General features: G+C 72.2%; 52 protein-coding genes and 3 pseudogenes (1 of these 55 only partly in view). 41 read left to right on the top strand and 14 right to left on the bottom strand.

Annotated features, from left to right (window positions below; all coding sequences use genetic code 11):
- The 3 genes from allB to ACGF2Y_RS30570 form a co-directional block, all read left to right on the top strand.
- Window positions 1–33, top strand: partial view of an allantoinase AllB gene (gene allB, locus ACGF2Y_RS30580; protein ID WP_392954198.1) — the final stretch only. 1,311 nt of this gene lie to the left of the window's left edge; only the last 33 of its 1,344 coding nucleotides appear in the window; its start codon lies off the left edge, out of view; its stop codon occupies window positions 31–33.
- Between the two features lie 139 nt (window positions 34–172).
- Window positions 173–1,294, top strand: a complete 1,122-nt coding sequence (gene alc, locus ACGF2Y_RS30575) for an allantoicase (protein WP_392954196.1) — start codon at window positions 173–175, stop codon at window positions 1,292–1,294.
- A 154-nt stretch (window positions 1,295–1,448) separates the two neighbouring features.
- On the top strand, window positions 1,449–1,772 hold the full coding sequence (locus ACGF2Y_RS30570; protein ID WP_392954194.1) for a putative quinol monooxygenase: 324 nt from the start codon (window positions 1,449–1,451) through the stop codon (window positions 1,770–1,772).
- Between the two features lie 94 nt (window positions 1,773–1,866).
- Here ACGF2Y_RS30570 and ACGF2Y_RS30565 read toward each other — a convergent pair whose 3' ends face one another.
- The 3 genes from ACGF2Y_RS30565 to ACGF2Y_RS30555 all read right to left on the bottom strand — a co-directional run bounded on the left by ACGF2Y_RS30565 (window position 1,867) and on the right by ACGF2Y_RS30555 (window position 4,538).
- Window positions 1,867–2,697 carry an aldo/keto reductase gene (locus ACGF2Y_RS30565; RefSeq protein WP_392954192.1) on the bottom strand — a complete coding sequence of 277 codons (831 nt, stop codon included), beginning with the start codon at window positions 2,695–2,697 and terminating at the stop codon, window positions 1,867–1,869.
- A gap of 177 nt (window positions 2,698–2,874) precedes the next feature.
- Window positions 2,875–3,654 carry an SDR family NAD(P)-dependent oxidoreductase gene (locus tag ACGF2Y_RS30560; RefSeq protein WP_392954190.1) on the bottom strand — a complete coding sequence of 260 codons (780 nt, stop codon included), beginning with the start codon at window positions 3,652–3,654 and terminating at the stop codon, window positions 2,875–2,877.
- 242 nt (window positions 3,655–3,896) lie between these two features.
- Window positions 3,897–4,538, bottom strand: coding sequence for a TetR/AcrR family transcriptional regulator (locus tag ACGF2Y_RS30555; RefSeq protein WP_392954188.1), 642 nt, complete (start codon window positions 4,536–4,538; stop codon window positions 3,897–3,899).
- 241 nt (window positions 4,539–4,779) lie between these two features.
- On the opposite strand from ACGF2Y_RS30555, the gene ACGF2Y_RS30550 reads away from it, so the two are divergent.
- On the top strand, window positions 4,780–5,709 hold the full coding sequence (locus ACGF2Y_RS30550) for a DMT family transporter (RefSeq protein ID WP_392954238.1): 930 nt from the start codon (window positions 4,780–4,782) through the stop codon (window positions 5,707–5,709).
- 62 nt (window positions 5,710–5,771) lie between these two features.
- Here the strand turns inward: ACGF2Y_RS30550 and ACGF2Y_RS30545 are convergent, their stop codons facing one another.
- Window positions 5,772–5,975 carry a hypothetical protein gene (locus tag ACGF2Y_RS30545; RefSeq protein ID WP_392954186.1) on the bottom strand — a complete coding sequence of 68 codons (204 nt, stop codon included), beginning with the start codon at window positions 5,973–5,975 and terminating at the stop codon, window positions 5,772–5,774.
- 145 nt (window positions 5,976–6,120) lie between these two features.
- On the opposite strand from ACGF2Y_RS30545, the gene ACGF2Y_RS30540 reads away from it, so the two are divergent.
- The 3 genes and pseudogenes from ACGF2Y_RS30540 to ACGF2Y_RS30530 all read left to right on the top strand — a co-directional run bounded on the left by ACGF2Y_RS30540 (window position 6,121) and on the right by ACGF2Y_RS30530 (window position 9,766).
- Entirely contained in the window at window positions 6,121–7,341 is a 1,221-nt protein-coding gene (locus ACGF2Y_RS30540; RefSeq protein ID WP_392954184.1) for a sensor histidine kinase, read from the top strand.
- A gap of 276 nt (window positions 7,342–7,617) precedes the next feature.
- A complete protein-coding gene (locus ACGF2Y_RS30535) occupies window positions 7,618–8,391 on the top strand; it encodes a response regulator (protein WP_392954182.1) in 774 nt (257 codons plus the stop codon).
- A gap of 177 nt (window positions 8,392–8,568) precedes the next feature.
- Window positions 8,569–9,766 (top strand): annotated as a pseudogene (locus ACGF2Y_RS30530) (cytochrome P450).
- A gap of 57 nt (window positions 9,767–9,823) precedes the next feature.
- Here the strand turns inward: ACGF2Y_RS30530 and ACGF2Y_RS30525 are convergent.
- Window positions 9,824–10,843: a Gfo/Idh/MocA family oxidoreductase gene (locus tag ACGF2Y_RS30525; RefSeq protein WP_392954180.1), complete on the bottom strand. Its 1,020-nt coding sequence runs from the start codon at window positions 10,841–10,843 to the stop codon at window positions 9,824–9,826.
- 174 nt (window positions 10,844–11,017) lie between these two features.
- Here ACGF2Y_RS30525 and ACGF2Y_RS30520 point away from each other — a divergent pair, with 174 nt between their 5' ends.
- The 11 genes from ACGF2Y_RS30520 (at window position 11,018) to ACGF2Y_RS30470 (ending at window position 21,015) form a co-directional block, all read left to right on the top strand.
- Entirely contained in the window at window positions 11,018–11,776 is a 759-nt protein-coding gene (locus tag ACGF2Y_RS30520; protein WP_392954178.1) for a GntR family transcriptional regulator, read from the top strand.
- A gap of 344 nt (window positions 11,777–12,120) precedes the next feature.
- Window positions 12,121–13,101: a sugar ABC transporter substrate-binding protein gene (locus ACGF2Y_RS30515; protein WP_392954175.1), complete on the top strand. Its 981-nt coding sequence runs from the start codon at window positions 12,121–12,123 to the stop codon at window positions 13,099–13,101.
- Window positions 13,098–14,153, top strand: coding sequence for an ABC transporter permease (locus tag ACGF2Y_RS30510; RefSeq protein ID WP_392954172.1), 1,056 nt, complete (start codon window positions 13,098–13,100; stop codon window positions 14,151–14,153). The genes ACGF2Y_RS30515 and ACGF2Y_RS30510 overlap by 4 nt, the downstream gene beginning before the upstream one ends.
- Window positions 14,150–15,007: an ATP-binding cassette domain-containing protein gene (locus ACGF2Y_RS30505; protein ID WP_392954169.1), complete on the top strand. Its 858-nt coding sequence runs from the start codon at window positions 14,150–14,152 to the stop codon at window positions 15,005–15,007. Before ACGF2Y_RS30510 ends, ACGF2Y_RS30505 begins: the two co-directional genes overlap by 4 nt.
- A 133-nt stretch (window positions 15,008–15,140) precedes the next feature.
- The gene (locus tag ACGF2Y_RS30500) at window positions 15,141–16,307 is read left to right on the top strand and encodes an ROK family glucokinase (RefSeq protein WP_392954166.1); all 1,167 of its coding nucleotides are present in this window, start codon (window positions 15,141–15,143) and stop codon (window positions 16,305–16,307) included.
- A 71-nt stretch (window positions 16,308–16,378) separates the two neighbouring features.
- Entirely contained in the window at window positions 16,379–16,975 is a 597-nt protein-coding gene (locus ACGF2Y_RS30495; RefSeq protein ID WP_392954163.1) for a hypothetical protein, read from the top strand.
- Between the two features lie 114 nt (window positions 16,976–17,089).
- Entirely contained in the window at window positions 17,090–17,566 is a 477-nt protein-coding gene (locus ACGF2Y_RS30490) for an anthrone oxygenase family protein (RefSeq protein WP_392954236.1), read from the top strand.
- Between the two features lie 118 nt (window positions 17,567–17,684).
- A complete protein-coding gene (locus tag ACGF2Y_RS30485; RefSeq protein ID WP_392954161.1) occupies window positions 17,685–18,512 on the top strand; it encodes an NmrA family NAD(P)-binding protein in 828 nt (275 codons plus the stop codon).
- Window positions 18,513–18,683: 171 nt separating this feature from the next.
- Window positions 18,684–19,289 (top strand): hemerythrin domain-containing protein, encoded by a 606-nt coding sequence (locus tag ACGF2Y_RS30480; RefSeq protein WP_392954158.1) that lies wholly within the window; start codon window positions 18,684–18,686, stop codon window positions 19,287–19,289.
- A gap of 56 nt (window positions 19,290–19,345) precedes the next feature.
- Window positions 19,346–19,858, top strand: coding sequence for an anthrone oxygenase family protein (locus ACGF2Y_RS30475; protein ID WP_392954155.1), 513 nt, complete (start codon window positions 19,346–19,348; stop codon window positions 19,856–19,858).
- Window positions 19,859–20,022: 164 nt separating this feature from the next.
- Window positions 20,023–21,015 (top strand): AraC family transcriptional regulator, encoded by a 993-nt coding sequence (locus ACGF2Y_RS30470; RefSeq protein WP_392954152.1) that lies wholly within the window; start codon window positions 20,023–20,025, stop codon window positions 21,013–21,015.
- On the opposite strand, the gene ACGF2Y_RS30465 is transcribed toward ACGF2Y_RS30470, so the two are convergent.
- From ACGF2Y_RS30465 to ACGF2Y_RS30440, 6 genes are all read right to left on the bottom strand, one after another.
- Complete coding sequence (locus tag ACGF2Y_RS30465) at window positions 21,005–21,826, bottom strand: 4'-phosphopantetheinyl transferase (RefSeq protein ID WP_392954149.1); 822 nt, start codon at window positions 21,824–21,826, stop codon at window positions 21,005–21,007. The two genes, ACGF2Y_RS30470 and ACGF2Y_RS30465, sit on opposite strands and share 11 nt — an antisense overlap.
- A complete protein-coding gene (locus tag ACGF2Y_RS30460) occupies window positions 21,823–22,704 on the bottom strand; it encodes an alpha/beta fold hydrolase (RefSeq protein ID WP_392954146.1) in 882 nt (293 codons plus the stop codon). The genes ACGF2Y_RS30465 and ACGF2Y_RS30460 overlap by 4 nt, the downstream gene beginning before the upstream one ends.
- Complete coding sequence (locus tag ACGF2Y_RS30455; protein WP_392954143.1) at window positions 22,701–23,210, bottom strand: SRPBCC family protein; 510 nt, start codon at window positions 23,208–23,210, stop codon at window positions 22,701–22,703. The genes ACGF2Y_RS30460 and ACGF2Y_RS30455 overlap by 4 nt, the downstream gene beginning before the upstream one ends.
- 67 nt (window positions 23,211–23,277) lie before the next feature.
- A complete protein-coding gene (locus ACGF2Y_RS30450; protein ID WP_392954141.1) occupies window positions 23,278–24,786 on the bottom strand; it encodes an FAD-binding protein in 1,509 nt (502 codons plus the stop codon).
- Window positions 24,787–24,826: 40 nt separating this feature from the next.
- Entirely contained in the window at window positions 24,827–26,338 is a 1,512-nt protein-coding gene (locus tag ACGF2Y_RS30445) for a flavin-containing monooxygenase (protein ID WP_392954140.1), read from the bottom strand.
- A gap of 5 nt (window positions 26,339–26,343) precedes the next feature.
- Window positions 26,344–27,228: an SAM-dependent methyltransferase gene (locus ACGF2Y_RS30440; RefSeq protein WP_392954137.1), complete on the bottom strand. Its 885-nt coding sequence runs from the start codon at window positions 27,226–27,228 to the stop codon at window positions 26,344–26,346.
- 205 nt (window positions 27,229–27,433) lie between these two features.
- Here ACGF2Y_RS30440 and ACGF2Y_RS30435 point away from each other — a divergent pair, with 205 nt between their 5' ends.
- Genes ACGF2Y_RS30435 through ACGF2Y_RS30425 form a run of 3 tightly spaced genes read left to right on the top strand, consistent with a single transcriptional unit; the run spans window position 27,434 to window position 29,439 of the window.
- Window positions 27,434–27,694 (top strand): hypothetical protein, encoded by a 261-nt coding sequence (locus ACGF2Y_RS30435; RefSeq protein WP_392954135.1) that lies wholly within the window; start codon window positions 27,434–27,436, stop codon window positions 27,692–27,694.
- A gap of 9 nt (window positions 27,695–27,703) precedes the next feature.
- On the top strand, window positions 27,704–28,687 hold the full coding sequence (locus ACGF2Y_RS30430) for a 3-oxoacyl-ACP synthase III family protein (RefSeq protein WP_392954132.1): 984 nt from the start codon (window positions 27,704–27,706) through the stop codon (window positions 28,685–28,687).
- A complete protein-coding gene (locus tag ACGF2Y_RS30425; RefSeq protein WP_392954129.1) occupies window positions 28,684–29,439 on the top strand; it encodes an SDR family NAD(P)-dependent oxidoreductase in 756 nt (251 codons plus the stop codon). Before ACGF2Y_RS30430 ends, ACGF2Y_RS30425 begins: the two co-directional genes overlap by 4 nt.
- Window positions 29,440–29,501: 62 nt before the next feature.
- Here the strand turns inward: ACGF2Y_RS30425 and ACGF2Y_RS30420 are convergent, their stop codons facing one another.
- Complete coding sequence (locus ACGF2Y_RS30420; RefSeq protein ID WP_392954126.1) at window positions 29,502–30,308, bottom strand: BTAD domain-containing putative transcriptional regulator; 807 nt, start codon at window positions 30,306–30,308, stop codon at window positions 29,502–29,504.
- 416 nt (window positions 30,309–30,724) lie between these two features.
- Here ACGF2Y_RS30420 and ACGF2Y_RS30415 point away from each other — a divergent pair, with 416 nt between their 5' ends.
- The 15 genes and pseudogenes from ACGF2Y_RS30415 to ACGF2Y_RS30345 form a co-directional block, all read left to right on the top strand.
- Window positions 30,725–31,939, top strand: a complete 1,215-nt coding sequence (locus ACGF2Y_RS30415; protein ID WP_392954124.1) for an aminotransferase class I/II-fold pyridoxal phosphate-dependent enzyme — start codon at window positions 30,725–30,727, stop codon at window positions 31,937–31,939.
- A gap of 93 nt (window positions 31,940–32,032) precedes the next feature.
- Window positions 32,033–33,292, top strand: coding sequence for a beta-ketoacyl-[acyl-carrier-protein] synthase family protein (locus ACGF2Y_RS30410; RefSeq protein WP_392954121.1), 1,260 nt, complete (start codon window positions 32,033–32,035; stop codon window positions 33,290–33,292).
- Window positions 33,289–34,134 (top strand): MaoC/PaaZ C-terminal domain-containing protein, encoded by an 846-nt coding sequence (locus ACGF2Y_RS30405; protein ID WP_392954118.1) that lies wholly within the window; start codon window positions 33,289–33,291, stop codon window positions 34,132–34,134. Before ACGF2Y_RS30410 ends, ACGF2Y_RS30405 begins: the two co-directional genes overlap by 4 nt.
- Window positions 34,131–35,621, top strand: coding sequence for an AMP-binding protein (locus ACGF2Y_RS30400; protein ID WP_392954115.1), 1,491 nt, complete (start codon window positions 34,131–34,133; stop codon window positions 35,619–35,621). The genes ACGF2Y_RS30405 and ACGF2Y_RS30400 overlap by 4 nt, the downstream gene beginning before the upstream one ends.
- A gap of 96 nt (window positions 35,622–35,717) precedes the next feature.
- Window positions 35,718–35,981, top strand: a complete 264-nt coding sequence (locus ACGF2Y_RS30395; protein WP_103507664.1) for an acyl carrier protein — start codon at window positions 35,718–35,720, stop codon at window positions 35,979–35,981.
- 3 nt (window positions 35,982–35,984) lie between these two features.
- Window positions 35,985–37,001 carry a hypothetical protein gene (locus ACGF2Y_RS30390; RefSeq protein ID WP_392954112.1) on the top strand — a complete coding sequence of 339 codons (1,017 nt, stop codon included), beginning with the start codon at window positions 35,985–35,987 and terminating at the stop codon, window positions 36,999–37,001.
- The gene (trpA, locus tag ACGF2Y_RS30385; protein ID WP_392954109.1) at window positions 36,991–37,830 is read left to right on the top strand and encodes a tryptophan synthase subunit alpha; all 840 of its coding nucleotides are present in this window, start codon (window positions 36,991–36,993) and stop codon (window positions 37,828–37,830) included. Before ACGF2Y_RS30390 ends, trpA begins: the two co-directional genes overlap by 11 nt.
- Complete coding sequence (locus tag ACGF2Y_RS30380) at window positions 37,817–38,191, top strand: ectoine synthase (RefSeq protein WP_392954106.1); 375 nt, start codon at window positions 37,817–37,819, stop codon at window positions 38,189–38,191. The genes trpA and ACGF2Y_RS30380 overlap by 14 nt, the downstream gene beginning before the upstream one ends.
- A 131-nt stretch (window positions 38,192–38,322) precedes the next feature.
- Window positions 38,323–39,468: an acyl-CoA dehydrogenase family protein gene (locus tag ACGF2Y_RS30375; RefSeq protein ID WP_103507668.1), complete on the top strand. Its 1,146-nt coding sequence runs from the start codon at window positions 38,323–38,325 to the stop codon at window positions 39,466–39,468.
- A complete protein-coding gene (locus ACGF2Y_RS30370; protein ID WP_392954103.1) occupies window positions 39,465–40,166 on the top strand; it encodes an N-(5'-phosphoribosyl)anthranilate isomerase in 702 nt (233 codons plus the stop codon). Before ACGF2Y_RS30375 ends, ACGF2Y_RS30370 begins: the two co-directional genes overlap by 4 nt.
- Window positions 40,167–40,214: 48 nt before the next feature.
- A complete protein-coding gene (locus tag ACGF2Y_RS30365) occupies window positions 40,215–41,054 on the top strand; it encodes an indole-3-glycerol-phosphate synthase (RefSeq protein WP_392954100.1) in 840 nt (279 codons plus the stop codon).
- Window positions 41,051–41,995 carry an alpha/beta hydrolase gene (locus ACGF2Y_RS30360; RefSeq protein ID WP_392954097.1) on the top strand — a complete coding sequence of 315 codons (945 nt, stop codon included), beginning with the start codon at window positions 41,051–41,053 and terminating at the stop codon, window positions 41,993–41,995. Before ACGF2Y_RS30365 ends, ACGF2Y_RS30360 begins: the two co-directional genes overlap by 4 nt.
- A gap of 147 nt (window positions 41,996–42,142) precedes the next feature.
- Window positions 42,143–42,730 (top strand): DUF1772 domain-containing protein, encoded by a 588-nt coding sequence (locus ACGF2Y_RS30355; RefSeq protein WP_392954094.1) that lies wholly within the window; start codon window positions 42,143–42,145, stop codon window positions 42,728–42,730.
- Window positions 42,731–42,910: 180 nt separating this feature from the next.
- Window positions 42,911–43,072 (top strand): annotated as a pseudogene (locus tag ACGF2Y_RS30350) (3-oxoadipate enol-lactonase); the annotation flags it as partial.
- A 173-nt stretch (window positions 43,073–43,245) separates the two neighbouring features.
- A pseudogene (locus tag ACGF2Y_RS30345) lies at window positions 43,246–44,208 on the top strand (glycosyltransferase); the annotation flags it as partial.
- Window positions 44,209–44,260: 52 nt separating this feature from the next.
- Here ACGF2Y_RS30345 and ACGF2Y_RS30340 read toward each other — a convergent pair.
- The gene (locus ACGF2Y_RS30340) at window positions 44,261–46,714 is read right to left on the bottom strand and encodes a helix-turn-helix domain-containing protein (protein WP_392954092.1); all 2,454 of its coding nucleotides are present in this window, start codon (window positions 46,712–46,714) and stop codon (window positions 44,261–44,263) included.
- A 160-nt stretch (window positions 46,715–46,874) separates the two neighbouring features.
- Between ACGF2Y_RS30340 and ACGF2Y_RS30335 the strand changes: the two genes are divergently transcribed.
- From ACGF2Y_RS30335 to ACGF2Y_RS30315, 5 genes are all read left to right on the top strand, one after another.
- On the top strand, window positions 46,875–47,948 hold the full coding sequence (locus ACGF2Y_RS30335; RefSeq protein WP_392954089.1) for an alpha/beta hydrolase: 1,074 nt from the start codon (window positions 46,875–46,877) through the stop codon (window positions 47,946–47,948).
- 37 nt (window positions 47,949–47,985) lie between these two features.
- Entirely contained in the window at window positions 47,986–49,161 is a 1,176-nt protein-coding gene (locus tag ACGF2Y_RS30330; RefSeq protein WP_392954086.1) for a serine hydrolase domain-containing protein, read from the top strand.
- A gap of 228 nt (window positions 49,162–49,389) precedes the next feature.
- Window positions 49,390–49,617, top strand: coding sequence for a hypothetical protein (locus ACGF2Y_RS30325; RefSeq protein WP_356899063.1), 228 nt, complete (start codon window positions 49,390–49,392; stop codon window positions 49,615–49,617).
- A gap of 127 nt (window positions 49,618–49,744) precedes the next feature.
- Window positions 49,745–51,712 (top strand): serine/threonine-protein kinase, encoded by a 1,968-nt coding sequence (locus tag ACGF2Y_RS30320; protein WP_392954083.1) that lies wholly within the window; start codon window positions 49,745–49,747, stop codon window positions 51,710–51,712.
- 124 nt (window positions 51,713–51,836) lie between these two features.
- On the top strand, window positions 51,837–53,606 hold the full coding sequence (locus ACGF2Y_RS30315; RefSeq protein WP_392954080.1) for a hypothetical protein: 1,770 nt from the start codon (window positions 51,837–51,839) through the stop codon (window positions 53,604–53,606).
- A 994-nt stretch (window positions 53,607–54,600) separates the two neighbouring features.
- On the opposite strand, the gene ACGF2Y_RS30310 is transcribed toward ACGF2Y_RS30315, so the two are convergent.
- Complete coding sequence (locus ACGF2Y_RS30310; RefSeq protein WP_392954077.1) at window positions 54,601–55,662, bottom strand: IS630 family transposase; 1,062 nt, start codon at window positions 55,660–55,662, stop codon at window positions 54,601–54,603.
- Window positions 55,663–55,941 lie beyond the last annotated feature (279 nt).

The following is a 55,941-nucleotide window of genomic DNA, read 5'->3' as shown; positions in this document are numbered from 1 at the left end:
CCCGCCGGCCGCCTCCTCGAACGCGACCACTGACCTGGCCCGCCGGCCGCCTCCTCGAACGCGACCACTGACCTGGCCCGCCGGCCGCCTACTCGAACGCGACCACTGACCGTGCCCACCGGTCCACTCCGCGAACGCGACCACTGACCGTGCCCGAAAGGAACTCCTGACCATGACGGACGCCGCGATACCGCGCTTCACCGGCGACGCGAGCCCCTACGCGGGCGGCGACCCGTACGCCGACCACCGCACCGCCGACTTCCCCTTCACCCACCTCGTCGACCTGGCCGACCGCCGCCTCGGGGCGGGGGTCATCGCCGCCAACGACGAGTTCTTCGCCGAGCGTGAGAACCTGCTGAAGCCCGAGCCCGCCGTCTTCGACCCGGAGCACTTCGGGCACAAGGGCAAGATCATGGACGGCTGGGAGACCCGGCGCCGACGTGGGGTCGGCGCAGCCGAACCGCACCCCACCGCCGCCGACCACGACTGGGCCCTCGTCCGCCTCGGCGCGCCCGGCGTCATCCGGGGCATCGTCCTGGACACCGCCCACTTCCGCGGCAACTACCCGCAGGCGGTCTCCGTCGAGGCGGTGTCCCTGCCCGGCGCCCCGTCGCCCGAGGACCTCCTCGCCCCCGACGTGAAGTGGACGACGCTCGTCCCCCGTACGGCGGTCGGCGGCCACGCGGCCAACGGCTTCGCCGTCGACGCCGAGCAGCGCTTCACCCACCTGCGGGTCAACCAGCACCCGGACGGCGGGATCGCCCGGCTGCGCGTGTACGGAGAGGTCGCCCCCGACCCCGCCTGGCTCGGCGCGCTCGGTACGTTCGACCTCGCCGCCCTGGAGAACGGCGGCCAGGTCGAGGACGCCTCCGACCGTTTCTACTCCCCGGCCACCAACACCATCCAGCCGGGCCGCTCACGCAAGATGGACGACGGCTGGGAGACCCGCCGCCGGCGCGACCGGGGCAACGACTGGATCCGCTACCGCCTCGCCGCGCGGTCCGGGATCCGGGCCGTCGAGATCGACACCGCCTGCCTCAAGGGCAACTCCGCGGGCTGGGCGAGCCTTTCGGTACAGGACGGTGAGGGCGGCGACTGGACGGAGATCCTTCCCCGGACCCGCCTCCAGCCCGACACCAACCACCGCTTCGTCCTGGACGGGACCGTCCGGGCCACCCATGTGCGGATCGACATCTTCCCGGACGGCGGCATCTCCCGGCTCCGGCTGTTCGGATCGCTCACCGACGAGGGCGCCGCCACCCTGGCGGCCCGTCACCGCGAGCTCGGCGGCTGATCACGAAGGCGGTCGGGGCCGGACGCACCGCGGTCGCAGGGGGAGCGCGGTGTGCCCGGTCGGTCCGGTTACATGAGGGTGTGTCACCCTGGTCGGGGTGTGGCGAGCAGGCTGGGGCCGCCGCACCTTCGGACGTCCTCGACCAGGAGCTCTCATGATTTTCATCGCCGTCAAGTTCACCGCCCTCGACCCCGACGCATGGCTCACCCGGCTGGACGCCTTCACCGTCGCCACCCGCAACGAGCCCGGCAACCTCTTCTTCGACTGGTCGCGCAGTGTGGAGAACCCCAGCGAGTTCGTCCTGCTGGAGGCCTTCGCCGACGCGGCGGCGGGCGAGGCGCACGTGAACTCCGACCACTTCAAGGCAGCCATCGAGACCATGTCGGAACTGGTGGCCGAGGTCCCCGAGATCATCAACGTCGAGGTGGAGGGCACCGGCTGGTCCCGGATGGCGGAGGTCACCCCGCGCAACCGCTGACCGGGAAGTCCCGCTGCGGGACGGCCCTTGGGGTCGGTCGTCACCTTCCCGGCTGCCGGGCGACGGCGGGCAGCCGGGAAGGTGACGACCGGCCCTAGAACTCCTCGTGGGACTCCGGGGCGCCGCCGAACCGCCGCTGCCGCCCGGACGCGATCGTCGTCAGCTCCTGCGCCGTCAGCTCGAACCCGAACAGATCGAGGTTCTCGCGCTGCCGGCCCGGGTCCGCCGACTTCGGGATCGGCACCGCGCCCAGCTGGGTGTGCCAGCGCAGCACCACCTGACCGGGGCTCACCCCGTGGTCCTGAGCGATCGCCACGGTCGAGGGATCCTCCGGCACCTCGCGGCCACGGGCCAGCGGGCTCCAGCTCTCCGTGACGATGCCCTTCGCCGCGTGCACCGCCCGCAGCTCCTCCTGCGGGAGCAGCGGATGCATCTCGATCTGGTTCACCGAGGGCAGTACGCCCGTCTCCCGCTCCAGCCGCTCCAGGTGCGAGGCGGTGAAGTTGGAGACGCCGATCGAGCGGACCAGACCGTCCTCGCGGAGCCGGATCATCGCCTTCCAGGTGTCCACGTACTTGTCGACGCGGGGGAGCGGCCAGTGGATCAGGTAGAGGTCGACGTACTCGACGCCCAGGCGGGCCCGTGACTCCTCGAACGAGGCGAGCGTGTCCTCGTACCCGTGATGCCGTCCGGGCACCTTCGTGGTGACGAGGACCTCCTCGCGGGGAACGCCGCTGCGGGCGATGCCCCGGCCGGTGCCGGTCTCGTTGCCGTAGGTGAAGGCCGTGTCGACCAGCCGGTAGCCGAGTTCCAGGGCCCCGGCGACGGCCTCCTCGGCAGCCGAATCGTCCAGCGGGTAGGTGCCGAGCCCCATCGCGGGGAGCCGAGTGCCGTCGTTGAGCGTGTGAACCGGTGTGCCGGACATGCGCTGGTCCTGTCCTTCCCGTCGCTCCCCCCGTCCCGGCCAGCGTAGGGGCGAGGCCGGTGCGGGGCAGCCGGACGGGTCCGCCGGGGGGACCATGGCGTACAGGTCCGCCGGGGGGACCGTGCCGGGAAGCGTCCCTACGCCGGCCGGTCGGGCACGCCCGGTGGCGGCGGCCGCTCAGGCCGCGTGGCCGCCGTCCACGACGATCTCGGTGCCGGTGACGAAGCCCGCATCGGCGCTCGCGAGGTACGCGACGAGCGAGGCGATCTCCTCCGCCGTACCGAAGCGGCCCAGGGCGTTAGCCGCGCGCTGGCCCTCGGCGAACGGCCCGTCGGCCGGGTTGAGATCGGTGTCCACGGCCCCGGGCTGGATCAGGTTCACCGTGATGCCGCGCGGCCCCAGCTCCCGGGCGAGCGGCTTGGTCAGCCCGACCAGGGCGGACTTGCTGAGTCCGTAGAGGGCGGAACCCGGCCCGCCCACGTACCGGCTCAGGGCGCTGCCCACGGAGACGATGCGGCCACCGTCGGCCAGCCGCTCCGCCGCCGCCCGGCAGGCGAGGAAGACCGCCCGCACGTTCACCGCCAGTGTCCGGTCCACCTCCGGCCCGGTGAGCCCGGAGATCGGGCCGAGGACGCCGATGCCCGCGTTGTTGACCAGGATGTCGAGCCGGCCGAGCGCCTCCGCCGCCCGGTGCACGGCGTCGGCGGCCGCGTCGGCGTCCGCCGCGTCGCAGCGCAGGGCGACGCCCCGGCGGCCGAAGCCCTCGATCTTCGCGACGACCGCACGGGCCGCCGCCTCGTCCCGTACATAGGTGACAGCGACGTCCGCGCCGTCCTGGGCGAGCCGCAGCGCGGTCGCGGCGCCGATGCCCCGGCTGCCCCCGGTGACCAGGGCGGCCCGGGGCGGAAGGCCGGTGGGAACGAGGGTGGGAGCGGTGGTGGAAAGGGTGCTGGACATGGCCGGTTCCTCGCTGATCGGGGATGCCGTCGCTCCGACGACATCCCCCAGCAAACGCCCGCCGGGGCCCGCGTACCGGCGGGTATCGGACACCTACGGCGGCCGGGGTCGCACACCGCAGGGACGGCCGCACGGGGCCTGGCGCAGAGGCGGCCGGACGGGACCTGGCGCAAGGCGGTCACCCGGGACCCACCGCAGGAACGGACGGACGGGGCCCACCGCAGGGACGGCCGCCGGCCCGCCTACCGTAAAGGCAGCAGTGAGGGATCCGCAGCCGCCGCCCGCAGGCGGACCAGGATGGCCCGCGCAGCCTTGTCGTAGCCGAGGTTGTTGTTCTGGAGCACCGACTCGGCGTTGGCCAGCTCCAGCAGGGCGATCACCTCGAACGCCAGCTGGCACACGTCGGTGTCCCCGGCCAGCTCCCCGGTGGACCTGGCTTCCTCGATCGTCTCCTCCACGAAGGTGACCCAGCCCGTCTGCGCGGACGCCAGGGCGTCGTGCACCCTGCCGCTGCGGGCGTCGAACTCGGCGGTGGCGGCGTAGAAGAAGCAACCGCCCCGGAACACCCGCTCGCGGGAGTACGCGATCCACGCCTCGCACATCCGCCAGACCCGCCCGATCCCCGGCGGCACCGACCGGGCGGGGCGCAGCACATGGTCGACGTAGATGGCCACCGCCCCCCGCACGGTGGCCAGTTGGAGTCCCTCCTTCGAGCCGAAGAGGGCGAACACCCCGCTCTTGCTCAGCCCCAGCTCGGTGGCCAGCCGCCCCAGCGACAGGCCCTCCAGCCCTTCGACCGAGGCGATCTGCACCGCCCGCCCCAGAATCAGCTGCCGGGTCTGGTTCCCCCGCTCGACCCGTCCGTCCGCTCTTACCGACGCCATGTGACCACTCCGTGTCTCAGAGTTATCGAGGCGTCAGTCTAGGGAGCGGCGGCGTGGCCGACGGACCCTCCGTCGCCCGGCCGAACGGCCCGCGCGTCCCTGACCACGGACGATGCCCGGGAACGATCCGACCGTTGAGACAGGTGTTCCCTTCCCAGGAGCCTGCCGGGTAGCGTGATCATTTCGCGTGCGAGCCAGTGAGGTCTCCACAACACGTTCCGTGGAGATCCAGGAGATCCAGGTGTCCGCTGTCGCCGTGCCCGCCCTCGCGCCCCCGCGCCGCGCCTGGGGCACCGATCTGCCCGTGCTGGCGGTCGCCGTCGTCTGGGGCGCCAGCTACCTCGCGGCCAAGGGCATCACCACGACCCACACCGTGATCGCCGTCCTCGTCCTGCGCTTCGCGATCGTGCTTCCGGTGCTCGTGGTGACCGGATGGCGCAGGCTGCGGGCGCTGACCGGCGCGCAGTGGCGGGGCGCCGGGCTGCTGGGCCTGGTGCTGAGCGGGATCTTCCTGCTGGAGACGTACGGGGTGGTGCACACCTCCGCCACCAACGCCGGGCTGATCATCAGCCTCACCATGATCTTCACACCGCTGGCCGAGGCCGCCGTGACCCGCGTGCGCCCGTCGGCCGGGTTCGTCGCCGCGGCCGGGCTCTCCGTCGCCGGAGTGGTCCTGCTGACCCAGGGCGCCGGGTTCACCAGCCCCTCGACCGGTGATCTGCTGATGCTGCTCGCCGCCCTCGCCCGGACCGTCCACGTGCTGGCGATGGCCCGGATCAAGGCGGTCCAGGGCGCCGACTCGCTCTCCCTGACCACCGTCCAGCTCGGGAGCGCGGTCGCCGTCTTCGTCGTCCTCGCCGCCGTCCCCGGCACCGGCGCCTCGCCGTGGAGCGCGGCGGCGGACTTCGGCGCCCGGGAGTGGGCGGGGCTGGTCTTCCTCTCGGTGTTCTGCACGCTGTTCGCGTTCTTCGTACAGATGTGGTCCGTACGCCGCACCTCGCCGTCCCGGGTCAGCCTGCTGCTCGGTACGGAACCGCTGTGGGCCGCCGCCGTCGGCATCAGCCTCGGCGGGGAACGGCTCGGGCTGCTCGGTGCGGCCGGGGCGGTCCTCGTCCTGGCGGGCACCGCGTGGGGGCGGCGGGGCGCGGACCGGGAGCGTGCCGGAGCGTGAGCCGGGCCCGCCGCTGTCGGGTGGTGGCCGCGTCCGTCAGTACGGGATCCGGAACGTGTCCGTCACGTCTTGATCGCGTCCGCGGCGATCATCACGGCCGCCCCCGTCACGATCAGCACGATGTTGACGAACAGAGCGCGGTCGCTGAGGAAGTCGATGTGCCGCACCACCGTCCACAGCCGGAACCAGCCCGTCCACTCGTACAGCAGCCCGCCCACGCCCTGGATGAAGACGAGGAAGCCGATCGTCTCGACGATTTTCTTCATGGGCCGAGCCTCCCGCCCGACCCGAGCCCGCCGCGTCGGCCATCGGTCCCGTCCGCCGCGACGAAAGTAGCGGATCGTGCGACTTCGGTCGCTGCCTGGCCCCGCGACGCCCCTCAGGGACGGGGCGCTGCGTAACTTTGTCGATATGACGCGCACCGAGTACCGCTGGCTGCTTCCCTCGGCGATGGCCGATCCCGAGCTGCCCGGCGACCGGACCCGGACGCGGCGGACCGTGCGGGACTGGGCCGTCGACATCATGGCCTTCCTCTGCGCCGCGGGCATCGGCCTGCTGGCCCTTGCCACGATCGAGGCCGATGAGACCACGGCGGACGTCGTCGTGTTCGTGGACTCGGTGGTCGGCGCGGCGGCCTGCTGTGCGCTCTGGCTGCGGCGGCGCTGGCCCGTCGGCCTCGCCGTCGCCCTGACCGTCGTGGCCGCCGTCGAACCCGTGGCCGCCGGGGCGCTGCTGGTGGCCCTCTTCAGCCTGGCCGTCCACCGCCCCTTCAAGCCCGTGGCGCTCGTCGGCCTGGGCGCCCTGGCCACCACGCCCGTCCAGCCCGCCCTGCGCCCCGACCCGACGGCCTCCTTCACCGCCTCGGTCCTCTTCGGGATTCTGCTGGTCCTGCTGGTGCTCAGCTGGGGCATGGCCGTACGTTCCCGGCGGCAGCTCGTCCTCACGCTCCGCGAACGGGCCCGCCGCGCCGAGGCCGAGGCGGAGCTGCGCGCCGAACAGGCCCAGCGGCTGGCCCGGGAGGCCATCGCCCGCGAGATGCACGATGTCCTGGCCCACCGGCTGACCCTGCTCAGCGTGCACGCCGGGGCCCTCGAATTCCGGCCCGACGCCCCCGCCGCCGAGGTCGGCAGGGCCGCCGGTGTGATCCGGGACAGCGCCCACGAGGCGCTCCAGGACCTCCGCGAGATCATCGGCGTCCTGCGCGGGCCCGGCGACACCGACGAGGGCCACCGGCCGCAGCCCACCCTCGCCACCCTGGACGCGCTCGTCGCCGAGTCCCGGCTCGCGGGCATGAAGGTCGTCGTCGACAACCGGGTCACCGCCCCCCGGGACGCCCCCGCTGCCACCGGCCGCACGGTCTACCGGATCGTGCAGGAGTGTCTGACCAACGCCCGCAAGCACGCGCCCGGCACCGAGGTCTCCCTCACCGTGACGGGCGGTCCCGGCGAGGGGCTCACCGTCGAGGTGGAGAACCCCGCCCCCACCGAACCCTTCGAACGGGTCCCCGGCTCCGGCCAGGGACTCATCGGCCTCACCGAACGCGCCACCCTCGCCGGCGGCGACCTGGAGCACGGCCCGACGAAGGGCGGCGGCTTCGCGGTCCGGGCCAGGCTGCCGTGGCCCGCAACGTGACGCCTGCGGATGTGGCGGTGCCCGGCGTTACGCCTGCGGGTGCGGGTGCGGGTGCGGGTGCGGGTGCGGGTGCGGTGGCGTCCCGCGACGTGACGCCTGCGGGTGCGTCGGCGGTGTGACGCACGGGGATGTGGCGCATCGCCGTGTTACGCCTACGAGTGTGGCGCATCGCCGGACGACCGCAGCCGCGAAGCATGCCCGGAGCACGCCGGCCACGATGCCTGTCCGGACGACCGCCCTGCGGGGCCCGCGCCCCGGCTGGCTACGGTGGCCGTCATGAACACCCCGGCGTCCCCGACACTCCCGGCGTCACCCACGCCCCCGCCCGGCCGGCCCGTCCGGCTGCTGATCGTCGACGACGACCCGCTGGTCCGGGCCGGACTGACCCTGATGCTCGGCGGCGACGAGGGCATCGACATCGTCGGGGAGGGCGCGGACGGCGCCGAGGCCGAGGAGCTGGCCGAGCGGCTGCGCCCCGACGTCGTCCTGATGGACATCCGGATGCCGGTCATGGACGGACTCACCGCGACCGAGCGACTGCGTCGCCGGCCCGGGGCTCCCGAAGTCGTCGTCCTCACCACCTTCCACGCGGACGAACAGGTACTCCGGGCCATCCGGGCCGGGGCAGCCGGATTCGTCCTGAAAGACACCCCACCGGCCCGGATCCTCGACTCGGTCCGCCGGGTCGCCGCCGGGGACCCGGTGCTCTCTCCGGCCGTCACCCGCCAGTTGATGGCACGCGCCGCAGGCGGCGGACACGACGACAGGGCCGACCGAGCCGACCGAGCACGCAGGCGTTTCGACCAGCTCGCCGAGCGGGAGAAGGAGGTCGCGGTCGCCGTCGGACGCGGCGGATCCAACGCGGAGATCGCAGGCTCCCTCTACCTCAGCGTCGCGACCGTCAAGACGCACGTCTCGCGGATTCTCGCCAAACTCGAACTCAACAACCGTGTTCAGATCGCGCTGTTGGTCCACGATGCGGGTCTCCTCGACGCGGACACAGGCGTGGACGGGGAAAGAGACGGGGAAGGCGGGGGCGGCCTACGCTGACCGGACCGGACCGGGCGAGGGGCCGACCGCGATGGCTGTGCTCGATCTGTTCGGGCCTGCCGGACTTCACCACGGGCCCCTGCACGGTCGACACCCCTCCCTTCCGCGCGGCAACTCCTTTCGAAGGGAACCGTATTGACCACGAAGGGACCCGTGTTGACCCAGAAGGGAACCGCGTTGACCACCGAACCCCCAGTCGATCTCGCCGCGCTCGGCGAGCAGTTCACCCGTGACCCCTATCCCGTCTACGCCGCCCTGCGCGAGAAGGGCCCGGTCCACCGGGTGCGGATCCCCGAGGGTGCGGACGCCTGGCTCGTCGTCGGATACGAGGCGGGCCGCGCCCTCCTCGCCGACCAGCAGCTCTCCAAGCGCTGGAGCCGCGCCGCGCCCTCGCTCGGGGTCGGCAAGGTGACCGAGGGCTCCTCGATGCTCGGTTCCGACGCCCCCGACCACACGCGGCTGCGCAAGCTGGTCGCCCGCGGGTTCACCCCGCGCCGCATGGAGCAACTGGTCCCGCGTGTGCAGGAGATGACCGACGAGCTGCTCGACGCGATGCTCGCGGCTCCGGACCGCTCGGCGGACCTGGTGGAGGCGCTTTCCTTCCCGCTGCCGATGTCGGTGATCTGTGAACTGCTCGGCGTCCCGTTCCTGGACCGCGAGGAGTTCCGCACCTGGTCCGGCCGGGCGGTCTCCTCCGTCGACCCGTCCCTGCGCGCCTCCTCCACGCGGGCGATGACCGCGTACATCGCCGGGCTGCTGGCCGACAAGCGCGAGAGGCCGGGCGAGGACCTGCTTGAGCGCGCTGATCCACACCGCCGACGAGGGCGGCGACCGGCTGTCCGGTGACGAGCCGATCGGTATGGCCCGGCTGTTGCTGGTCGCCGGACATGAGACCACCGCCAACCTCATCACCAACGGCGTGCGCAACCTCCTCGCCCACCCCGACCAACTGGCGGCCCTGCGCTCCGACTTCACGCTGATCGACAACGCGGTGGAGGAGATCCTGCGTTTCGAGGGGCCGGTCGAGACCTCCACGTACCGCTTCACGACCGACCCGGTCGAGGTCGGCGGCACGGTGATTCCCGGCGGCGGCGAACTGGTCCTGGTCGCGGTGTCGGACGCCGGCCGGGACTCCGCCCGCTACCCCGACGGGTCCCGCTTCGACATCACGCGTGATGCCCGGGGCCACCTCGCCTTCGGACACGGCATCCACTACTGCCTGGGCGCGCCGCTGGCCCGCATCGAGGCCAGGATCGCCCTCCGGTCGCTGCTGGAGCGTTGCCCGGAGCTGCGGCTGACCGCCGACCCGGCGAGGCTCGCCTGGCGCACCGGGATGCTGATGCGGGGACCGCTGAGCCTCCCCGTCGCCTGGTAGCGGCAGCCGGACGGCGCGGCGCAGGAGGGTTCCGGCGCCCAGCGGCCCGGCTCCCGGTCAGCCGCCGGGGATTTCGGACATCGCCACCGGCCGGCGTTCGCGGCGGGAGACCTCGCACGCCTCGGCGATCCGCAGGGCGTGCAGAGCCTCCCGCCCGTCGCACGGATTGGCCAGCTCGCCGCGGACCACGCGCAGGAACGCGTCCAGCTCCGCCTCGTACGCCGGGGCGAACCGTTCCAGGAACCCCGGCCAGGGCTTCGCCGGGGCGCCGGGGCCCCCCGGTTCGGCCGAGGCCAGCGGCGTACGGTCGTCCAGGCCGACGGCGATCTGGTCCAGCTCGCCTGCCAGCTCCATCCGTACGTCGTACCCGGCGCCGTTGCACCGGGTCGCGGTGGCGGTGGCGAGTGTCCCGTCGTCGAGGGTGAGCAGAACGGCGGCCGTGTCCACGTCTTCGGCCTCCCGGAACATCGCGGGTCCGGCGTCCGAGCCGACGGCGTACACCTCGCTCACCTCGCGGCCCGTCACCCAGCGCAGGATGTCGAAGTCGTGGATCAGGCAGTCGCGGTACAGCCCGCCGGAGAGCGGGAGGTAGGCGGCGGGCGGCGGGGCGGGATCGGAGGTGACCGCCCGCACGGTGTGCAGCCGGCCGAGCCTCCCCTCCCGTACGGCGGCCCTGGCCTCGCCGTACCCGGCGTCGAAGCGCCGCATGAAGCCGAGCTGGAGGACGCTGCCCGCCGCCTCGGCCTCCGCGAGCGCGGCCAGCGTGCCGGGCAGGTCCAGGGCGATCGGCTTCTCGCAGAAGACGGGCAGTCCGGCACGGGCGGCACGGGCGATGAGCCCGGCATGGGCCGAGGTCGCCGAAGCGATCACCACGGCGTCGGGCGGGCCCCCGGCCTCGCCCTCCCCGGTGAACAGGCCGTCCACCGTGACGGAGGCCGCCCCCGTCCGTGCGGCGGCGCCGGCCGCCCGCTCCGGATCCGCGTCGGCCAGCAGCAGGGCGTCCACGGCGGGGTGACGGCTCAGCACCTCCGCATGGAAGGTGCCGATCCGTCCCGTTCCGATCAGTCCGATGCGCATGGGCCCCAAGGTGGCGTTCGCCCGGTCATCATGTCAAGCGTTTGTCCTGACAAAGGGCGGTCGCGTCGATGCGGATGGTGGCTTCGTCGATGCGTATGGCGGCCGTATCGATCGACAGGGTTACCGCCCCGGTACGCCATGGCTTTGTCCGGACAATCGAACTAGGCTCGCCCCGTGACCGCACAAGGAGCCGATCAGCCGCTGCCGCTGAGCGTGGACCGCACCAGCCCGGTGCCGCTCTACTTCCAGCTGGCACAGCAGCTGGAGGCCGCCGTGGAACAGGGCCGGCTGGCCCCCGGCGCCCTGCTCGGGAACGAGATCGACCTCGCCGCCCGCCTCGGTCTGTCCCGGCCGACCGTCCGCCAGGCCATCCAGTCGCTCGTCGACAAGGGCCTGATGGTGCGCCGCCGGGGAGTCGGCACCCAGGTCGTCCACAGCCGGGTCCGCCGTCCGCTGGAGCTCAGCTCGCTCTACGACGACCTGGAGGCGGCCGGCCAGCGCCCCGCCACCAGCGTCCTGCGCAACACCGTGGAGCCGGCCACCGCCGAGGTCGCCGCCGCCCTCGGCGTCGCCGAGGGCAGCGAGGTCCACCTCGTCGAACGGCTGCGCAGCGCCCACGGCGAACCGGTGGCCCTCCTGCGCAACCACCTGCCCCCGGGGCTGCTGCCCCTGCTCACCGAGGAGCTGGAGGCCACCGGCCTCTACCGGCTGATGCGCGCCTCGGGCATCACGCTGCACAGCGCCCGCCAGTCGGTGGGCGCGCGCGCCGCCGACGACCGCGAGGCGCGGGCGCTTCAGGAGCCGGTGGGCGCGCCGCTGCTCACGATGGAGCGCACCACGTACGACGACACCGGCCGGGTGGTCGAGTTCGGCTCGCACGTCTACCGGGCGGAGCGGTACGCCTTCGAGTTCCAGCTGCTGGTCCGCTCCTGAGCCGACCCGGCCCGTGGGGCGCGCCGGTCCGGCCCGTCGACGGCGGCGAACCCGGCCCGTCCGGTGTTCCCGTCCGGTGTCGAGGACGGAACCGGTCCGTGCACACGGGTTGCGCTCGGCGGGTCCCGTGCCCCAGGCTCCTGTGTCCGTCGGGCCCACCCCGCGCACGGGGTCCGTCCTCGAACGCCCGGACGGTCCGGGGGCGCGGGCGGGAGCGGGCAGGGCTCGGGGATACTTGGGCAGCCGGGCCGGGACCGTACGCTCCCCGGCCCCGTCAAGCAGCACAGCGAGCAGCAGTAGAAGGGCACGGCGTCGTGGCAAGGGTTCGGACAGGGGTACGCGCGATGGGCGCCGTGCTGGCAGTGGTGCTGGGCGCCTCCCTCGCGGGATGCAGCAGCACCGGCGGCAAGCGGGCGGAAGAGCGCGCGGCCGAGGCCGCCGAGGGCCGGGCCGCGGTGAACACACCGCGCTGGACCTTCGCCATGGTCACCCACTCGGGCGACGGCGACACCTTCTGGGACATCGTCCAGAAGGGCGCCGAGCAGGCGGCCCGCAAGGACAACATCAACTTCCTCTACTCGCACAACGACGAGGCCAACCAGCAGGCCCAGCTCGTCCAGACCGCGATCGACAAGAAGGTCGACGGGCTGATCGTCTCGCTGGCCAAGCCGGACGCGATGAAGGCCGTGGTCGCCAAGGCCGTCAAGGCGGGCATCCCGGTCGTCACCGTGAACTCCGGCTCCGCGGAGTCGAAGGAGTTCGGCGCCCTGACCCACATCGGCCAGGACGAGTCGATCGCCGGTGAGGCCGTCGGCGACGAGCTGAACAGCCGGGACCGCAAGAAGGCGCTGTGCGTCCTGCACGAGCAGGGCAACGTGGGCCACGAGCAGCGCTGCGCCGGAGCGAAGAAGACCTTCGACGGCACGATGCAGAACCTGTACGTCGACGGCACCAACATGCCCGACGTCACGGCGTCCATCGAGGCCAAGCTCCAGTCCGACACGAGCATCGACGCGGTCGTCACCCTCGGCGCCCCCTTCGCCGACGCCGCTGTCCAGGCCAAGCAGACGGCGGGCAGCAAGGCGGAGATCGACACCTTCGACCTCAACGCCAAGGTCGCCACCGGCCTCCAGACCGAGAAGCTCGGCTTCGCCGTCGACCAGCAGCCCTACCTCCAGGGCTACCAGGCCGTCGACCTGCTCTGGCTCCACCGCTACAACCGCAACGTCCTCGGCGGCGGCCTGCCCGTCCTGACCGGCCCGCAGATCATCACCGCCGACGACGCCGACGCCCTGGCCGACTACACCAAGCGGGGCACCCGATGAGCGGCTCCACCGCCGCACCGGAGAAGCCCGCGCAGGTGGACGAGCGGCTGGTGCGCACCTCACCGCTGCGCAAGCTGCTCGGCCGCCCCGAGCTCGGCTCGGTCGTCGGCGCGGCAGCCGTCTTCCTGTTCTTCGCGATCGTCGCCGACAGCTTCCTCCAGGCGTCCAGCTTCGGCACCGTGATGTACGCGGCCTCCGTCCTCGGCATCATGGCCGCACCGGTCGCGCTGCTGATGATCGGCGGCGAGTTCGACCTCTCCGCCGGGGTCATGGTGACCAGCTCGGCGCTGATCTCCTCGATGTTCAGCTACCAGATGACGGCCAACGTCTGGGTCGGCGTCCTCGTGTCGCTGCTGGTCACGCTCGCCATCGGCGCGTTCAACGGTTTCGTGCTGACCCGCACCAGGCTGCCGAGCTTCATCATCACGCTCGGCACGTTCCTGATGCTGACCGGCCTGAACCTCGGCTTCACCAAGCTGATCAGCGGCACCGTCTCCACCAAGGCCATCGGCGACATGGAGGGCTTCGAGTCCGCACGGGCCCTGTTCGCCTCGACGCTGACCCTCGGCGGCGTCGAGTTCAAGGTGACGATCCTGTGGTGGGCGGCGCTCGTCGGCGTCGCCACCTGGATCCTGCTCCGTACCCGCTTCGGCAACTGGATCTTCGCGGTCGGCGGCGAGGCCGACGCGGCCCGCGCGGTCGGCGTCCCGGTCATCCGCACCAAGATCGGGCTCTACCTGGGCGTCGCCTTCGCCGCCTGGGTCTCCGGCCAGCACCTGCTGTTCAGCTACGACGTCGTCCAGTCCGGCGAGGGCGTCGGCAACGAGCTGACGTACATCATCGCCGCCGTCATCGGCGGCTGCCTGATCACCGGCGGCTACGGCTCCGCGATCGGCTCGGCGGTCGGCGCCATCATCTTCGGCATGACCAGCAAGGGCATCGTGTACGCCGAGTGGAACCCGGACTGGTTCAAATTCTTCCTGGGAGCGATGCTGCTCCTGGCCACCCTGCTCAACGCGTGGGTGCGCAAGCGCGCGGAGGCGACGTCATGAAGGCCACCCCTGAAGACCTTGCGGGAGAGACCGCCGGTCCGCTGGTCGAGCTGGACGACGTATCGAAGTTCTACGGCAACATCAAGGCCCTGGAACACGTCTCGCTGGAGGTCCGCGCGGGCCAGATCACCTGCGTCCTCGGCGACAACGGCGCCGGCAAGTCCACCCTCATCAAGATCATCGCGGGGTTGCACCGGCACGACGCCGGACGCTTCCTGATCGACGGCGAGGAGACCACCCTCGCCAACCCGCGCGACGCCCTGGACCGGGGCATCGCCACCGTCTACCAGGACCTCGCCGTCGTCCCGCTGATGCCGGTCTGGCGGAACTTCTTCCTCGGCTCCGAGCCCACGCTCGGCGTCGGCCCCTTCAAGCGCCTCGACGTCCGGAAGATGCGCGACACGACCCGTACGGAACTGCTCCGCATGGGCATCGACCTGCGTGACGTCGACCAGCCCATCGGCACCCTGTCCGGCGGTGAGCGCCAGTGCGTGGCCATCGCCCGCGCCGTCCACTTCGGCGCGAAGGTCCTGGTCCTGGACGAGCCGACCGCCGCCCTCGGCGTCAAGCAGTCCGGCGTGGTCCTCAAGTACGTGGCAGCCGCCCGCGACGCCGGCCTCGGCGTGGTCCTCATCACGCACAACCCGCACCACGCCCACCTCGTCGGCGACCGGTTCGTCCTCCTCAAGCGCGGCGCGATGTCCGGCAGCCACACCAAGGACGACGTCACGCTGGACGAACTGACCCGGCAGATGGCGGGCGGCAGTGAGCTGGAGGAGCTCAGCCACGAGCTGGAACGCACCTCGGCCCCCACCCTCCCGGGCAGCTCCGCCGCGACCGACGACACACCCTGACCGGCGATCCGCCCCGGCGCGGCCGACCCCGGCCGACGGTCCCCGGGGCCGGGCAGTGGCAGAATCGAGCGCGGCGGGCGCCGTCCGCCGCCGGACGCGACAGCATCCCGGCCCCCCAGACCCCGCAGGGACGATGAGCACGTACCGCGACTTCGCACACCGCGGCTCCGCCCGCGCCACCGTCCTCAAGACCGTCGGCACCAAGGAACGCCGCTCGCACCTCACCGCCCCCCGCGTCCCCACGGTCGGGATCGACATCGGCGGTACGAAGGTGATGGCCGGCGTCGTCGACGCCGACGGCAACATCCTGGAGCAGCTGCGCACGGAGACGCCCGACAAGTCCAAGAGCCCCAAGGTCGTCGAGGACACCATCGTCGAGCTGGTCCTGGACCTCTCCGACCGGCACGACGTCCACGCGGTGGGCATCGGCGCGGCGGGCTGGGTGGACGCCGACCGCTCCAAGGTCCTGTTCGCCCCGCACCTCGCCTGGCGCGACGAGCCCCTGCGCGACGCCATCGCCTCCCGCCTCGTCGTCCCCGTCATGGTCGACAACGACGCCAACACCGCCGCCTGGGCGGAATGGCGCTTCGGCGCGGGCCGCGGCGAGGACCACCTCGTCATGATCACCCTCGGTACGGGCATCGGCGGCGCGATCCTGGAGGACGGCCAGGTCAAGCGCGGCAAGTACGGGGTGGCCGGCGAGTTCGGCCACATGCAGGTCGTGCCCTCGGGCCACCGCTGCCCCTGCGGCAACCGCGGCTGCTGGGAGCAGTACAGCTCCGGCAACGCCCTGGTCCGCGAGGCCAGGGAGCTGGCCGCCGCCGACTCGCCGGTCGCGCACTATCTGCTGGACCGGGTGAAGGGGAACATTCCTGACATCACCGGCCCGCTCATCACCGAACTGGCCCGCGAGGGCGACGCGATGTGCATCGAGCTCCTCCAGGACATCGGCCAGTGGCTCGGCGTCGGCATCGCCAACCTGGCCGCCGCGCTCGACCCGTCCTGCTTCGTCATCGGAGGCGGCGTCAGCGCCGCCGACGACCTGCTGATCAACCCCGCCCGGGACGCCTTCAAGCGCCACCTCACCGGCCGCGGCTACCGCCCCGAGGCCCGGATCGCGAAGGCGCAGCTCGGCCCCGAGGCGGGTATGGTCGGCGCCGCGGATCTGGCCCGGCTGGTCGCCCGGCGATTCCGCCGGGCCAACCGGCGGCGCGTCGAGCGGTACGAGCGGTACGCCCAGATCTACGACCAGGCGGCGAGCACCATCCGTAACACGCGGTCCACCCGTACCGTTGACTGAAGCGCAGCCGCCCTCCCGGGCGTCCACCCTTCAGTACGCCGTCACCGCAGCACCTTAGGGACCACCTGATCATGATCGCAGCCGAGCACCCCGTGGTGCAGAACCTGTCGGAGTCTCCGGGCGACGGCGAGGGCAGACCGCCCGAGGACCGCCGGCATGTGTTCAAGCGGCGCTTCATCACCGCGACGATCATCGTGCTGCTGATCGGCATCCCGGCCGGCTACCTGCTGATCTCGGCCGGCCAGAGCCGCCGCTCGGGCCAGGACAAGGAGGCCGAGGCGGCCGCCCAGGGCCTCCGCGAGGGCCGGCCCTCCAAGATGCAGCGCCGGATCTTCGAGATCCCGATCCCCGGCAACGGGGCCGGCATCCAGTACTACGAGACGAACAACTGGAAAGCCAGCCGGATGTACACGAAGTTCCGGACGACCTCCGCAGGTCTGGACCGCTTCCTGACCGGGATGGGCACCGGGCGCGCGGCGCTGAAGCCCGACACGGTCGACATCAGTCAGCGGGACATCAAGATCACCGGCTGGTCCTTCGGTCCGGGCGAACGCTGGGCCGGCACCACGCACGTCAACAAGAAGCCGCGCCCCACCCAGAACATCACGGTCAATATGACCGATCCGGCCAGCCCTGTCGTCTATGTCGTATCGGCAGTGACCCCCTGACCCTCCGCCCGACGGAGGGTGGCCGGGGTGTGAAGGTCGCCGGCAGGCCGAGAATCGGCCGCGCGTTCCCGGCTCGTCTCAAAGATGTCCTGCGAAGGAGCGTCCTCGGTGACGATGATGATCGCCATGCCGGAAGTTCTGGAGATCCTCGCCCTCGCCTGTACCGGCCTGTACGCCGGATACATGGTCGCTTTCATGTCGGGCGTCATGCCCGCGCTCAAAGAAGTGGACGACGCGTCGTTCACCCTGGCCATGCGGGCGGTGAACCGCAAGGTTCCCGGCCCGCTCTTCCTGCTCCTCTTCCTCGGATCGCTCGCCTTCCCCGTGGCCTCGTTCTTCGTCGCGCCGGACGGCCGGGCCGGCGGCGACACCACCCTGATGGGCGTCGCGGCCGGGTGCGCCCTGGTCGGGCACCTGATCACCTCGGGCGGCAACGTCCCGCTGAACAACGCGCTGGAGTCGTCGAAGGGGCGGGGCGACGAGCGGAGCGCCCGTACGGCCTTCGAGGGCCGGTGGAGCGCCCTGCACGCGCTGCGCACCCTGTTCGCGGCCGCGGCCTTCGGCCTGGTCGCCGTGGCCGTCACCGGCTGAGCGGCCGCCGCCGGCCGCCATGGCACCTACGTGAAGCTTCGCCGGGATGAGACGATGAAGCATGAAACTGAGTCTGTGAGCTATTCACCGTCTGCAGGACGGAGACTTTAATGGAGTCATGAGCACTCACGGACAGAACCCAGCGCCCATCCTCGTCATCGGCGGCACCGGCAAGACCGGGCGGCGCGTCGTCGAGCGTCTGGAGGCGCTCGGCCGCCCGACCCGGGTCGGCTCGCGCTCCAGCGAGACGCCCTTCGTATGGGAGGACGAGAACACCTGGCAGGCCGCTCTCGACGGAGTCTCCGCGGCCTACGTCACGTACTACCCGGACCTGGCGTTCCCCGGCGCCAAGGAAGCCATCGGACGGTTCGCCGCCGTCGCGGTGGAGCGGGGCGTCAAGCGCCTCGTGCTGCTCTCCGGCCGGGGCGAGGAAGGGGCGGTCGCGAGCGAGGACGCGCTCAAGGCGTCCGGCTGCGACTGGACCGTCGTCCGCTGCAACTGGTTCAACCAGAACTTCAGCGAGAGCTTCTTCCTCGACCCCGTCCTCGCCGGTGAGCTGGCGCTGCCGACCGGTGACGCCGTCGAGCCCTTCGTGGACGCCGACGACATCGCCGACGTCGCGGTCGCCGCGCTCACCGACGACCGCCACATCGGCAGGACGTACGAGCTGTCCGGCCCGCGGCTGCTGAGCTTCCACGACGTGGTCCGCGAGCTGTCGGCCGCCACCGGCCGGACCATCACCTACATCCCGGTCAGCGTCGACGACTACCGTGCGGCGCTGCGGGAGCTGGGCGAGCCGGAAGAGTTCGCCGACCTCTTCACCCTGATCGTCGACGGCCGCAACGCGAGTGTGGTGCACGGCGTCCGCGAGGCGCTCGGGCGGGAGCCCAAGGACTTCGCGGACTACGCCAAGGAGGCGGCCGCGGGCGGCGCCTGGAACACCTGACAGCTCCCGTACGAGCAGCGGTGGTCCGCGGAACCGGGAAACCGGACCGCGGACTGCCCTGCGGACCGTGTGTTGCCACATACCGACAAGTCGGGAGCCCGGCAGCGCAGCGCCGGAACGCCCGAAGAAAAGAGGGACGCGATGGACGGGCCGGCGTGGGAGGGCAGAAGCGTGGGCGCACTGCCCCGCCACCTCCGCGGATTCGCGCAGACGCATCTCGCGCTGCGACGTGACTCCCGCCGACTGGTCGCCGCGGTACCGCTGCTGACATCGAGCGGCCTGCCGGCGGTCGCGGAGTGGTGGCGGCAGTTCCGGGACATCGTCGACTGGCACCACCGTACCGAGGACGAGATCCTCTGGCCGGGTCTGATCGAGCACGCCCCCGAGATCGCCGCCGGATCGCACCTCATGGTCCAGGACCACGTGGCCCTCGACGACTCCATGCTCCGGGTGACCCGGGCCCTGGAGGCGGGCCGGGCCGAGGCGCTGGACGGCCCCGTCGGCATGTTCGACTCCGTCCTTCACCAGCACCTGCACGAGGAGGAGGAGCTGACGTTCCCGGTCTTCGCCAGGGTGCCGCCGGACGTCTTCACCGCTCTGGAACGCCGGGTCCTGGCCGCGGCTCCCTTCGGCGTCAAGCGGATCCTGCCGCCCTGGCTGCTGGACGGACTTCCCGACCCGGACGGGGTGATGCCGACCCCGGTGCGGCTGATCGGCCGCACGCTGCTCTCGAAGCGCTACCGCCGCTCCGTCACCGGGCTGCTGGAACCCACCTGACCCGGATCCTCCGCCGGTGCCGGCGGCCCGCACCACCGAACGACCGGAGAGACATCATGAGCCCCACCTCCTCCCGACCCGACCCCGTGCTCCTCGCGGCCACCGTCGGCACCGGTCTGCTGGCCGGTCTGTATCTCGCCTTCGACGTCGGTGTGATGCCCGCGCTGGCGCGCCGCGACGACGAGGCGTTCGTGAGCACGATGCGCCGGGTCAACGACGCCCTCGACGACAGTGCGTCCTTCGGGGCGCTCTTTCTCGGAGTGTTCGTGGCCACCGGTGTCGCGGCCCGCCGGCTCCGGCGCGCGGAGCGGTGCGCGGCCGCCCGACGCGCCGGGGCCGCCGCAGTGCTCTACGGCCTGAGCATCGCGGTGACGATCGGCGCCAACCTGCCGCTGAACCGCCGGCTCCGCGGCGCCCCGGTGGCCGCGTCGGCGGCGGTGACGGCTGCCAGGACCGCCTACGAGCGGCCGTGGCGGACGGCGAACGCCGTCCGTACGGCCGCCTGCCTGGGGGCTCTCGTCCTGCTCGGCGACGCGGCCCGGCGGCGGGCGGTTTCCCGGGCCTGGTGACGGGAAGTGTCGAGCGGGGAGCCGGGAACCGCCGCAGGTTCCGGGCCGTTGGCAGAAGGCCCGGGGCATGACCGAGCTTCACGGACCGGTCCGTGCGGTGGTCGGCGGCCGGGTCCGCACCCACTCGCGGGACCACGATGGCGAAACGGTATGAGGTGACTGTGGTGGATGCGTTCAGCGGCCTGCTGGGAAGTCCCAAGGCGCGGGGGGCCTTCCTGCTGAAATCCGTGTTCAACCCCCCGTGGGGCCTGCGGGTCGAGGACCGTGCCCCGCTGTCGCTCGTCACCCTGCTGCACGGGTCGGCGTGGGTGCTCCGCGAAGGCGGCGAGCCGGTCAAGCTGGCCGCCGGCGACGTCGCGGTCCTGCGCGGCCCCGAGCCGTACACCCTCGCCGACGACCCGGCCACCCCGCCCGGCGTCACGGTCGCCGCCGAACAGCGGTGCAGCACCACCGACGGCGAGGACGTCACGGAGACGATGTCGCTGGGCGTGCGGACCTGGGGCGAGCCGCACCGCTCCGGCTCCACCGTGATGCTGAGCGGCACCTACCAGGCGCCCAACGAGGTCGGCCGTCGGCTGCTCGCCAGCCTGCCGGCCCTGCTGGTGCAGCCCGCATCGGCCGCCCGGACGCCGCTGATCGGCATGCTGGCCGCCGAGATGGACCAGGAGGACGTCGGCCAGGAGGTGGTCCTGGACCGGCTGCTCGACCTGCTGCTGATCAATGTGCTGCGGTCCTGGCTGGCCGAGCCCGGCACCGGTGCGCCGCTCTGGTTCCGGGCCCAGAGCGACCCCGTCGTCGGCCGGGCGCTGATGCTGCTGCACGACCGGCCGAGCGAACCGTGGACGGTCGCCTCGCTCGCCTCCGCCGTGGAGGTGTCCCGGGCGAAGCTGGCGCGTCACTTCACCGAGCTGGTCGGCGAGCCGCCGATGTCCTACCTGACCGGATGGCGGCTCACGCTCGCCTCCGACCTGCTGCGCGACCCCGATCTCTCGGTCGCCAAGATCGCCGAACAGGTCGGCTATTCGGGGCCGTTCGCGCTGAGTGCCGCGTTCAAACGCGAGCGCGGCGTCAGCCCGCAGGAGTACCGCCGGGGCAAACGCTCGGGGCAGGTCCCGGCCACCGGTTCCGACGGCCGGACGGTGATGCTCAGACGCTGAGCCGCGCCGTCGGCCGGGAGATACCCGGCCGACGGGTGGCGAAGCCCGGCACGGCCACGGCCGTGAGCAGCAGTCCGCCCCCGACGTGCCAGCGGCCCGGATAGGGGTACGCGCCACCCACCGGTCGCGGCACCCCCCTTCCGGTCGCGGCGGGCCGCCGCCGCGCCGCGGGCGGTTCCGTACGCTCCGGACGCACCCGGGCCGTGAACAGGCCGTCGGCGGTGAACGCCACCTCGACGGCGAGCGTCCCGATCCAGCGGCCCGTGGCCGGGTGCCAGGCCTTGTAGACCGACTCCTTCGCGCTGAACAGCAGCCGGTCCCAGGGGACTTCGGGGCTGCTCCGGGACAGCTCGGCGACCATGCGCCGCTCCGGGTCCGTCGCCACCAGACCCAGCAGCCCCGTCGGCAGCGGCAGGGCCGGTTCGGCGTCCACCCCGAGCGCCGCCCACACCTCGGCGCGCGCGGCCACCGCGCCCCGGTACCCGGCGCAGTGCGTGATGCTCCCGACGACACCGGCCGGCCATGCCGGGCCGCCCTCCGCCGTACGCAGCAACGGGCCCGGTGCGACGCCGAGTCGGTCCAGACAGCGGTGGGCGCAGGCCCGAGCGGCGGCGAACCGCCGGACGGTCGCCTCGGGCCGTCCGCGCAGCAACGCCAGCTCCCGGGGATCGGGCAGGCCGGGCAACGCGTCGTCGAAGGCCTCCGCCCGTGCGACTCCTTCCGGAACGACCCGCTCGATCACGGCCTGCCGCCCGCCCCGAGCACCCTGGGGCCGGGTCCGGGGTGCGGAGCGCAGCGGGCCACCGGTCACCGGGAGCCCGTCCGTTTCACGGCCCCGTCGCTCCGGGACCGGCCGGCCGACGCCCCGTGGACCCGCAGCACCGCCGCGACCACCGCGTCCGGGCTCTCCAGCGGCAGGACGTGTCCGGCACCGGGCAGCAGGGTGAACGTGGCGTCCGGCAGCGCGGCGGCCAGCTCCCGCCCCAGCTCCGGCCGGATGACCTTGTCCTTCTCCCCGGCCAGGACCGCGGCCGGAACCCGCACGGAGGCCTGTGCCGCCCGCAGGTCCATGCCCCGGGAGGACCGGAAGCAGGCGGCGCGCACCGTCGGCGCGGTCCCCGCGAACACCTGGCGGTTCACCTCCCGGAGCCGGGAATCCAGCGCCGTACCCGTCATCCGGCCGAGCAGGAGCCGCCCGAGCGCGGGCCGCCGCAGCGCCCAGGAGAAGAGCGGGGCCTCCATCATGGCGGCCTCCTTCTCCGGCGTGTCCTGGTCGTGCGCGGCCGAGGCGACCAGCACCAGGCCCACCGGGCCGGCGTCCGGCCCGGACCCGGCCGCCAGCGACAGCGCCGCGAACCCGCCCCCGGAGTGGCCGACGACGATCGGCGCGTCACCGGCGTATGAGAGGACCGTCACCAGGTCGGCGGTCATCGCATCCGCGCTCATCCCGGAGGACCCCATGGTCGACGCGCCGTGGCCGCGCAGATCGTAGACGACGACCGGGAAGCCGCTGCGCAGCAGGCGGTCGGTCACCAGGCTCCAGATCCGGCGGCTGCCACCCCAGCCGTGCGCCAGCACGACCACGGGACGCTCGTCGCCTCCGTGCTCCAACGGACGCAGCACGGAGACCGCGATCCGCCCGCCGTCCTCGGCGGTGAGGAAGACCTCACCGGCGTCGGGCGCGGTCACCGTGTCCCCCCGGCGGCCGGAGCGGCGGACGCGGCCGAGGGGGCGGCGGCGAGCAGCAGGTTCAGTCGGCCGAACGCCGCGCGGGTGGCCCGGGTGTGCATCGCCCCGACGTCCACCAGGTTGGCGAGGAGAGCGAGTTGGCCCTGCGGGCTGGCGCGGAAGGACATCGCGAGCCGGGTGCCGCCGTCCTCCAGCGGGGTGAGCGTGAACTCCGCGGTGCCGCGGAACGCCCCGTCCACGTACTCCAGCGCCAGCCGCTCCGCCCGTTGCACGACGGTGGTGCGGGCGGTGAACCGGAGCTTCTTGCCGCCCTTGTCGACGCCCTTGGTGTGGACGGTGATCCGGGTCAGCGCGCCGACCCGGTCGGGGGCGCCGTCCACCGGTTCGAAGGTGTTGTCGGGCACCCACCACCGCGCCTCGCCCGCGAATTCGCCCAGCAGGGCTTCCCAGACGGCGTCAGGACCGGCGGCGAGCAAGGCCTCGTCGACGAGCTCGTACTTCTTCACTGCTCCTCCTCCTGCGGGATGAACGGGAAGGGCCGCTCCCGCAGGAGCGGCCCGGGGCCCTGCTCGGTCAGCCGAAGAAGCCCTGACCGGGGGTGAGGACGTTGCCGGGGTCGAAGCGGCGCTTCGCGTGGCACAGCGCCCCGTAGCTCCTGCCGAAGTGGCGCCGCCAGTCCGCGGCGGTCAGGTCCGGCACCGCCCCGACGAGGTAGCGCTTGGCGCCCAGCTCCACGGCCCGGTCGTACAGCCAGCGGTTCTGCTGGACCATCCGCGCGACCTCGGCGTCGCTGGTTCCCGGATTCGGGAAGCGCAGCAGGTCGAAGAGGTATCCGGTCCTGTCCCTCGGCTGTACCGCCATGGGCGCGGTGATCTTGGACGTCGGGTACGGGTAGGTGAGGAGCACTCCGGCGCCCAGACTCTCCGTGGTGAGCTGGCTCTCCACCAGGCGCAGGAAGCGTGCGGCCGACCGGCGCGGCAGGAAGAGGCTCAGCCACGGCTTGGCCTCGAACCAGTGCCCGGCCTCCTTGAGGAAGGCCTCGTAGCCGTCCAGCCGGAAGAGGTAGTCGCGCAGCGCGTAGTCCTCGATGTGCGCCTCGGCGCGCAGGTCCTCCAGGCCCGACAGCAGCCTCGCCCGGTCGGGGACGCGACCGCCGGAGTACGTGGCGACCGCCTCGATCTTGTAGCGCCAGCCGGAGTCGTCCGGCTTGCGGACCATCTCGCCGCCCTGCATCTGGAAGCGGTGGTCGGCGAGCAGGGTCTCCGAGTCCTTCATGAAGGCCGTGACGTCGCTGTAGAACAGGCTGAAGACGGTGGCCCGCTCGGCGGCCGGCACGGTCCGCAGCGTCACACTGACGATGACGCCGACCTGGCCGCCCCCGGCCAGCGCGGTGTGGAACAGGTCGGAGCGCCGGGTCTTCGAGGTGGTGACGACCTCACCGGTGCCGGTCACCACGGTCATCGAGGTCACGGTGTCCGCGATGAGACCCTCGGAGCCCATGGTCAGGCCGATGCCCCCGACACTGAGCGTCCCGCCCACCGAGAGCGGCAGGTAGTCCGGCAGGGCGGGCAGGGTGCGGCCGCGGGGCAGCAGGTGGTCGGTGATCTCCGCCCAGGTCGCCCCGGCCTCCACGGTGATGGAGTCGCTGCCGGTCGACAGGATGCGTGCCATGCCGCGGGCGTCGACCGATATGCCCCCGGGCACGGCGGCCTGGCCGTAGCAGGAGTGGGACTCCAGGTCGCCGCCGGTGCCGCTGCGGCCGTTGACCGCGAGCTTCAGCCGGTTGGTCCGTGCGTAGCGGATCATCTTGGCGATGTCCTGGACCGAGCCGGGCGTCAGGACCGCCCAGGGCACGGTGCCGTTGACCAGCCGGCCGAAGTCGTGGCTGTAGGAGCCGAACTGGCTGGTGTCCGTGGTGAGCGTGCCGTCCAGCGGCGGTACGGCCACGACGCGGTCGCCGGGGCGGCGCGCCGGATCGGCCGCGTGGGCCCAGCTGCCGGTGGTGGCGTTCCAGCCGATCACCGTGGCGGCGGCGCCGACGGTGCCGAGCACTGCTCTTCGGGAAGGAGTGTGCAGGTTCACGGGGAGGGACTCCATGTCTCGTCGGTCACGCGTGCGGCGTTCAGGAAGCGGCGGGCACGGTCGCCCGCAGGTCCTCGCTGGTGCTCAGCCGGTGCTCCGCGGGGTCGAACCGGCTGGTGGCCCGCCGGAAGCGCCAGGTGTAGGTCGGCCAGATGGACGGGTTGCGCCCGTGCTCGTCGAGGTACCAGCTGCGGCAGTTGCCGGCGTTCCAGACGGTGCCGTCCAGCCGCTGGTCGAGCTTGTCGTTGTAGGCGCGCTGGGCCTCGGGCAGCGGTTCCACGGCGGCCAGACCGCGTTCGTCCATCGTCTTCAGGGCGTCGAGGAGATAGGCGATCTGCGCCTCGATCATGATCACCTGCGAGGAGTGGCCCAGTGTGGTGTTCGGCCCGAGCAGCATGAACAGGTTCGGGAACCCGGCCACGCCCGTACCGCGCAGCGCGCTCATGCCCTCGTTCCAGGTGTCCTTGAGGCCGGTGCCGTCCCGGCCGAAGACACGCTCGGCGATGGGGCGGCGGACCGCCTCGAACCCGGTGCCGAGCACGATGGTGTCCACCGGGCGCTCCCGGCCGTCGGCCGTGACCACCGCGTCCGAGGTGACCTTGGCGATGCCGTCGGTGACCAGCTCCACGTTGGGCTGCTGGATCGCGGGGTAGTACGTGTTCGAGAAGAGCAGCCGCTTGCAGGCCAGCACGTAGTCCGGGGTGAGCCGGGCCCGCAGCGCCTCGTCCGGGACGCTCTTCTTGAGGTGGTCGGACGCCATCTTCTGCATCTTCCCGGCGACGGCCGGACGGGCCATCACGAAGGCCAGGATCTCCCGGCCCCACATGTTGAAGTTCCGGCGGAAGCGCTGGTAGCCGGGGACGGAGGTCAGCAGCTTCGTCTGGAGGGCGCTGTTGGCCTTGTCGTTCTTCGGGCCGATCCAGGGCGGGGTGCGCTGGTAGAGGTCGAGCTGTCCGACCTCCGGCTGGATGGCGGGGACGAACTGGATCGCGGACGCACCGGTGCCGATGACGGCGACCCGGCGGCCGGTGAGGTCCAGGTCGTGCCGCCACCGCGAGGAGTGGAACACCTCGCCCTGGAAGCCGGAGAGACCGGGGACGTCGGGGATGGCCGGCTCGCTGAGGTAGCCGGTGCCGGTGACCAGGACCCGGGCGGTGTAGTCGCCGCCCGTGGTGGAGATCAGCCACCGCTTGCGCAGATCGTCCCAGCGGGCCTCGGTCAGCTCGTGCCGGAAGCGGATGCGCGAGCGCACCCCGAACCGGTCGGCGCAGTCGCGCAGGTAGTCGAGGAGCTCGCGCTGCTTGCCGAAGGTGCTCTTCCAGTTCGGGTTCGGCGCGAACGAGTACGAGTACAGGTGCGACATCACGTCACAGGCGGAGCCCGGGTAGGTGTTGTCGCGCCAGGTGCCGCCGACCTCGTCGGCCCGCTCGAACACGAGGAAGTCGTCGATGCCCTGCTGCATGAGCCGGATCGCGGTGCCGAGCCCGGAGAAGCCGCTGCCGATCACCGCCACCCGCAGATCGCGGGCCGGGTCCAGGGGTGCCTGAGCCATCCCGGTCACCCCTTGCGGGTGAGCGTCAGCCGGAAGTTGTTGAAGAAGCGGTCCTCCAGCGTGTACGCGAAGATGTCCAGATAGCGTTCGAAGCGGGCCACCACCTCCTCGCTCTCCAGCGCCACGGCCTCCTCGCGCCGCTCGGCGAGCAGCACCAGCCAGGCACGGCACGCCCGGGCGAACGCCTCACGCTCGTTGACCAGTTCCACCACCTCGAACAGGCCCTCGGCGGCGGCGGCCAGCTCGTGCAGGTGCGGGATGTGCATGCCTGCGAACTCGGAGCGCTGGAGGAACTTGAGGTCCGCCAGGATCTTCCGGCCGATCGGCTGGGCCTCGGCGGTCATCGTGTGCAGGACGAACCGGCCGTCCGGCACCAGCGCCTCGTGGACCTGCTGGAAGAAGAACCGGTAGCGCTTGGTGCGCTCCTTCGGCGACAGGCTGGACGGCACGAAGTGCTCCAGCGCGTTGACACAGAACGCCGCGTCGTACGAGCCCGGGGCGCTGTGCTCCGACCAGCTCTCCACCCGGGTGGTGAGGGCCGGGTTGTCCAGTCCCGCGATGAAGTCGGCCTGGGTACGGCTCAGCGTCAGGCCGACCGCCTCGCGTACGCCGTGCTTCCGCGTCAGCCGGTCCATCAGGGTGCCCCAGCCGCAGCCGATGTCCAGCACCCGGTCCTTGCCCGCCGCGTCCGCCAGCTCGGCGAACGCGTCGAGCTTGCGCTCCTGGGCCAGGTCCAGGGCCTCGGTGAGGCCCTCGCCCTCCTGCCAGTAGCCGCCGCTGTACATCATGCTGGGCCCCAGCAGCAGACGGTAGAACTCGTTTCCCACCTCGTAGTGGTGGCGGACTGCGTCCACCTCCGGCTCCGCGGTGTGGGAGGCAATCGTCGCCATCCTCGCCCTCTCCTCGCAGCTTGCGCCGACCGGGCGCAGAGCGCGCCCTGCGGCTGTCCGGTCCTGAACCGTGCTGAGAGGGAGCCAAGCGGACCTGTGCAATCCGTCCGCAACAGCGGCGTGTGACCGCTCTGTTGCGGCCCGATTGCGAGGAGCGGCTTGCATGCCGACACGACCGTACGTCGCGTTGAGAGAGGAACAAATCATGGCACTGCCGACTGTCGAGGTTCTCTCGGAGCAGCTCGCCGCCGTCTCCGGAGCCACCGAGGTGACGCCCGACGCGCCGATCCGGCACATCCCGGGGGTGGACTCGCTGGACCTGATGGAGTGGCTGTACAACTTCCAGAACGAGCACCCCGACATCCCCGCCGACGAGTCTCTCTTCGCGGACCTGGACGACAGCACGACCATGCGCGACGTGTACGCGAAGCTGGTCGGCCTGGCGCCGCAGCCGGCCGAGGCCTGAGGCGGGCACATGAGTGGATTCGCCATCACGGGGTGGGGCAAGGCCCTGCCCGAGCGGGTCGTCACCAGCACCGAACTGGCCGGACGCTTCGGGGTCGACGAGGACTGGATCGTCAGCCGCTGCGGCATCCATGAGCGGCGGGCCGTCGACCCGGGGCAGACCACCGCGTCCCTGGCCGCCGACGCGGGACGCGCGGCCCTGGCCAGGGCGGGGCTGACCGGCGCCGACATCGCCCATCTCATCGTGGCCACGGCCACACCCGAGCAGCCGTCTCCCGCCACCTCCGCCTTCGTCCACCATGAACTGGGCATCGGCGGCGGGGCGATGGACGTCAACTCCGAGTGCGCGGGCTTCGTCTACGGGCTGGTCGCGGCCATGGGCATCCTGCGCATGGACCGCCGCCCGATCCTGCTGATCGGCTCGGACACGCACACCCTGACCGCCAACCCCGCCGACCGGGACCTCTCCATCCTCGTCGGTGACGGAGCGGCCGCGGTGGTGCTCGTGCCGGGCCCGGAAGATCCCGTTCTGGCCTGGAACCTGGGCGCGGACGGATCGTGTGCGGACGCACTCAAGGTGCCGGCGGGCGGAAGTCGGATGCCCACAACAGCCGAAACGGTCGCGCAAGGGCTCCACTTCGCCCAGATCAAGGGCAACGAGATCTACCTGAACGCCGTTCGGTACACAGTGCGGACGGTGCGCGAGACGCTGGAGAGCGCGAAAATCTCTCCGGCGGAGGTTGATCACGTCATCCCGCACCAGGCGAACATCCGCATCATCAACTCCGTGGTGCAGCACTCGGGTCTGCGTCCGGAGTCCCTGATCATCAACCTGGACCGGTACGGCAACACCGCGTCGGCCTCGATCCCGCTGGCCCTCACCGAGGCCCTGGAGGCGGACCGGATCAAGGCCGGGGAACTGGTCCTGCTCGCCGGGTTCGGGGCGGGCATGACCTGGGGATCGATCCTGATGCGCTGGGGAGGCGCCACGTGAGCGGAGCGAAGCAGGCGGGCAAGAGGCCCGAGGCGCCGGTGGCCCTGGTCACCGGCGCCTCGGGCGGCCTCGGACAGGCGCTGGCGGTCGAACTGGACGCGCTGGGCTGTCGGGTGGCCGTCCACTACCGGAGCTCGGCCGACCAGGCCCGGGCGGTGAGCGGGAAACTGACGAACGACTCGGTCGTCGTCGGCGCGGACGTCGGCTCGTGGGAGGAGACCCAGCGTCTCTACCGGGAGGTCGAGGCGGCGCTCGGCCTGATCGACGTGGTGGTCAACAACGGGGCCGTCCGCAAGGACGCTCTGATGGCCATGCAGTCCCCGGACGACTGGCACGAGGTCATCCGCACCAACCTGCTGGGGTCGTTCCACACCAGCCGGGTGGCGCTGCCCTCCATGCTGCGGCAGCGCTGGGGCCGGATCGTCAACGTGGTCTCGCCGTCGGGCCTCATCGCCACGGCGGGGCAGACCGCGTACTCGGCCTCCAAGGCGGGTGTCATGGGGATGACCCGGGCGCTGGCGGCGGAGTGCGGCCGGCGCGGGGTCACGGTGAACGCTCTGTCACCCGGATTCATGATCACGGGTATGACGGATCAGCTGCCGGAGAGCATCGTGTCGGACATGGCGCGCAAGGCGCCCGTCCCGCGGTTCGTCACGGTCGAGGAGGTCGCCCGCAGCGTCTCCCTCTTCCTCGACCAGGACTGCATGACCGGACAGGTGGTCAGCATCGACAGCGGTGTCTCCATCATGTGAGCCGGTACACGGCAGTGGGGAGGGACGCGAGATCGCGTCCCTCCCCACTGCCGTGCCGGGGATCAGCTCAGCCGGTGTGTCGACATCGTTCCCCACTCCGTCCGGCGCGAAGCCCCCGGCAGCCGGTTCCGGTCCAGCAGACCGAGGTAGGCGGCCTCGCTCTCCGGACTGGGGTCGCAGCCCAGCTCCTCGGCGAGGACGACGCGCAACTGCTGGTATATCCGCAGGGCTTCGGCCCTGTTGCCGGCCAGCCGGTGCGCGGTCATCTGGCAGCGGTAGGCGCTCTCCCGGAACGGAGCCTGGCGCACCGCCTCCGCGGCGTACCGCAGGGCGTGGTGGGTGTCGCCGAGAGCGGACGAGGAACTGCTCGCGGTCTCCAGGGCCGAGACCCGCAGATCCTTGAGGTGACGCCGGACGGACTCCACCCACTCGCCCTCGTGGGAGGCGAGGAAGGGGCCCCGCAGCAAGGACACGGAGGTGGTCGCGAGCCGCTGCGCGGTGCTGTGGTCGCCCTCTCGGTGGGCGACGGCGGCGGTGAACGCGGCCTGCTCCGCGCGCTCCACGTCCACCTGGGCTTCCTCCGGCAGTCGCAGCAGATAGCGTCCGCCGTGTGCGATCACCGCCGGCTCGGCGCTAGCCCCCTCCGAGAGGGAGGCTCTGAGGCGGCTGACGACACTGCGTAATGCCGAGGCCCAGGTGCTGGGCAGGCCGTCCGGCCATATGGTGTCGGCGAGTTGCTCCCGGCCTATGCCGGAGGGACGTTCCAGGCAGAGCCGGGCCAGGGCGATCTGTGCCTGATGGCTGGCCAGTACCCGCGAGACTTCGGATTCATGTTCGATGGAGACGAGGCCGACAAGCCTGATGAGCACGATCGATCCCCCCAAGAAGAGGTTGCGGCGACTTCCTCGGCGGCATGGATGACGGAAGTCGACTGTCTGGCGTGCGTGCGGTTCCGTGCGTAGACCTCAGCGTGTGGCTCGTGGGCCGAGTGGCGTACGTGAGGATCCCGTGGGAGGGCTGCGGTGATCCGGAAGGGGCTTGGTCAACTCTTCTCCACGACTGAGTAAACAGCATTCTCGTTCAAAAAGAGTGTGTGTCAACTTCGCCATTAAGTTGCATTAGTTAACGCCCGATGAATCAGGGTCTCCGACACAGGCAAATCCTCCGATGACTGTTTGATCTTGCTCCCGTGTTGCGCCTCGATTGCGAGAGGTCCGTTGAATTCGAGACGCATCAGATTCGTTGCACCTATGTGCAATGGCAGTCATCAATGAGAGGACGGCCGATGGCATCCGCAGCGTGGGGGAGAATCGCGCACAAACTGGAGGCGACGGGGCGGCGCGTGGCCTCGCTGGAGTCGGAGCCCGAGCGCCGCAACAGCTTCGTCCCCTACACCGCCGAGCGCGACACCGCCTACGTCGACCTCGACGGCCGCCGCCTGCTGATGATGTCCGGCTACAGCTACCTGGGGCTGGCCGGCGACGAGCGCGTGGTCGCCGCCGCCCAGGCCGCCGCCGCCCGCTACGGCACCGGCAACCACGGGGTACGCGCCCTCGCCGGGTCCATCCCCCTCCACGAGGAGCTGGAGGACGAGGTCGCCACCGTCGCCGAGCGGGAGTCCGCCATCGTCTTCGGCTCCGGCTACGCCGCCAACGTGGGCACGATCGGAGCCCTGGCCGGCCCCGGCGACACCGTCTTCGTCGACAAGTACGCCCACGCCAGCATCGTGGACGGCTGCCGCCTCAGCGGGGCGACCGTGGTCCGGTTCCGGCACAACGACACCGAGCACCTGGCCCGCCGCATGGAGGCCGCCGCCCCCGGCGGAGTCCGTCTGGTCATCGTCGACAGCGTCTACTCCATGGACGGCGACATCGCGCCGCTGCCCCGGCTGCGCGAGGTCTGCGACGCCCACGAGGCGCTCCTGATGGCCGACGAGGCCCACGCCCTCGGCGTCATCGGCCGTACCGGACTGGGCGTGGAGGAGCACTTCGACCGGCGGGTACGAGTGGACGTCAAGCTCGGCACCCTGTCCAAGGCCATCCCCTCCATGGGCGGCTGGGTCGCGGGATCGTCCGAGCTGATCGGCCATCTCCGTTACGCCGCACGGCCGTTCCTCTTCTCCGCCGCCCTCGCGCCCGCCTCGGCCGGCGCCGCCCTGGAGGCGCTGCGCGTGCTGCGCGCCGAACCGGAGCGCGTCACCCGCATCCAGGGGTACGGAGCCCGGTTCCGGGAGCTGGTGACCGCGGGCGGCATGCGGACCGGCGACAGCGAGACCGCCGTCGTGCCGCTCATCGCGGGCAGCGACGAGTCGGCCTACGACCTGGCCACCACCGCCCGTCGCCTGGGCGTGATCGGGCTGCCCGTGGTCACCCCCGCCGTACCGCGCGACCTGGCCCGGCTGCGGATCGCCGTCACCGCACGGCACACGGACACCGACGTGGACCTCGCCGCCGAGGCGTTCCTCAAGGCCGCCGGAGAGTGCGGCCTGCTGACGGGCTGACACCGTCGGCGCCGCCCGCGCCCCCACGCGAGCGCGGCGACCTCGTCCACGGCCGACGGCCGGTCACCGGAACGGGAAGGAACCACACGGACCATGCGCACCGAAGCGGAACGCTCCGCCCGGCCGGACATCGCCATCAGCGGGATCGGCGCCGTCACCCCGGCCGGACTCACCACCGAGGAACTGTGGACCGCGGTGTCCGCGGGCCGGTCCCTCGCGGTCGGCCTCACCCACTTCGACACCACCGGCCACCGCATCAAGATCGGCTGCCGGGTGCCCGAGCTCACCGGCCACGGCCTGCCCTGGCAGGAGGCGCTGGCCGGCAAGGCGGCCCGGCGGCTCGACCCCTTCGCCCGCTACGGGCTCGCCGCGGCGCTGGCCGCCCACGCCGACGCCGGGCTGCCGCAGGCGCCCGCCGCCCGCTGCGCCATCGTCGTCGGCAACGCCGTCGGCGGGCGCGCCACCAGCGACGCCGAGTCCGTCAACTTCGCGGCGAAGGGCCCCGGCGGGGTCCGCCCGCTGATGCCCCTGATGACGATGCCGAACGCGGCCGCCGCCCAGATCGCCCTCCAACTGGGCTGGCACGGACCGGCGCTCACCGTCTCCACCACCTGCGCCAGCGGGGCCGATGCCATCGGGATCGGCGCGGCCATGCTCCGCGACCACCGCGCCGACGTGGTGATCGCGGGCGGCTGCGAGGCGACCCTCACACCGATCACCCTCGCCGGGTTCGGCAACCTCAACGCCGCCTCCCTCCGTACCGAACCGGCCACCGCGTGCCGGCCGTTCGACGAGAGCAGGGACGGCTTCGTGATGGGCGAGGGCGCCGCCTTCGTGGTCCTGGAGCGGGCGGCCGACGTGCGCGCCCGGGGCGGCCGGGCACACGGCCTGGTCGCCGGATACGCCGCCACCTCGGACGCCCACCACCTCTCGGCCCCGCACCCCGACGGGGCGTACGCCGCCGAAGCCATGACCGGCGCGCTCGCCGACGCCGGTCTCGTCCCCTCGGACATCGCCCACGTCAACGCCCACGGCACCGCCACCGTGCACAACGACCGCGCCGAAGCCATCGCCCTGGCCAAGGTATTCGGGCCGGACGGTCCGCCGGTCACCGCCAGCAAAGGCGTGCTGGGCCACCTCATCGGAGCGGCCGGAGCCGTCGAACTCGTGGTCGCCGTGCTGTCGATGAACGCCGGTGCGGTGCCGCCCACCGCCAACCACACACGAACGGAACCCGAGATGGAGATCGACGTGGTCCACGGCACCCCGCGGCTTGTCCCCACCGGCCCCGCGCTGACCAACTCCTTCGGCTTCGGCGGCCACAACAGCAGTCTGGTGGTGGCCCCCGCATGACGACCCTGCCCGATTCCGCGCTCGACCCGTCCGCACCGCTCCTCGACGCGGACGCCGCCCGCCGCTACCGCACCGTCACCCGTCGGGCGTTGGACCGCCCGGCACCCGTCCGGCCCGGGGCGGGGCCTCTGGCCGCCTTCGTCCTCACCCATCCGCTCGCCGAGCGCACGGTCGCCGGCCTCGCCGCCGGCCATGGCCCGTACTCCCTGGTCCACCTCGCCCAGGAGATCGAACTGCACCACCCGCCGCGCCCCGGCGCCCCGCTCGACGCGTCCGCCGCGCTGGACGCCGTACGCGTCGAAGCCAAGGGCACCCGGCTCGTCCTGACCACCACGCTCACCGACCGGACGACCGGCGCCGAACAGGCCCGGCTCACCGCCCACATCCTGCTCGCCGGCATCCGGGCGGCCGAACCGCGCGGCACGCTCGTCCCCACGGCCTCGGTGCGTCAGGAGACGCCGGGCGACACGGTCAGCCGTGACCTCGGGATCGACCGGGAGTGGATAGCCGACTACGGCCGCGCGGCCGGCGACCTCAACCCCGTCCATCTCGACCCGGAGGCCGCCCGGTCGGCCGGGTTCACCGATGTCATCGCCCACGGCATGAGCCTCGTGGCACTCGCCGTGGAGGAGGCCGCCGAGCGGTACGCGGACGGAGACGTCGACCGGGTCCGGGCGATCGGCGCGCGCTTCGCCCGCCCGGTCCTGCCCGGCGAGGGAACGACCCTCATCCTCACGCCCGCCGCCGGGGACACCGTCGCCTTCACCGTACGGTCCGGGGGCGGCGCAGCCGTCAAGGGCGGCCGGCTCCGGCTGGGCCCCGGGACGGGAGCGGGCCGATGACCCGGACCGGCCGCCACGGCGAGACCGCCGAATCCGTGCTCCGCTGGGCCGACAAGACCCCGGACGCCCCCGCCCTGTGGTGGAACGGCAGCCCCACCAGCTACCGGGAACTGGCCGACGCGACCGCCGCCGCCCGCGCCCGGCTCGCCGAACACGTCCCCACCGGGGCCACGGTCGCCGTGCTCGACGACAAGTCGCCCGGCACCGTCGCCACCGTCCTGGCCTGCCTGGCCACGGGCCGTCCCGCGCTGCTGCCCTCGCCCACCCTGCCGCCCGACCACGTCGCGGCGGTGATGGCGGAGGCGGGCTGCCGGTACGCGCTCGCCGGGCCGGCCGTCACGGCGAGGGATCCGGAGCGCGGCGGGGGAGCGGTGCCGCCGGGCACCGCCCTCGTCCTCACCACCTCCGGCTCCACCGGCATCCCCAAGGCGGTCCCGCTGCCGCACCGGGCCGTGGAGGCCTTCACCGGCTGGGCCGCGGACGCCTTCGGCATCGCCGAGTCCACCCCGGTGCTCAACTACGCCCCGCTCAACTTCGACCTCTGCCTGCTGGACGTCTGGACCACCCTCGCCCACGGCGGCCAGGTGGTTCTGGTGGACCCGGCGACAGCGGCCGGCGGCCGGGGGCTGTTCCGCCTGCTGCGCACCCACCGCATCGAGGTGGTCCAGGCGGTCCCGCTCTTCTACGCCCTGGTCGGCGCCCAGGCCCGCGTGGAGGGCGGCGGCCCGCTGGAGGCCGTCCGGCACGCGGCGTTCACCGGCGACGTGATGCCCGATCAGGCGCTCGCCGACCTCGTGGACCTCGCCCCCGGCGCCCGGCTGCACAACATCTACGGCTGCACCGAGACCAACGACAGCCTGATCCACGAGGTCGACCGGAGCCACCCGCAGTCCGCCCCGATGCCGCTGGGCCGCCCGCTCCCCGGCGTACGCCTGAGGCTGCGGAACTCCGACGGCCGGCTGCTGAGCGGACCGGGACGCGGCGAACTGGAGGTCTCCACGCCCTTCCAGAGCACCGGGTACGCCGATCCGCGCCGGGCTGCCGAGAAGTTCGTCCTGGACCCGGCGGCGGACAGCGGCCCGGGCACCTGGTGGTTCCGCACCGGCGACCTGGTCGAGAGGGACGCCGACGGCACTCTCCGGCTCGTCGGCCGACTGGACCACCAGGTCAAGATCCGGGGCGTCGCCGTCAACACCGGCAAGGTCGAACAGGTGCTGCTGGAACACCCCGAGGTGCTGGAGGCCGGGGTGACCACCGTCCCCGACCCGGTCGAGGGCCGCCGCCTGATCGCCGTCGTACGGCTGAAGGACGCCTCCACCGCCAACAGCCTCGACCTCAAGAGGCACTGCACCGCCCGGCTGGCCCGCGGCTGGGTACCGGGTCTCCTCGTCCCCGTGACCGAGCCCCTGCCGCGTACCAGCACCGGCAAGGTGGACCGCCGCGCCATCGCGCGGACCGTGGCCGCACCCGCCGCCACCGCGTCCTGACCCGGCCCGACCGCCCTCCGCGGACCGACCGGCAGCCGCCGGCAGGCCCCGCACCACCCGAGAACCCCGTACGAGCGACCCGCCAAGGAGCACTCCGTGAGCAACGCCGACCAGATCAGCGAGTACATCGTCCGGGAGTTCCTTCCCGACCTCACCCCCTCCCAACTCCCGCCCGACATGGACCTCCTGGCCGACGGTGCGCTCGACAGCCTCGGCGTCCTCAAGCTGATCGCCTGGGTCGAGCACCACTTCCGGCTGGCGGTCGGCGACACCGACCTCGACCCCGAGAACTTCCGCAGCGTCAACGCCATCGACGCCTACATCGCGCGCTCCCGGAGCACCGCCGCCACGGGAGGCTGAGCCGTGCACCCGGCCCTCGTCCCGATGGTCGACCGGCGCGCCCCGGCCGGCCCCGAGCAGTGGGACGCACTCTGGCAGGCGCTGGCCGACGGAGCACTGGACCGCGGCGACGCGCTGGCGCTCCTCGCCTCCCTCACCGCGGCCCTGCCCGAGGAGGACAGCCTGCTCGCCCTGCTCGACGCGCTGGACCGGCGGCGCCCCGCGCGGCCCGCGACGCCCTGGCCCGGCACCGTCAACGTGGTGGGCACCGGCGGCGGCCCGCCCACCGTGAACCTGTCCACGGCCGCCGCACTGGTCGCCGCCGCCTGCGGCGTCCGGGTCGTCAAGTCCGGCTCCCGCGCCCACACCGCGCGCACCGGTTCGGTCGACCTCCTGGACCGGCTGGGCGTCCCGTTCGCCGCCTCCCTCGACCAGGCGTCCGGCCATCTGGAGTCCCACGGCATCGCCTTCACCGGGCCGTTCGTCTACCCCGTGCAGCTGGCCCGGCTCGCCCTGCTGGCCGTGCCGACGTCCATGCGCGTGTTCGGCCGGTTCCTCAACACCCTGGGCCCGTTCCTCGCGGCCGTCCCGGTGGCCGCCCAGGTCACCGGCGTCAGCGGGGGCCGGATCCCGCCCTCCCTGCGGGCCGTGGCGTCCCGGCCGGGCGCCCCGGCGACCTGGCTGGTCACCAACCCGCTCGGCGCCGACGAACTCCTCAGCATCTGCGACAACACGATCCACCTTCCCGACGGAGGCACGCTGACACTCCGCGCCGGCGATCTCGTCCCCGCCGACGGGTCACCCGACGATCTCGCCCCCGTCCCCCGGGACGCCGCCGCCGAGCACTTCCGAACCGTTCTCGCCGGCCGGGCGGGCGGTCCTCTGCGCGCCACCCTCCAGCTCAACGCGGCCGCGCTCGCCCTGGCGTCCGGCCACCGCGACGACTGGGCGAAGGCGGTCGCCGAGGCGGGCGCCGCGCTCGACGACGGGGCGGCGTTCGACCTGCTGGAGCGGCTGAAGGGGGCGGACCGTGCCGGCTGACTTCTTCGCCGAGGCCCGCGCCCGCGAGGAACTGGGCCTGGCGGTCTTCCTCAACGCGGGCGACCCGCCGCTGCCCGTCCTCACCGACCTCGTCGCGCTGCTGGACGAGTCGGGCGTCGACTGCCTCGAACTGGCCGTCCCCTTCCCCGACTCGCCCACCGACGGGCCCGTCGTTCGCCGGTCCGCCGACCGGGCGCTGGCGCAGGACGTCGGGCTCCGCGAGACCCTGGCCTTCGTCGCCGCCGTACGGCCGGGGCTGAAGCGGCTGCGGATCGCGGTGCTCGCCGACTGGAGCCACAGCCTGCGCACCGCCGCGCCCGCCGACTACGCCCGCGCCGTCGCGGACAGCGGCGCCGACGCCCTGCTGGCCCACGGCCTGCCGCCCCGGCTGCGGCCGGCCCACCACGAGGAGCTGCGCGCGGCGGGCCTGCCCGAGGTCACGACCTGCTACCCGTCCAGCGCACCGGCCACCGTCGCCGAGGCGGCGGCCCACGCCACCGGATACCTCTACCTGGTCGCGCGCTACGGGCGCAGCGGCGCCGGAACGCCCGACGGCGGCCATGCCGGTCTGGCGCCGTCCGTCGCCGCCCTGCGCGACCTCACCGCCTCCCCGATAGCCGTCGGCTTCGGGGTGTCCACCGCCGAGGATCTCGTCTCCGTCGCCCGCAGCGGTGCGGACGCGGCGATCGTCGGCTCCGCCGGAGTGGCCGCGCTGGAACGGAGTCGGGAGGCCGGGTCCGACCCGGTCGACGGCTACCGCTCCTTCGTCGTCGCCCTCGGCCGCCCCCACACCGCCCGTCCGAAGGAGGACACCCGTGCTCATCCGTAACATCGAGACCGTCAAGACCGTCGACTGGGGCAACGGACTCAGCCGCAGATTCGTCCTGGACGCAGACGGCCTGGGCTACAGCGTCACCGACACCACCGTGCGGGCCGGGACCAAGTCCCGCCTGGAGTACCGCAACCACCTGGAGACCTGCTACTGCATCGAGGGCTCCGGCGAGGTGGTGGAACTCGACGGCACCAGTCATCCGCTGACGCCGGGCGTCCTCTACTCGCTCGACAACAACGACCCGCACTTCCTGATCGCCTCGCCGTACGAGGACCTGCGTCTGGTCTGCGTCTTCGCCCCGGCGCTCCAGGGCGACGAGGTGCACAGCCTGGCCGAGGGCGTCTCCTCCGCCTACTAGGCCGCACAGCCGCTCACCCGACGGGCGCCTGAACCACGGGCGCCCGCCGATCCGACGACGGGACACCGCCGTCACCTCTCCGTCCGTCATCGACCGAGGCCACCCGCACGGCCCGTACGGAAGGCTCCGCCATGAGAAACCGCGACGCGGATCAGCAGGCGCTCTGCGCCGGCATGGCCCAGTGGGGCAAGATCCTGAGCGAAGGACATGTCGAGGCGGACGCCCGGTCCGCGTTCGAACCGGACCGCTGGCGGTCCCTCGCCGACAGCGGCGTCCTCGGGCTGCCGTTCCCTCAGCAGTGGGGCGGCGCGGGCCAGTCCCTCCTGACCACCCTGCACGTCCTGGAGACCCTCGGCGAGACCTGCCGGGAGTCCGGGCTGAACTTCTGCGCCACCACGTCGATGGCCAGCACCGGCGTACCCCTCACCGCCTTCGGCAGCGACGCCCTGCGCGAGCGCTATCTGCCCGGCATCTGCTCGGGCGAGCTGATCGGCGCGCACGCCATCACCGAACCCGACAGCGGATCCGACGCCATGGCGATGACCACCCGCGCCGAGCGCGACGGCACGCACTACGTCCTCACCGGCGGCAAGGCCTTCGTCAGCAACGGCCCCATCGCCGACGTCTTCGTCGTCTACGCGCGTACCCGCCCGGAGGGCGGACCGCTCGGCACCACCGCCTTCCTCGTCGACCGGGACACCCCCGGCCTCTCCGTCGGCGGGGCGACCGCCAAGATGGGCCTGCGCACCGCCCCGTTGTCCACCCTCCACCTCGACGGCTGCCGGATACCCGCCGACCGGGTGCTGGGCCGGGTCGGCGGCGGACTGCTCGTCCTGGACCACGTGATGAAGCGCGAGATCCTGTTCGGCTTCACCGTCCAGCTCGGCGAGATGCGCCACCGGCTGGAACGCACCGTCGCCTACGCCCGGGAACGCCGGGCCTTCGGCCACCCCATCGGCGACTACCAGGCGGTCTCGCACCGCGTGGTCGACATGCAGATCCGCACCGAGACGGCCGCCAAGTGGCTCTACGACACCGCCGAGCGGCTCGCCGCGGGCGAGGACGTCACCGCCGACCTCGCCATCACCAAGATCCTCGCCAGCGAGGCCGCCCTCTCCACCAGCCTCTCGGCGATCCGCGTCTTCGGCGGCGCGGGCTACCTCACCGAGGTCGGCCTGGAGAAGGAGGTACGGGCCGCGGTCGCGGGCACCCTCTACTCCGGGACCAACGACATCCAGTACAACCACGTCGCCTCGGCCCTGGGGCTCGGCGGATGAGCGCCCCGGCCGGACCGCCCCGGCCGCTGCTCAAGGTGTGCGGAGCCACCGCCCCCGAGGAGGCCGCCGCCGTGGCACCACGGGCCGATCTCGTCGGCCTCTGGTACGGGGTGGAGAACGGGGCCCGCGATCTGACCGGTGCTCGGCTGACCGAACTGGCCGACGCCGTCCGCACGGCGGGCCGGGCCGAGCCGGTGCTCGTCACCTTCCTGCACGACGCCGAACGGATCGCCGCGGCCGCCCGCGCCGCCCGGGTGCGCTGGATCCAGCTCCACGCCTACCAGCCGCCCGCGGCCGTGGCCGCCCTGCGCGCGGCCGTGCCCGACGCGGTGCTGGTCAAGGCCGTGCACGTCCTCGACGGGGCGTGCGTCGAGCGGCCGTTCCTCACGGCGTACGCCCGCGCCGGAGCGGACCTGTTCCTCGTCGACGCGGCGACCCGGGGCGGAGCGGTCGGCAGCACCGGCCGCCGCGTCCCGGCCGAGGCGCTGGAGGCCCTGCTGCCCGCCCTGCCCCGGCCGTTCATCCTCGCGGGCGGCCTCGGCGAGGCCGACGCACCGGGACACGCCTTCGCCGCGCACCCCGGGTTCCGGGGCGTCGACATCGACCACGCCGCCCGTGGAGACGGCGGCCCACTCGACCCGGCCCGTGTCGCCGCGCTGGACCGCGCCTGGACCGGCTCGCCCGCCCCTGCGCCGTGACGTCCCCCACCCCGCAGGAGAAGCCCGCCACTTCGTGAGGAAAGCCCGATGACGCAGTCCTTCCTCTCCGCGCTCCTCGGCGCGGAGCGCCCCGTGATCATGGAGGTGAAGTCCCGCGACGCGCACGGCGCCGACCTGTTGCGGGGCCGCACCCCCGGCGACATCGCCGCCGCCTACCAGCGGGCCGGAGCCCCGTGCGTGTCCGTCGTGACCGGCCGCTGGTTCGGCGGGTCGGCCGCCATGCTGCACGAGGTGACCGCCCGCGTGGACGTCCCGGTTCTGCTCAAGGACTTCGTGACCCGGCGCGACCAGGTCACCGCCGCCGCCCGCGCGGGTGTCTCGGCGGTCCTGCTGACCGCGGCGCTGCTGCCCCGGGAGTCCCTGCACGACCTGGCCCGCGCATGCCGGGCACACGGGCTGACCCCGTTCGTGGAGATCACCGGCGCCGAGGAGGCGATCGGGCTGCCGAACCCGCAGGACTGTGTCGTCGCGGTCAACAACAAGGACATCACCGCACGCGAACGGGACGCCGGGGACCTGGACCGCAGCCGCGCGCTGCTGCCCGCCGTACGGGCCGCCGGCACGCTCTGCCCCGTCAGCGCCAGCGCGGTGAACGACCCCGCCACCGCCGCCGGTCTGCTGGCCGAGGGCTACCGGGGCCTGCTCATGGGGACCGCGCTGCTGCGGGCGCCGAGCGTGGACGCCTGGCTGGCCGAGTTCGACGCACACCGAGCCGCGGGCACCGAGGAGACCGGGCGGGTCGTGGTGCCGCTGACCGCCGAAGTGCCCTCGGTCCTGCCGCACCCCGCCCCCGTGGCCGACGTGGCGGCTGCGCGGCCGGACGCCTCGGCCGCTCCCGCCGGCGAGGCCGAGGACGTGCCCGCGTGAGCGCCGCGCCGACGGAGTCGGTGGCCACAGCGGACGTCACCGCGGCCGGGCACGACGTCGCCCTGAGCGGCGTGGAGCAGATCGTGCTGGGCCACGGCCGCCACCGCCTCGGCGCCTGGCGGGCCGAACCGGCCACCGGTGCGCCCAGATCCGTGCTCGTCGCCGTCCACGGCCGGGCCATGTCACCCGGCTATTTCGCCGGACCGGTCGCCCCGCACACCTCACTGCTCGCCCTCGCCACCTCGCTCGGCCACACGGTCCTCGCGGTGGAACGGCCAGGCTACGGTCTCTCCCGCGCCGCCCTCCCGCACGGTCTGCCGCTCGCCGAACAGGCCCGGCAGCTGCGCCGATCGCTCGCCGGCTACGCCGAACTCCACCCGGTCGGGGCCGGGTTCTTCCTGCTCGGACACTCCGACGGCGGCAAGACCGCCCTGCACCTGGCAGGAGAGCCCTGGAGCGGGGCGACCCCCGCCGGCCGCCTGCTCGGGCTCGACCTCAACGGCTGTGGCTGGCACTACGCACCGGCCGCCGCCCACTTCCCGGACACGCTGGCCGGTGGGGCGGGAGAGCTCAACTGGGGTCCGCTGCGCCTCTATCCGGGCGGCACCTTCCGGGCCAGCCGCGCCCTGCTCCGCGAGGTTCCGGCCGCGGAGGAGGAGGAGGAGACGGGGCGGTGGCCCGCCCGGTTCCCGGCGGCCGCCGCCCGGGTGCGCTGCCCGGTGCGGCTCACCTTTGGCGCGTACGAGGGCTGGTGGCGGCTGGACCGGGACGAACTGGCCGCGGTGGCCGCGAGCTTCACGGGCACGCGCCGCCCCGCCGTCGAACGCCTGCCGGAGGCCGGACACAACCTCAGCCTCGGGCTGGCCGCCCCGCTCTACCACGCACGGGCGCTGGCGTTCCTTGAGGAGTGCCTGGCGGCCTCCTCCGACAGCCGGGGGTGACGTACGCGTATGCGCGTGAGCGCGTGAGATATGGACCTTTGGGCCCTGACCTGCTGGGATGATCGCGCACCGCGTACACGCTCCGTTCTGCCGCGTGCACCGTACGCCACCGCCTGGGAGAGTCCATCCGATCGACAGGACTGCGACATGAGCCACTACCCTCCCCGTGCCACCCCGTACCCGGCCGGCCCGGCCCGGCCCGGCGGGCATCCGCCCGCCGGCGACCGGATCACCGCGCCGCTCCTCGTGGCATCCGTGCTCTGCACGGGGCTGATGGCGGGGTTGTTCTTCGCCTACGACATCTCCGTGATGCCGGGCCTGGCCGAGCTGGACGACGCCGCCTACGCGGCGGCCATGCAGCGGTTCAACGCGGCGATCGACGGCAGCGCGCTGTTCGGCCTGGTCTTCCTCGCCACGCTGGGGCTCACGGTCGCCGCCGCGATCGTGGCCTTCCGCCGCAAGCGCCGCGCGGTGGCCCTGCCGCTGGCCGCCGCGGCACTCTGCTATCTGCTGGTGCTCGTCGTCACCGTCGCGGTCAACCTTCCCCTCAACGCGGACCTCGCGGCGCTCGGCGACCCCGCGTCCGCCCAGGACGTGCATGCGGTGATCGACGACTTCAAATCGGTATGGGTGCCGGTGAACATCTTCCGGACACTTTTCTGTGTTCTGAGTCTCGGTGCTCTGTGCGCCGCTCTGCTCCGGTACGGGAAGCCGGAATCCCCTGCGCTCCGGTAGAAAGGAGTCCGGAGAAGTGATGTACCAGTATTTCATCCGGCAACGGCTGATCGCCGCCTCCCGCATGCTCGGGTAATTCTCTCGTATTCGCGTTCGCATAGGGTGAGCCCCCTTTCTGTGCCGGTCGGCGAAGGGGGGCACCTGTGCGTGCCGTGCTCCGCCTCCGTACTGCTCGACGCGGTGGAGCCCCCGTCCCGCCCCCCGCCGGTCGGCGGCCCGGAGAGATGTGGGAGCGTGGGAACGGTGAGTGACAAGCCGACGGAATCCATGCAGTACCGCTTCGACGGGCCCGAGGACGCCCCGGTCCTCGTGATCGGTCCCTCGCTCGGGACGACGTGGCACAGGTTGTGAATCGTGTCTCGTGGGGCCTCGGTCGGTCCAGCTGAGCCGTATAAGGCCAGGTCAGGCCCTTTCTGTCCAGGCACGTCGACTCTGTTGGTGAGATGTGTGTGAGAGAAAACGCTCCTGGCAGGAGACACGACGAGCCCCCGCCGACCTCTGTCGGCGGGGGCTCGGCCACCGGCAAGATCCGCCGGTCGGCCAACCCGCTGAAGCTGGTGAGCCCGTCGAACGTGCGGGACATGGCGCGCGTGCCGCTCGGTGTCGCGCAGGCCCGCAAGCTCGTCGCGGACTTCCGGCCGGACGTCGTGCTCGCCACCGGCGGGTACGGCGCCGTCCCCACCGGCCTGGCGGCACGGCTGTGCCGGCGCCCGCTGGTGCTCCACGAGCAGACCGTGCGCCTGGGCCTGGCCAACCGCAAGTTGGCGAGCTCCGCGACGCGGATCGCGGTCTCCTCCGAGTCGACGCTGCCCCTGCTGCCCGAGGCGGCACGCGGCGCGGCCGTCGTCACGGGCAACCCGATCCGACCGGAGGTCCTGGCGGGCCACCCGGACAAGGCCGTCGCCGAGCTGGGCCTGCACGACTTCGACCGCCGACTGCCGACCGTGTACGTGACCGGGGGCGCCCAGGGCTCCCAGCAGATCAACGGAGTGGTCCGGGACTCACTGCCCTGGCTGCTGGAGCGGGCGAACGTCGTCCATCAGTGCGGCCCCGACAACGTCGACGAGTTGTGCCGACACGCGTCCGCCCTATCGACGGCGCTGGCCGGCCGCTACCACCTCACGGGCTTTGTCGGACCCGAACTTCCCGACGTGCTGGCGCTCGCCGACGTCGTCGTCTCCCGCAGCGGCGCCGGGACGCTGGCCGAGCTGACGGCCCTCGGCCGCCCGGCCGTGTTCATCCCGCTCGCCTCCTCGGCCGGCAACGAGCAGGCGCACAACGCCCGGCATCTGGAGGAGGCCGGCGCCGCCGTCGCCCTGCTCGACGAGGTGACACCGGGCCGCCTCCGGGAAGCGCTGGCACCGCTCCTCACCGACCCCGCCCGACGGCAGGCCATGGCGGAGCGAGCCCGTGCCCACGGCCGCCCCGACGCGGCGGACCGACTCGTGGACGTCCTCCTGTCCGCCGCGACGAACTGAACGTCCGGGTCGCTTGCGCAGGCCACGGCCCGGGGGCGGGCCTGGCCGACACTCACGTCCGCGTCAACCTCGGGCGGGTCGTCGTCGCCTGGTCCACCGGCGGAGGTGACGGCCGGTAGGACTGGGCGAGGTGGCGTTGCAGCCGGATGTGGCGGAACTGGTAGACGGCGCCGGTCTGGCGGAGCACGCCACGGCGGTAGGCGTCCTCCAGGAAGACGACCGTGTTCCAGGGCAGTCTGCCCGTCAGCGGCAGCCAGACGCGGGACAGCGTGAGCCACTGCCCCCAGGCGGTGAAGGCCAGCACGTAGGACGACGCGCCGCCCAGTCCGCCGACCGCGCCGAGCAGGACCGCGTCCGCCAGCCGCCACACCAGCGGCCCGAGGAGGTCCTGGAACAGGCCGACGACAAGAAAGCCGCAGAGGCAGACGCCGAGGGTGACCGCCGGCATGAGTACCAGAAGTTGGTGTCCGGCGGTCGCGCGGTTGGCGGACAGCAGCCGGAGGGGCGTGGCCGCCGCGGTGATGTCCATCGGCGCTTCGAAGGTCGCGAGCAGCCCGAAGACCAGCCCGGCCGACAGGCCGAAGATCAGCGCGAAGACCAGCATGTTGATCAGCACGCCGCGGAGCACCCCGGGGTCGGAGAGCGACGACCCCAGGTAGAGAGCGCGGAGCAGCGCGTGCGCCCAGGCGTACCCGATGCCCAGCACCGCCCCGCCCAGCAGCATGAACCCGAAGCGGGCGGTGAACGCGCGCAGCGGCCGACGGGCCACCCGCCGGTCGGCGGCCGGCAGTCTGAGCCGTACCCGGGACGGCTGGAGGGCGACCCGGTCCAGGGCTGCCATCACGGCGTAGACGAGCCCGAAGGCCACCCCGGCGATCAGCCCGACCAGTGCCCCCTGGACCAGTACGATCGCAGGGCCGAACCACTCGACGGACTGCCAGAGTTGGGCGACCAGCCCCACCAGCCAGGTGGCGGTGGCCATGCACAGGGCGGAGGTCAGGGTGACGTGCAGGACGCGGGTCCCCGTCGGCAGCCTGCGGCTCAGTCGCCACCAGGCGAGATCCTGCCGGCCGCCGTCCCCCTGACTGAGGCTGTGGGCGAGGTAGCCCAGCCAGTGCCGGGCACGCTCGGCGTCCCACTCCCGCTGCCGCCGACCGTCCTCGGACCGCTCGGGCGCACGGCGCCGGTAGACCGTCGGTACGAAGCCGGCCAGCAGATGTTCCTCAAGGTCGCTCGGGGTGGGGAAGCGTGTGGTGTCGAGTAGTTCGGCCGGGCTCCGGTCGGGCGCCTCGCTGTACATCGTCCGGGCCAGGATCACCATCAGCGGAGTGCGCAGCACGTCGGCGAGTTGGGCGGCCCCGGGGGTGTCACCGGTTCGCAACGCCTCCAGCACCTCGTCCCACACGCCGGTGCCGCTGCCCGTGGCACCCCCCGTGGCGCGGCGGACCTCGTGGGCGACGGGTCGTGCGGTGCGGGGCAGGTAGGCCGCGAGATCCTCGACGGTGAGGTCGGCCAGTTCGATGCCCGCGGCCCACACCAGGGGTGCCCGGGTCGCGGTGACCACCTGCTCGTACTCGTGCCGGCGGCTGGTCAGGACCAGCGGCAGGGAGGTGTCGTTGAGCGCGTCCAGCGCCGCGTCGCGCAGGCCCCGGGCTATCTCGTCGAACCCGTCAAGGACCGGCAGGATCAGGTCGGCGTCGACCAGCGCGGCGGCCTGCGTCGTTCCACCGGCGACCCGGCGGGCGAGGTGGGGGTGGTCCCGTAGCAGCCGGCCCACCAGCAGGTCCCGCACGGTGGTGGTGGCCGGGTCCCACGAGCCGAGGCTGACGATCACCGGCACCGGATCGGCCGGCGCGCGGGCCGCGAGGAGGTCGAGGGCGAAGCGGACGGCGAGCACCGACTTCCCCGAGCCCGCCCGGCCGAGTATCACCAACCGCCCGGACCCGATCCGCCGGTAGGTCTCCGCCACACTGCGCACGTCACCGCTCAGGTCCACGCCCCCGGCGGTGGCGCCCGGTTCCAGCCGCTGAACGTTCTCGGGATGGTCCGTCAGGGAGGCGGGCGCCGGCTGCCAGCGCACCGGAAGCGGGAACGGATCGTGGACCCGGCGCTGCTCCTCCTCGCGCCGCCAGCGCCGCCGGACCTCCCTGGCCAACGAGTCGGCGGCGCTCGTGAGCACGTCGTCGACCGGACGCGGCGCGGGGGTGTCGGGCGGCGCGGAGGCGGGCGGGGGCGGCGGCCCGGTCACGGCGACGGGGACCGGCTCGGGCGCGGGGGCCGTCGGTGGCCGGTCCATGGTGTCGGTGAGCCGACGGCGCTCCTCCGGCCGGGCCTCCAGAGCGTCCGCCAGCAGGTGCAGGGTCTTCACCCGGTGGTCGGTGGACTTGCCGGTCTCCAGTCTGCGGATGGTGCGTACGCTCACCGTGGACCGCTCCGCCAACTGCTCCTGGGTGAGGCGGGCACGCTTGCGTAACTGGCGTAGCAGCGCGCCTGCTTGGTCCGTCATTCGGGGCTCCCACCTCGCACGGATACGGTGGTCCTGAGCGTAGCGTGACGACCGGTCACGCATGGCCGGTCGACTGGCCTGTTCCCTGAACCGCGTGCACGCCATCGTGACAACGGACCGGCGGCCCCCGCCGGCACGTCACACGAAGGAGCACTCCCGAATGGGACCCTCAACTCCACGTCGTCTGCGGGCCCTTGGCGCGGCACTCGCGGCCGCGCTGGCACTCACCGCGCTCAGCGGCCCGGGCGCTCGGGCGGACGCCCCCGCCATCCCCGACTACGCCGACGGGTTCGGCCTCCAGGTCGCCCAGCCGACCGAGGTGCACTCCGGTACCGACCTCACCCTCACCGTGACCACGCCACAGGTGTCCGGCCCGCACAAGATCCGCGTCTTCCTGCCTCGGGACTACGCCGCGAACCCGCACAAGCGTTGGCCGGTCGCATACTTCCTGCACGGTGGCGGCGGCAACGTGAACGACGCCGCGGCCGCCCCCGCTCTGCGCTCCGACAAGATGATCACCGTGGTTCCGGACGGCGGGCGCAAGGGCTGGTACGCGAACTGGAAGATGCAGAACACCGTGCTGAAGGCGGCCAACTGGGAGACCTTCCACCTGGAGCAGGTCGTCCCCTTCATCGACGCCAATCTGCGCACCTTGCCCGACCGCGCGCACCGGGCGGTCACCGGTCTGTCCATGGGCGGCTCCGGCGCCCTGCACTACGCCCAGGCCCGACCCGACCTCTTCGGCCACGTCGCCGCGCTGTCCGGTGGCCTCGACTTCGGAATGGCGGAGATCCGCGCGACGGTCGTCGCCACCGAGCTGAACCTGCCGGGCGCCTGGTGCGCGGTGAGCAGCGCGAGCGGGTGCCCCGACTACGGCCCGTACGTCGACAGCGACGCCATCTTCGGCTCGCCCTACCCGGTGTTCGGCGCCGACCGCCTCTGGCGCGCCTACGACCCCGCGGCCCCGGCCAACCTGGCCCGGCTCGCGGACACCTCGGTCACCCTCTACACCGGCGACGGGGACGTCATCGACGCGCGGACCGCGCGCGCCGCCCGCACCGTCAAGTCCCGGCTGGACCAGCTGAACATCCCCATTCGCCTTGTCGACTACGGCAACGGGAAGTCACTCGCTCCCACCTGCAACGGCGGCCACAACTACGGCTGCTGGGCCCCGGCGTTCGCCGACCACGTGCCGCGCCTGGAAGCCGCCTTCGCGGCGGCCGCGACCAACTGACCCACTTCGAGCCGCTCATCGAGGAGAAGCCACCACCATGGCAAAGCACAAGCAGTGGAGCAGGGCGAGGCTTCCCGTCGTCGCAGGCGCCGTCTGCGCGACGATACTGGCCCTGTCGGGCCCGGCGGCAGCCCAGGCCGGCGCAACGGCCGAGGAGGAGCACGCGGCCACACTCGCGGCGCTCAAGAGGTTCCAGGCCGCCGCCGGCCCGGGTGCGGCCGTCCACGCCGGGAACGGTGACGGCTCCTGGACCCTGTCCGTCGGCACCGGCACCGTCAACTCCACGCGGCCCATCAAGTCCGACGAGCACTTCCGCGTCGGTAGCCAGACCAAGACCTTCACCGCGGCGGTGCTGCTGCAACTCGTCGACGAGGGGAAGGTGTCGCTGGACGCGATGATCGACGACTACCTGCCCGGCGTCGTCTCCGGCAACGGCTACGACGGCACCCGCATCACCGTCCGCCACCTGCTCCAGCACACCAGCGGCCTGGCGGCGTACAACCCGTACCCGGTCACCCAGGCGCCCAAGCCCAGTCCGGACGGCACGTACGACCTGGCCGCCTCGGTACGCAAGGGGCTCAGCAGCCCGCCGGTCTCCGCGCCCGGCGCGGGCTTCACCTACTCCAACACCAACTACCTCGTGCTCGGCATGCTCATCGAGAAGGTGACGGGCCAGAAGGTGCACCAGGCCGTCACCGACCGGGTCATCACCCCGCTGGGCCTGGAACGCACGGTCTTCCCCGCGCCCGGTGATCGCACCCTGCCCGCCCCGGCGGTCAACGGCTACCACGGGGCCCGGCTCGGCGGCCTGTACTTCTGGACCCCGGCTCTCAGCTACGACCCGTCCCTCTACAGCAGCGCGGGAGCGGTCATCTCCACACTGGAGGACCTGACCACCTTCTACCGGGCGATCACCTCGGGCGAGGTCTTCTCGTCCGCGAGCCTGGCCGAGATGGAGAGGGTGTGGAAGGCCGAGCCGGGTGGCGACGGCGGCGTGGGACTGGGCATCGGCAAGTTCAAGCTGTCCTGCGACACCGTCGCCTGGGGCCACAACGGCGGCGTACCGGGCTACCTCACGCAGACCTTGGTGACCAAGGACGGCCGCCACGCGTCCGTCGTGACCAACACGCTGTTCCAGCTCAACACACCGACCAAGCAGCTCGCGGAGCTGCTGGACGCGGCACTGTGCAAGGACGCGCCGAAGCGGTACTGACGCGGCGGCGGGTGGGGCGCCCCGCGGGACACGGGGGATCTCGCGGAGCGTCCCGCCGCACCCGGGCGCCGGCCCGCGCCACGTCCCGCACCGGCCGTAACTGGCCGGTGGCACTGTGGCCGGTCTCCTGACCTGTTTCCCCGGACCTCCCGGCGGCACCCTCGCTCTCACACCCCCCTGCACCATCGCACCCACGCACCATCGCACCTGCGGCATCGAGGAGTTGACATGGCGTACCGCTACCGATGCGGCGAATGCGGCTTCACCACCCGGTGGACCACCGAGTCCGAGGCCGAGGACCTCGCGGTCGCCCACTACGCCGACCGGCACCCCCGACTCGTCCCGGGCGGCAGCGTGGAGATCAACCGGAAGAACCCGAACTCACTCGGCTGCGTACCGCTGTTCGGCCTGGCGTGCCTCGTGCTGTTCCTGATCATCGCCTCCTGTCAGCGCTAGGCGAAACAAGAGCCCGTGATGAAGGAACTCGGCGCCACCGACCCGCGGGCGGCCCATGACCCTCCGCTCCTGCCCCGGCCCGGCTCCGGCGGCAGGGGCGCCGTACCAGTATCCGAAGGGGGACGTGATGACCAGTACACGGCTGCTGCCACTCGGTCCGGACGACCCACGGCAGCTCGGCGCGTACCGCATCGAGCGGCGGATCGCCTCCGGCGGAATGGGACGGATCTATCTCGGGCGGTCCGGCAGACCCGGCGAAGGCGGCCACCTCGTCGCGATCAAGACGCCGATCGCAGAGGGCACGGTGAGCCCCGGCGACCGCAAGCGGTTCGCACGCGAGGTGGAGCTGGCCCGTCGGGTGGACAGCGTCTACACGGCGCGCGTACGCGACGCGGGACTCGCGGACGCCCGCCCGTGGATGGCTGTCGACTACATACCGGCTCCCCCGCTTTCCGAACTCGTCGACAGTCAGGGCCCGTTGCCGGTCCCCGCCGTCCGCTGGGTGGCGGCCGGCGCCGCGCGCGCCCTGATCGCCCTGCATGACGAAGGCGTCATCCACCGGGATGTGAAGCCGCAGAACATCCTGCTACCCGCGGCGGGCCCGCGCCTCATCGACTTCGGCATCTCCCACGCGTACGACCTCACCCGGACCGCCCTGACGCTAGGCACTCTCGCGTTCAGCTCACCGGAGCAGGCACGCGGTCAGGCGTCCACCACGGCATCGGACGTGTACTCACTCGGCGCGACGCTCTTCTACCTGGCCGTGGGTCGCCCGCCCTACCGCGTCACCGAGAACATGCTCCAACTGCGCGCCCTCGTGGACAACAACGACCTCACGCTCAAGGGAATGCCCAGGGAGTTGGCCCCGCTGATCCGACCCTGCCTGGCCGCCGTGCCCGCCAAGCGCCCGCACCTCCCCGACCTCCTGACGGAGTTGGACCGGACCGTCCCTCGGGGAGGCGGTGAACAATCGCTGCCACCACACTGGATGGCCCTGATCGAAGGGTACGAGGCCGAGGGCCGGCGCCTGCGGGACACCGCCCCCAGCAACGAGACAGCGACGGAACGACTGCTCACCCAGGTACTGCCGGCGCTGCCCACCCGCCCCTACACGCAACAGCGCGAGGCGTACACACAGCTGCGGGACGCCGCCAGAACCCCGCAGCGTCGGGCCAGACTCGGGTACGTCGCGGAGACTCTGCGGCGCCGCCAGGAGGAACTCCGCCAGCGCGTGCAGCAGGAGAGACGAGAGGAGCGTGCGAGGCAGGCGCGCGCGCAGCGCGAACGTGAGGAGGCGAAGCGGCGCGAACAGCTGCGCAGGGCGGAACAGGAGCGCAGGCGAGAGGAAGCCGAGCGCAGGCGTAAGGAGGCGGAACGCAGGCATGAGGCGCTGCGGTCGGTGGCCGCTTTCACCGGGCTCATGCTGCTGCTTGCCGCGGTCATCGGCGGGTTCGCGTACGCCCGGGAGAACGGGCTGATTCCTGAGCGGAACGACAACGCGAGCCCGTCGAGCTCCCCCGCCCCCGCCCCTGACCCCGACCCCGCCCCCACCAACACCCGTACAAGCGGGAGCAGCACCGGCGGCTACGGCTCGGTCGACAACAGTTACACCCCGCCGCCGCCCCGAGAGCCGGACCCTCGCGACAGGGCGTTCGCGGCGGTTCGGCGCGGGAACTGCCTCAACGTCCACGACGACGGCTATGACAGATGGAGCAAGGACACCCCGCACACCGTGCCGTGCGGCTGGCTGACCGCGTACGTACGTGTCACCGGGGTGGCCGACTCCGACAGGTGCGAGTCGGGTGGCGGGCGCACCTCCTGGTCGCACACGAACGACGACCTCACGCGCACGGTGCTGTGCCTGGAGCGGCAGTTCCGTACGGGCCAGTGCTTCCTCGCCACCGCGAAGGACCGGCGCCCGGACACGGCGAACCTGATGACCATCTGGGACTGCAACGCGAGGAGGGTGCCAGTCAAGTACGACTTCATCATGCGGATCACGAGCGTCGGATCCGGCACCGTCGGGAACTGCGGCCTGGACTACGCCTGGGAGATCCACGGCGGCAGAGGAACGATCTGCGCCGCCGTCGCCTGAGCCGCGCCGTCCCACGAAGCGGCGCCGCGAGAACCCCGGCGGCGGCCTCGTCAGAGGCACTCCCTCCCTACGGAAGAACGACGGTTCACCAGGCGACGTACCACTCAGCCCAAGGAGGCACCAGATGGACGAGCCGACCCCTCCCCCGGACGGCCACGCACCGGCTCCACCGCCGCCGGCCATACCGCCGCCACCCGCCTACCCGCCGACGCCGCCGGACGGTCCCGGACTCCAGCACGCCCGTACCCGGCCGGGACGACAGCGTGCCTGGCTGATGCTGGGCGGCGCTCTCACCCTCGTCCTGGCGCTGGTCATCGGTGCCCTGGTGGTGACCGGCGCCGGACTCGTCGGCGGCCGCAACAGCCCCGAACGGTCCGGCGGCGGCTCTGACGGGACCGCGCAGCAGAACCAGACGCCGCGTCAGGAACTCAAGCCCTTCCAGGAGGCCGTTGAGAACCTGGCGACCGCCGAGGGCCTGCGCTACAAGGACACCTCCGCCTTCGGGATCACCGAGAACGAGATCACCGTCACCGCCGGCGGCAGCAAGTACGGCACCGCCGGCTCAGGCAACAGCCGACACGACCGGGACCTGCTCAGCGTCGGCGGCAAGACGTTCCTGCGCTGGCAGAAGAACCCCGCCCCCGGACCCGGGGCGGAGTCCGGCGCCCGGGAGAAGCCCAGCGCGTGGATGGCCGGCCTGGACGACGGCTCCACCCTCGTCAAGGAGTCCCTCGACCGCACCCTCCCCCCGCCGAAGCTCGCGGACGTCCTGACCAAGGCCCTGGCCGAGGTGGCGAAGAACCCGACTCCGGCGTCCCGGGCCGAGGAACGGCCCCGCAGTGTGCAGGGGACACCCGCGCGCGCCGCGAACACCCCGGCCGGCCGGCTCCTGGTCACCAAGGACCTGCCCCACCGTGTGCTGCGCCTGGAGTCCTACGACCCGCGCGAGGCCCTCGACCAGTACCGCAACGGCGAGACACCGACCGAGATCCCGCGCGTGACCACCGGACCGCTCGCCGGGGGCCAGGCCGAGGGCATGGACCTCACGCCCCTCACCGGCGACGACGTCAAGCCGATGTTCGACGACCTGCTCGAGCGCACCAAGCAGCTCAAGGACGCCACCGACCGCGGCATCAACTTCACCCTCAACGGCTCGGGAAAGCTGAGCTGCGGCGCCGGAGGCTGCTCCGTCGATCAGAGCTTCACCGGCCAGATCTCCGCCAAGGCCCGAGAGCAGCGCGTCACCGGCGGCAAGGTCACCGCCGTACTGAGCGCCACCTTCACCATCGGCGGCCGGCCCGCCGGCTCGTGCACCAGCAGCCACGGCACGTTCCCCGTCACCGGCGAACGCGTCTCCGGCAGCCTCCGCTGCGCCAACCCGGGCGCCGGCGCCGTCTACTCCTCCGTGGCCGCGCAGGAAAGGGCCAAGGCCCAGGCCCAGTCCCGAGCCAACGGCGGACGGCCCGTCCGGTACAGCATTCCGCTGCGCGCCAAAACCCTCGTCGACGCTCGCGCCCTCGCCGCGCTCGAGGTCAGACAACTCGTCGACCGCGTCCAACGCGAACGCGACACCGCGAACTGCCCCACGCGCCCGAACGCCGCGCCCCAAGGCGCCCCCGGCGCCCCCGTCACAGGGGAGATCGCCCCCGGGACCCCGCTATCCGGCCCGCCGCCGGCCTCACAGGCTCGCACCTTCAGAGCCCGCCTCACCACGATCACTGACCGGATGCCGGCGACCGCTGTCATCACACCTGTTCGCAACGGCAAGTGCCCCGACGGGAAGCTTTCTGACCCGCTTCCGCAGGGGATGTCCAAGCACTTCGTGAACGCCAGGGCCGACACCGCCGCGGACAGCAAGACGGTAAGTAGGCCCCCGGTGAGGAGCGGGTCGTAGGGAGCGATGTCCTTGTCGGTGACGCGGGGCAGCGCCCAGCGCATGGCAAGGGCGAGAATGCTCCCGGCTGCCCATCCAGCGGGAACCGCAATCGCGCTGGCAGATACCGCTCCGGAAACGGCGGCGTAGCGCAGGTCACGGTCCGCGACTCCGAGGCCAGCGAGGATCGCGAACTCAACGCGAGTTCGCCGCATCCGCAAGGCAAACGCCCCAGCGGCGATGACTCCGAGCACTACAATACCGGGAGCGAGTAGCAGCGCCGACTCGCGTTCGATCATTGCCCGGGAAGCGGCGATGCCTTCTCTGGTTTCGAGCTGCATCCCCTTCTGGCTGATGATGCTCTGGGCGATATCCATCTGTTCGGTGTCACCTGCGAGGAGCAGTCCGTAGTCCGAGGACACCACATTGGTGCTGTCGCGTCCGGTCCTGGGCCATGCCTGCAGTTGTCCGGGGGCAGCGAGGTAGGTGTAGGAGGCGTGTGCCTGCGGGCTCTCCATCAGGCCGACGATCCGCGCTGGCGCATCGCGCTTCCAGCGGTAGGGCAGGCTGTCGCCCAGGCTCAATCCTTGGGCATCCGCGAGGGCCCGGCTCACGGCGATCTCCCCTGTAATATGTCGCCGATGACGCTCGAATAGATCCTGGTGCGAGAATCGAATTCTGATGCTCGAAACTCGAAGCGATTCGCCGGTTCAACCGGCGAATCGCTTCGCAATCTCTTTTATTCTCCTACCTCTGGACTCAGCTCGATTGTAACTACTCCTGGGATGTCAAGCGCGTCAATCAATTGCCCTGCCGCCTCCGCGGAGAAGAGCGTTTTGGTCACGCTGAGGAGAAACCCGGGCGTAGGTGGATTGTAAGCCTCTCGCTGGCAGGTGAATTTTTCTCCGCTGGGCAGTGCGAAAGTGAAACACAGCCACTCGGCCAGCGAGTCCACTCCGACATCGGGCCGCCCCCAAAGGCGATAGAGCGCCATGAGGTCAACCTGCACTATTGATCAGAAACTCATGGGGTTCTTGTCCAGGACGTAGCGGACGTGCGGGCCGCCGAAGTAGCCGCGCACGATGTGTGGCTGACGCTGGCGTCTGTGGAAGAACCTTCGGGTTTCGGCGGCGAGTTCGGCCTGATTCCTGGCCCGGTGGGTGTGGGGCAGGCTGCGTTTCAGGTCGGCGTTGACCAGCTCGTCGGGGTTCAGTTCGGGTGAGTACGAGGGTAGGAAGTGCAGCTCGATCTGGTCTTGGTGGTCGGCGAGCCAGGCCCGGACGGTTTTCGAGCGGTGGGCCGAGTGCCGGTCGACGATCAGGTGGACCTTGTGGTCGAAGTGCCCGACGAGCCGGTCCAGGAAGCGGCACATCACCTTCGCGTCGAACGACTCGGTGAAGACCATGAAGTGCATCCGGCCACGGGTGCTGATCGCGGACATCGCGTTCACGGAGAACCGGTTCCCGGTCCGGCGGACGATGGGGGTGGAGCCTTTGGCGCCCCAGGTGCGGCCGGTGATCTGGTCCGAGCGGACACCGACCTGGTCGGCGAAGAGAACCTCGGCGTTCTCCGCCTTCGCCCTGGCCCGGATCGCCGGCCAGGTCTCCTCGCGCCAGAGGAGGACCGCTTCCGGGTCCTGCTCGACCGCCCGCTTGTCCGGACGCTGGAAGGTCAGCCCCCAGCGCCTGAGGTACTTGCCCACCCCGGGCTCGGTGAAGCGGACGCCGTACAGCTTGAAGATCAGCTCGCCTATTTGCCCCCGCGTCCACAGATGACCCGAAAGCCCCAGGTCAGCGGGGATGTGATCAAGGACGGCCTGCCGTACAGCCGCCTGCTCGGCCTCGGACAGGACCTGATGCTCGCCCACGCGGCGGCCTCGCGGGCGCGACAGCAGCGCGTCCCGGCCACCGGCCCGCCACCTCACCCACCAGTTGTCCACGGGCTTGACCGACACCTTGAACAGGGCGGCTACCTCCACCCGGTCCCGGCCCTCCACCAACGCGGAAACCGCCAGCAACCGCACGGCTTCCTGCGCGTTCGGCGACCACGTCCGCGCGTCCCCTACCAGATCACTCACACACCATCAACGAGCCTGAACTCAAAGCGTTTCGGCTCAGTAGCACGGGTACCCCGAAAGCTGGTCACACCAGCCCTTTGACCTGCTACTTCAAGATGGCGGAGGCTCTCTGAATTCCGCGTATGCCCAGGCGTGACCGGTGCGTCCCTCCCGTCTCGGTGCGGAACGTAGACCAGGAGTGCCGGTTACTGAGGTTGAACTCGGGATGTCGTGCTGCTGATCAGGCAGGTCGGATGGTCAGGCCGGTCTCGGTGAGGCAGCCGTCTATGAGGTGGCTGC

The organism is Streptomyces sp. NPDC048142, from assembly GCF_043202835.1.
GTDB lineage: Bacteria > Actinomycetota > Actinomycetes > Streptomycetales > Streptomycetaceae > Streptomyces.
Note: the sequence above shows the minus strand (reverse complement) of the source record. Positions and strands in the feature narration are given on the sequence as shown.

What these genes read in the sequence shown, in the direction of transcription:
- alc (WP_392954196.1), top strand. Translation starts at nt 173, where the DNA reads ATGACGGACGCCGCGATACCGCGCTTCACCGGCGACGCGAGCCCCTAC.
- ACGF2Y_RS30570 (WP_392954194.1), top strand. Translation starts at nt 1,449, where the DNA reads ATGATTTTCATCGCCGTCAAGTTCACCGCCCTCGACCCCGACGCATGG.
- ACGF2Y_RS30565 (WP_392954192.1), bottom strand. Translation starts at nt 2,697, where the DNA reads ATGTCCGGCACACCGGTTCACACGCTCAACGACGGCACTCGGCTCCCC.
- ACGF2Y_RS30560 (WP_392954190.1), bottom strand. Translation starts at nt 3,654, where the DNA reads ATGTCCAGCACCCTTTCCACCACCGCTCCCACCCTCGTTCCCACCGGC.
- ACGF2Y_RS30555 (WP_392954188.1), bottom strand. Translation starts at nt 4,538, where the DNA reads ATGGCGTCGGTAAGAGCGGACGGACGGGTCGAGCGGGGGAACCAGACC.
- ACGF2Y_RS30545 (WP_392954186.1), bottom strand. Translation starts at nt 5,975, where the DNA reads ATGAAGAAAATCGTCGAGACGATCGGCTTCCTCGTCTTCATCCAGGGC.
- ACGF2Y_RS30540 (WP_392954184.1), top strand. Translation starts at nt 6,121, where the DNA reads ATGACGCGCACCGAGTACCGCTGGCTGCTTCCCTCGGCGATGGCCGAT.
- ACGF2Y_RS30535 (WP_392954182.1), top strand. Translation starts at nt 7,618, where the DNA reads ATGAACACCCCGGCGTCCCCGACACTCCCGGCGTCACCCACGCCCCCG.
- ACGF2Y_RS30525 (WP_392954180.1), bottom strand. Translation starts at nt 10,843, where the DNA reads ATGCGCATCGGACTGATCGGAACGGGACGGATCGGCACCTTCCATGCG.
- ACGF2Y_RS30515 (WP_392954175.1), top strand. Translation starts at nt 12,121, where the DNA reads ATGGGCGCCGTGCTGGCAGTGGTGCTGGGCGCCTCCCTCGCGGGATGC.
- ACGF2Y_RS30510 (WP_392954172.1), top strand. Translation starts at nt 13,098, where the DNA reads ATGAGCGGCTCCACCGCCGCACCGGAGAAGCCCGCGCAGGTGGACGAG.
- ACGF2Y_RS30505 (WP_392954169.1), top strand. Translation starts at nt 14,150, where the DNA reads ATGAAGGCCACCCCTGAAGACCTTGCGGGAGAGACCGCCGGTCCGCTG.
- ACGF2Y_RS30500 (WP_392954166.1), top strand. Translation starts at nt 15,141, where the DNA reads ATGAGCACGTACCGCGACTTCGCACACCGCGGCTCCGCCCGCGCCACC.
- ACGF2Y_RS30495 (WP_392954163.1), top strand. Translation starts at nt 16,379, where the DNA reads ATGATCGCAGCCGAGCACCCCGTGGTGCAGAACCTGTCGGAGTCTCCG.
- ACGF2Y_RS30490 (WP_392954236.1), top strand. Translation starts at nt 17,090, where the DNA reads ATGATGATCGCCATGCCGGAAGTTCTGGAGATCCTCGCCCTCGCCTGT.
- ACGF2Y_RS30485 (WP_392954161.1), top strand. Translation starts at nt 17,685, where the DNA reads ATGAGCACTCACGGACAGAACCCAGCGCCCATCCTCGTCATCGGCGGC.
- ACGF2Y_RS30475 (WP_392954155.1), top strand. Translation starts at nt 19,346, where the DNA reads ATGAGCCCCACCTCCTCCCGACCCGACCCCGTGCTCCTCGCGGCCACC.
- ACGF2Y_RS30445 (WP_392954140.1), bottom strand. Translation starts at nt 26,338, where the DNA reads ATGGCTCAGGCACCCCTGGACCCGGCCCGCGATCTGCGGGTGGCGGTG.
- ACGF2Y_RS30440 (WP_392954137.1), bottom strand. Translation starts at nt 27,228, where the DNA reads ATGGCGACGATTGCCTCCCACACCGCGGAGCCGGAGGTGGACGCAGTC.
- ACGF2Y_RS30435 (WP_392954135.1), top strand. Translation starts at nt 27,434, where the DNA reads ATGGCACTGCCGACTGTCGAGGTTCTCTCGGAGCAGCTCGCCGCCGTC.
- ACGF2Y_RS30430 (WP_392954132.1), top strand. Translation starts at nt 27,704, where the DNA reads ATGAGTGGATTCGCCATCACGGGGTGGGGCAAGGCCCTGCCCGAGCGG.
- ACGF2Y_RS30415 (WP_392954124.1), top strand. Translation starts at nt 30,725, where the DNA reads ATGGCATCCGCAGCGTGGGGGAGAATCGCGCACAAACTGGAGGCGACG.
- ACGF2Y_RS30410 (WP_392954121.1), top strand. Translation starts at nt 32,033, where the DNA reads ATGCGCACCGAAGCGGAACGCTCCGCCCGGCCGGACATCGCCATCAGC.
- ACGF2Y_RS30405 (WP_392954118.1), top strand. Translation starts at nt 33,289, where the DNA reads ATGACGACCCTGCCCGATTCCGCGCTCGACCCGTCCGCACCGCTCCTC.
- ACGF2Y_RS30400 (WP_392954115.1), top strand. Translation starts at nt 34,131, where the DNA reads ATGACCCGGACCGGCCGCCACGGCGAGACCGCCGAATCCGTGCTCCGC.
- ACGF2Y_RS30375 (WP_103507668.1), top strand. Translation starts at nt 38,323, where the DNA reads ATGAGAAACCGCGACGCGGATCAGCAGGCGCTCTGCGCCGGCATGGCC.
- ACGF2Y_RS30370 (WP_392954103.1), top strand. Translation starts at nt 39,465, where the DNA reads ATGAGCGCCCCGGCCGGACCGCCCCGGCCGCTGCTCAAGGTGTGCGGA.
- ACGF2Y_RS30365 (WP_392954100.1), top strand. Translation starts at nt 40,215, where the DNA reads ATGACGCAGTCCTTCCTCTCCGCGCTCCTCGGCGCGGAGCGCCCCGTG.
- ACGF2Y_RS30355 (WP_392954094.1), top strand. Translation starts at nt 42,143, where the DNA reads ATGAGCCACTACCCTCCCCGTGCCACCCCGTACCCGGCCGGCCCGGCC.
- ACGF2Y_RS30340 (WP_392954092.1), bottom strand. Translation starts at nt 46,714, where the DNA reads ATGACGGACCAAGCAGGCGCGCTGCTACGCCAGTTACGCAAGCGTGCC.
- ACGF2Y_RS30335 (WP_392954089.1), top strand. Translation starts at nt 46,875, where the DNA reads ATGGGACCCTCAACTCCACGTCGTCTGCGGGCCCTTGGCGCGGCACTC.
- ACGF2Y_RS30330 (WP_392954086.1), top strand. Translation starts at nt 47,986, where the DNA reads ATGGCAAAGCACAAGCAGTGGAGCAGGGCGAGGCTTCCCGTCGTCGCA.
- ACGF2Y_RS30325 (WP_356899063.1), top strand. Translation starts at nt 49,390, where the DNA reads ATGGCGTACCGCTACCGATGCGGCGAATGCGGCTTCACCACCCGGTGG.
- ACGF2Y_RS30320 (WP_392954083.1), top strand. Translation starts at nt 49,745, where the DNA reads ATGACCAGTACACGGCTGCTGCCACTCGGTCCGGACGACCCACGGCAG.
- ACGF2Y_RS30315 (WP_392954080.1), top strand. Translation starts at nt 51,837, where the DNA reads ATGGACGAGCCGACCCCTCCCCCGGACGGCCACGCACCGGCTCCACCG.